The organism is Pseudomonas sp. SL4(2022) (genome assembly GCF_026625725.1).
GTDB lineage: Bacteria > Pseudomonadota > Gammaproteobacteria > Pseudomonadales > Pseudomonadaceae > Aquipseudomonas.
This window is the reverse complement of record NZ_CP113060.1, coordinates 1,115,583-1,168,837: the sequence shown is the minus strand read 5'-3', so window position 1 is coordinate 1,168,837 and position 53,255 is coordinate 1,115,583. Positions and strand designations below refer to the sequence as shown.

The 53,255-nt window shown below is 58.9% G+C and carries 60 protein-coding genes, 1 tRNA gene and 1 pseudogene (2 of these 62 cut by a window edge); 20 read left to right on the top strand and 42 right to left on the bottom strand.

The features are described 5' to 3' along the window. Both OU997_RS05625 and OU997_RS05620 read left to right on the top strand, forming a co-directional pair. Positions 1–220, top strand: the 3' end of a protein-coding gene (locus OU997_RS05625) for a GGDEF domain-containing protein (RefSeq protein WP_108488537.1). The gene continues 878 nt to the left of window position 1, outside the view; 220 of the gene's 1,098 nt are visible here — the last part of the coding sequence; its start codon lies beyond the left edge, outside the window; it ends in the stop codon at positions 218–220. 91 nt (positions 221–311) lie between these two features. Beyond that, positions 312–1,673 carry a putative bifunctional diguanylate cyclase/phosphodiesterase gene (locus OU997_RS05620; protein WP_267809371.1) on the top strand — a complete coding sequence of 454 codons (1,362 nt, stop codon included), beginning with the start codon at positions 312–314 and terminating at the stop codon, positions 1,671–1,673. A gap of 464 nt (positions 1,674–2,137) precedes the next feature. Here the strand turns inward: OU997_RS05620 and OU997_RS05615 are convergent, their stop codons facing one another. The 5 genes from OU997_RS05615 to OU997_RS05595 all read right to left on the bottom strand — a co-directional run bounded on the left by OU997_RS05615 (position 2,138) and on the right by OU997_RS05595 (position 8,102). Then, on the bottom strand, positions 2,138–3,394 hold the full coding sequence (locus tag OU997_RS05615) for a hypothetical protein (protein WP_267809370.1): 1,257 nt from the start codon (positions 3,392–3,394) through the stop codon (positions 2,138–2,140). Positions 3,395–3,478: 84 nt separating this feature from the next. Beyond that, the gene (locus OU997_RS05610; RefSeq protein WP_267809369.1) at positions 3,479–5,233 is read right to left on the bottom strand and encodes an ATP-binding protein; all 1,755 of its coding nucleotides are present in this window, start codon (positions 5,231–5,233) and stop codon (positions 3,479–3,481) included. Then, positions 5,230–6,276 carry an SIR2 family protein gene (locus OU997_RS05605; protein ID WP_267809368.1) on the bottom strand — a complete coding sequence of 349 codons (1,047 nt, stop codon included), beginning with the start codon at positions 6,274–6,276 and terminating at the stop codon, positions 5,230–5,232. The genes OU997_RS05610 and OU997_RS05605 overlap by 4 nt, the downstream gene beginning before the upstream one ends. Positions 6,277–6,372: 96 nt before the next feature. Continuing rightward, on the bottom strand, positions 6,373–7,293 hold the full coding sequence (locus OU997_RS05600) for a restriction endonuclease (RefSeq protein ID WP_267809367.1): 921 nt from the start codon (positions 7,291–7,293) through the stop codon (positions 6,373–6,375). 38 nt (positions 7,294–7,331) lie between these two features. Further along, a complete protein-coding gene (locus tag OU997_RS05595) occupies positions 7,332–8,102 on the bottom strand; it encodes a nuclease-related domain-containing protein (protein ID WP_267809366.1) in 771 nt (256 codons plus the stop codon). Positions 8,103–8,328: 226 nt separating this feature from the next. Between OU997_RS05595 and OU997_RS05590 the strand changes: the two genes are divergently transcribed. Continuing rightward, positions 8,329–8,580 (top strand): helix-turn-helix domain-containing protein, encoded by a 252-nt coding sequence (locus OU997_RS05590; RefSeq protein ID WP_267809365.1) that lies wholly within the window; start codon positions 8,329–8,331, stop codon positions 8,578–8,580. Here OU997_RS05590 and OU997_RS05585 read toward each other — a convergent pair. The 8 genes from OU997_RS05585 to rpsU form a co-directional block, all read right to left on the bottom strand. Next, a complete protein-coding gene (locus tag OU997_RS05585; protein WP_267809364.1) occupies positions 8,522–9,214 on the bottom strand; it encodes a CHAP domain-containing protein in 693 nt (230 codons plus the stop codon). The genes OU997_RS05590 and OU997_RS05585 overlap by 59 nt on opposite strands. Positions 9,215–9,233: 19 nt before the next feature. Next, entirely contained in the window at positions 9,234–9,737 is a 504-nt protein-coding gene (locus tag OU997_RS05580) for a hypothetical protein (RefSeq protein WP_267809363.1), read from the bottom strand. Between the two features lie 86 nt (positions 9,738–9,823). After that, positions 9,824–10,711 carry a hypothetical protein gene (locus OU997_RS05575; RefSeq protein WP_267809362.1) on the bottom strand — a complete coding sequence of 296 codons (888 nt, stop codon included), beginning with the start codon at positions 10,709–10,711 and terminating at the stop codon, positions 9,824–9,826. A 155-nt stretch (positions 10,712–10,866) separates the two neighbouring features. Continuing rightward, positions 10,867–11,466, bottom strand: coding sequence for a PAAR domain-containing protein (locus OU997_RS05570; RefSeq protein WP_108488545.1), 600 nt, complete (start codon positions 11,464–11,466; stop codon positions 10,867–10,869). Between the two features lie 80 nt (positions 11,467–11,546). Then, a tRNA-Ile gene (locus tag OU997_RS05565) sits at positions 11,547–11,623 on the bottom strand. 204 nt (positions 11,624–11,827) lie between these two features. Continuing rightward, positions 11,828–13,672: an RNA polymerase sigma factor RpoD gene (gene rpoD, locus OU997_RS05560; RefSeq protein WP_267809361.1), complete on the bottom strand. Its 1,845-nt coding sequence runs from the start codon at positions 13,670–13,672 to the stop codon at positions 11,828–11,830. A gap of 67 nt (positions 13,673–13,739) precedes the next feature. Beyond that, positions 13,740–15,722, bottom strand: coding sequence for a DNA primase (dnaG, locus tag OU997_RS05555; protein WP_267809360.1), 1,983 nt, complete (start codon positions 15,720–15,722; stop codon positions 13,740–13,742). A 140-nt stretch (positions 15,723–15,862) separates the two neighbouring features. After that, positions 15,863–16,078 (bottom strand): 30S ribosomal protein S21, encoded by a 216-nt coding sequence (rpsU, locus tag OU997_RS05550; RefSeq protein ID WP_003296736.1) that lies wholly within the window; start codon positions 16,076–16,078, stop codon positions 15,863–15,865. Between the two features lie 204 nt (positions 16,079–16,282). On the opposite strand from rpsU, the gene tsaD reads away from it, so the two are divergent. Continuing rightward, positions 16,283–17,308, top strand: a complete 1,026-nt coding sequence (tsaD, locus tag OU997_RS05545) for a tRNA (adenosine(37)-N6)-threonylcarbamoyltransferase complex transferase subunit TsaD (RefSeq protein ID WP_108488548.1) — start codon at positions 16,283–16,285, stop codon at positions 17,306–17,308. A gap of 35 nt (positions 17,309–17,343) precedes the next feature. On the opposite strand, the gene plsY is transcribed toward tsaD, so the two are convergent. After that, positions 17,344–17,913, bottom strand: a complete 570-nt coding sequence (plsY, locus tag OU997_RS05540; protein ID WP_108488549.1) for a glycerol-3-phosphate 1-O-acyltransferase PlsY — start codon at positions 17,911–17,913, stop codon at positions 17,344–17,346. A 73-nt stretch (positions 17,914–17,986) separates the two neighbouring features. On the opposite strand from plsY, the gene folB reads away from it, so the two are divergent. Further along, positions 17,987–18,343, top strand: coding sequence for a dihydroneopterin aldolase (gene folB, locus OU997_RS05535; protein ID WP_108488550.1), 357 nt, complete (start codon positions 17,987–17,989; stop codon positions 18,341–18,343). Continuing rightward, the gene (folK, locus tag OU997_RS05530) at positions 18,334–18,870 is read left to right on the top strand and encodes a 2-amino-4-hydroxy-6-hydroxymethyldihydropteridine diphosphokinase (protein ID WP_108488551.1); all 537 of its coding nucleotides are present in this window, start codon (positions 18,334–18,336) and stop codon (positions 18,868–18,870) included. The genes folB and folK overlap by 10 nt, the downstream gene beginning before the upstream one ends. Here the strand turns inward: folK and OU997_RS05525 are convergent. The 12 genes from OU997_RS05525 to OU997_RS05470 all read right to left on the bottom strand — a co-directional run bounded on the left by OU997_RS05525 (position 18,867) and on the right by OU997_RS05470 (position 33,612). Further along, positions 18,867–20,111 (bottom strand): multifunctional CCA addition/repair protein, encoded by a 1,245-nt coding sequence (locus tag OU997_RS05525; protein ID WP_267809863.1) that lies wholly within the window; start codon positions 20,109–20,111, stop codon positions 18,867–18,869. The genes folK and OU997_RS05525 overlap by 4 nt on opposite strands. Positions 20,112–20,206: 95 nt before the next feature. Further along, a complete protein-coding gene (locus tag OU997_RS05520) occupies positions 20,207–20,719 on the bottom strand; it encodes a DUF4136 domain-containing protein (RefSeq protein ID WP_108488592.1) in 513 nt (170 codons plus the stop codon). 62 nt (positions 20,720–20,781) lie between these two features. Continuing rightward, the gene (locus OU997_RS05515) at positions 20,782–22,362 is read right to left on the bottom strand and encodes a SpoVR family protein (RefSeq protein WP_108488553.1); all 1,581 of its coding nucleotides are present in this window, start codon (positions 22,360–22,362) and stop codon (positions 20,782–20,784) included. After that, positions 22,359–23,624: a YeaH/YhbH family protein gene (locus OU997_RS05510; RefSeq protein ID WP_267809359.1), complete on the bottom strand. Its 1,266-nt coding sequence runs from the start codon at positions 23,622–23,624 to the stop codon at positions 22,359–22,361. Before OU997_RS05510 ends, OU997_RS05515 begins: the two co-directional genes overlap by 4 nt. Positions 23,625–23,723: 99 nt before the next feature. Continuing rightward, complete coding sequence (locus tag OU997_RS05505; protein WP_108488555.1) at positions 23,724–25,646, bottom strand: PrkA family serine protein kinase; 1,923 nt, start codon at positions 25,644–25,646, stop codon at positions 23,724–23,726. A 274-nt stretch (positions 25,647–25,920) separates the two neighbouring features. Next, complete coding sequence (gene glpE / locus OU997_RS05500; RefSeq protein ID WP_108488556.1) at positions 25,921–26,250, bottom strand: thiosulfate sulfurtransferase GlpE; 330 nt, start codon at positions 26,248–26,250, stop codon at positions 25,921–25,923. Continuing rightward, the gene (locus OU997_RS05495; RefSeq protein WP_108488557.1) at positions 26,247–27,068 is read right to left on the bottom strand and encodes a symmetrical bis(5'-nucleosyl)-tetraphosphatase; all 822 of its coding nucleotides are present in this window, start codon (positions 27,066–27,068) and stop codon (positions 26,247–26,249) included. Before OU997_RS05495 ends, glpE begins: the two co-directional genes overlap by 4 nt. Further along, positions 27,068–27,448: a Co2+/Mg2+ efflux protein ApaG gene (gene apaG, locus OU997_RS05490; protein WP_108488558.1), complete on the bottom strand. Its 381-nt coding sequence runs from the start codon at positions 27,446–27,448 to the stop codon at positions 27,068–27,070. The genes OU997_RS05495 and apaG overlap by 1 nt, the downstream gene beginning before the upstream one ends. A gap of 41 nt (positions 27,449–27,489) precedes the next feature. After that, complete coding sequence (gene rsmA / locus OU997_RS05485) at positions 27,490–28,293, bottom strand: 16S rRNA (adenine(1518)-N(6)/adenine(1519)-N(6))-dimethyltransferase RsmA (protein ID WP_267809358.1); 804 nt, start codon at positions 28,291–28,293, stop codon at positions 27,490–27,492. Positions 28,294–28,401: 108 nt separating this feature from the next. After that, on the bottom strand, positions 28,402–29,403 hold the full coding sequence (gene pdxA, locus OU997_RS05480; RefSeq protein WP_267809357.1) for a 4-hydroxythreonine-4-phosphate dehydrogenase PdxA: 1,002 nt from the start codon (positions 29,401–29,403) through the stop codon (positions 28,402–28,404). Between the two features lie 164 nt (positions 29,404–29,567). Next, complete coding sequence (locus OU997_RS05475; protein WP_371920663.1) at positions 29,568–30,806, bottom strand: peptidylprolyl isomerase; 1,239 nt, start codon at positions 30,804–30,806, stop codon at positions 29,568–29,570. 34 nt (positions 30,807–30,840) lie between these two features. Next, positions 30,841–33,612, bottom strand: coding sequence for an LPS-assembly protein LptD (locus OU997_RS05470; RefSeq protein ID WP_267809356.1), 2,772 nt, complete (start codon positions 33,610–33,612; stop codon positions 30,841–30,843). Between the two features lie 125 nt (positions 33,613–33,737). Here OU997_RS05470 and OU997_RS05465 point away from each other — a divergent pair, with 125 nt between their 5' ends. The 3 genes from OU997_RS05465 to OU997_RS05455 are packed head-to-tail and all read left to right on the top strand — an operon-like array spanning position 33,738 to position 36,185. Continuing rightward, complete coding sequence (locus OU997_RS05465) at positions 33,738–34,754, top strand: aminoglycoside phosphotransferase family protein (RefSeq protein ID WP_267809355.1); 1,017 nt, start codon at positions 33,738–33,740, stop codon at positions 34,752–34,754. After that, the gene (gene murU, locus OU997_RS05460) at positions 34,751–35,422 is read left to right on the top strand and encodes an N-acetylmuramate alpha-1-phosphate uridylyltransferase MurU (RefSeq protein WP_108488564.1); all 672 of its coding nucleotides are present in this window, start codon (positions 34,751–34,753) and stop codon (positions 35,420–35,422) included. The genes OU997_RS05465 and murU overlap by 4 nt, the downstream gene beginning before the upstream one ends. Position 35,423: 1 nt before the next feature. Continuing rightward, positions 35,424–36,185 (top strand): TerB family tellurite resistance protein, encoded by a 762-nt coding sequence (locus tag OU997_RS05455; RefSeq protein ID WP_267809354.1) that lies wholly within the window; start codon positions 35,424–35,426, stop codon positions 36,183–36,185. Between the two features lie 35 nt (positions 36,186–36,220). On the opposite strand, the gene OU997_RS05450 is transcribed toward OU997_RS05455, so the two are convergent. Continuing rightward, on the bottom strand, positions 36,221–37,243 hold the full coding sequence (locus tag OU997_RS05450; protein WP_108488566.1) for an alpha/beta hydrolase family protein: 1,023 nt from the start codon (positions 37,241–37,243) through the stop codon (positions 36,221–36,223). Between the two features lie 136 nt (positions 37,244–37,379). Here OU997_RS05450 and rpe point away from each other — a divergent pair, with 136 nt between their 5' ends. From rpe to OU997_RS05420, 6 genes and pseudogenes are all read left to right on the top strand, one after another. Beyond that, a complete protein-coding gene (gene rpe, locus OU997_RS05445; RefSeq protein ID WP_267809353.1) occupies positions 37,380–38,054 on the top strand; it encodes a ribulose-phosphate 3-epimerase in 675 nt (224 codons plus the stop codon). Then, positions 38,051–38,916, top strand: a pseudogene (locus tag OU997_RS05440) (phosphoglycolate phosphatase). The gene rpe and the pseudogene OU997_RS05440 overlap by 4 nt, the downstream one beginning before the upstream one ends. 67 nt (positions 38,917–38,983) lie before the next feature. After that, a complete protein-coding gene (gene trpE / locus OU997_RS05435; protein ID WP_108488569.1) occupies positions 38,984–40,462 on the top strand; it encodes an anthranilate synthase component I in 1,479 nt (492 codons plus the stop codon). 194 nt (positions 40,463–40,656) lie between these two features. Further along, the gene (locus tag OU997_RS05430; RefSeq protein ID WP_267809352.1) at positions 40,657–41,820 is read left to right on the top strand and encodes a tyrosine-type recombinase/integrase; all 1,164 of its coding nucleotides are present in this window, start codon (positions 40,657–40,659) and stop codon (positions 41,818–41,820) included. 247 nt (positions 41,821–42,067) lie between these two features. After that, positions 42,068–42,439 (top strand): hypothetical protein, encoded by a 372-nt coding sequence (locus OU997_RS05425; RefSeq protein WP_267809351.1) that lies wholly within the window; start codon positions 42,068–42,070, stop codon positions 42,437–42,439. Beyond that, positions 42,436–42,561 (top strand): hypothetical protein, encoded by a 126-nt coding sequence (locus tag OU997_RS05420; RefSeq protein WP_267809349.1) that lies wholly within the window; start codon positions 42,436–42,438, stop codon positions 42,559–42,561. Before OU997_RS05425 ends, OU997_RS05420 begins: the two co-directional genes overlap by 4 nt. A 60-nt stretch (positions 42,562–42,621) precedes the next feature. Here the strand turns inward: OU997_RS05420 and OU997_RS05415 are convergent, their stop codons facing one another. Then, positions 42,622–42,822, bottom strand: coding sequence for a helix-turn-helix transcriptional regulator (locus OU997_RS05415; protein ID WP_267809348.1), 201 nt, complete (start codon positions 42,820–42,822; stop codon positions 42,622–42,624). After that, complete coding sequence (locus OU997_RS05410) at positions 42,819–43,811, bottom strand: phosphoadenosine phosphosulfate reductase family protein (protein WP_267809347.1); 993 nt, start codon at positions 43,809–43,811, stop codon at positions 42,819–42,821. Before OU997_RS05410 ends, OU997_RS05415 begins: the two co-directional genes overlap by 4 nt. 74 nt (positions 43,812–43,885) lie before the next feature. On the opposite strand from OU997_RS05410, the gene OU997_RS05405 reads away from it, so the two are divergent. Next, positions 43,886–44,446 carry a hypothetical protein gene (locus tag OU997_RS05405; protein ID WP_267809346.1) on the top strand — a complete coding sequence of 187 codons (561 nt, stop codon included), beginning with the start codon at positions 43,886–43,888 and terminating at the stop codon, positions 44,444–44,446. A gap of 284 nt (positions 44,447–44,730) precedes the next feature. On the opposite strand, the gene OU997_RS05400 is transcribed toward OU997_RS05405, so the two are convergent. From OU997_RS05400 to OU997_RS05340, 13 genes are all read right to left on the bottom strand, one after another. Further along, entirely contained in the window at positions 44,731–45,189 is a 459-nt protein-coding gene (locus tag OU997_RS05400) for a hypothetical protein (protein WP_267809345.1), read from the bottom strand. Further along, positions 45,186–45,758, bottom strand: a complete 573-nt coding sequence (locus OU997_RS05395) for a phosphohydrolase (protein ID WP_267809344.1) — start codon at positions 45,756–45,758, stop codon at positions 45,186–45,188. Before OU997_RS05395 ends, OU997_RS05400 begins: the two co-directional genes overlap by 4 nt. Next, the gene (locus tag OU997_RS05390; RefSeq protein ID WP_267809343.1) at positions 45,755–45,979 is read right to left on the bottom strand and encodes a hypothetical protein; all 225 of its coding nucleotides are present in this window, start codon (positions 45,977–45,979) and stop codon (positions 45,755–45,757) included. The genes OU997_RS05395 and OU997_RS05390 overlap by 4 nt, the downstream gene beginning before the upstream one ends. Continuing rightward, a complete protein-coding gene (locus tag OU997_RS05385; RefSeq protein WP_267809342.1) occupies positions 45,976–46,758 on the bottom strand; it encodes a hypothetical protein in 783 nt (260 codons plus the stop codon). The genes OU997_RS05390 and OU997_RS05385 overlap by 4 nt, the downstream gene beginning before the upstream one ends. Before the next feature lie 71 nt (positions 46,759–46,829). Further along, positions 46,830–47,024 (bottom strand): hypothetical protein, encoded by a 195-nt coding sequence (locus OU997_RS05380; RefSeq protein ID WP_267809341.1) that lies wholly within the window; start codon positions 47,022–47,024, stop codon positions 46,830–46,832. A gap of 3 nt (positions 47,025–47,027) precedes the next feature. Next, a complete protein-coding gene (locus tag OU997_RS05375) occupies positions 47,028–47,354 on the bottom strand; it encodes a pyocin activator PrtN family protein (RefSeq protein ID WP_267809340.1) in 327 nt (108 codons plus the stop codon). Beyond that, positions 47,351–47,806, bottom strand: coding sequence for a hypothetical protein (locus tag OU997_RS05370; RefSeq protein ID WP_267809339.1), 456 nt, complete (start codon positions 47,804–47,806; stop codon positions 47,351–47,353). Before OU997_RS05370 ends, OU997_RS05375 begins: the two co-directional genes overlap by 4 nt. Next, on the bottom strand, positions 47,803–47,928 hold the full coding sequence (locus OU997_RS05365) for a hypothetical protein (RefSeq protein WP_267809338.1): 126 nt from the start codon (positions 47,926–47,928) through the stop codon (positions 47,803–47,805). Before OU997_RS05365 ends, OU997_RS05370 begins: the two co-directional genes overlap by 4 nt. 70 nt (positions 47,929–47,998) lie before the next feature. After that, on the bottom strand, positions 47,999–48,289 hold the full coding sequence (locus tag OU997_RS05360) for a phage antirepressor KilAC domain-containing protein (protein WP_267809337.1): 291 nt from the start codon (positions 48,287–48,289) through the stop codon (positions 47,999–48,001). 9 nt (positions 48,290–48,298) lie between these two features. Further along, a complete protein-coding gene (locus OU997_RS05355; RefSeq protein ID WP_267809336.1) occupies positions 48,299–48,901 on the bottom strand; it encodes a hypothetical protein in 603 nt (200 codons plus the stop codon). Continuing rightward, complete coding sequence (locus OU997_RS05350) at positions 48,898–49,221, bottom strand: hypothetical protein (RefSeq protein ID WP_267809335.1); 324 nt, start codon at positions 49,219–49,221, stop codon at positions 48,898–48,900. The genes OU997_RS05355 and OU997_RS05350 overlap by 4 nt, the downstream gene beginning before the upstream one ends. Further along, entirely contained in the window at positions 49,218–49,439 is a 222-nt protein-coding gene (locus OU997_RS05345; protein ID WP_267809334.1) for a hypothetical protein, read from the bottom strand. The genes OU997_RS05350 and OU997_RS05345 overlap by 4 nt, the downstream gene beginning before the upstream one ends. A 111-nt stretch (positions 49,440–49,550) precedes the next feature. After that, positions 49,551–50,270 (bottom strand): helix-turn-helix domain-containing protein, encoded by a 720-nt coding sequence (locus OU997_RS05340; RefSeq protein ID WP_267809333.1) that lies wholly within the window; start codon positions 50,268–50,270, stop codon positions 49,551–49,553. Positions 50,271–50,376: 106 nt separating this feature from the next. On the opposite strand from OU997_RS05340, the gene OU997_RS05335 reads away from it, so the two are divergent. The 4 genes from OU997_RS05335 to OU997_RS05320 all read left to right on the top strand — a co-directional run. Next, positions 50,377–50,634 (top strand): transcriptional regulator, encoded by a 258-nt coding sequence (locus OU997_RS05335; RefSeq protein WP_267809332.1) that lies wholly within the window; start codon positions 50,377–50,379, stop codon positions 50,632–50,634. A gap of 405 nt (positions 50,635–51,039) precedes the next feature. Continuing rightward, positions 51,040–51,561, top strand: a complete 522-nt coding sequence (locus OU997_RS05330) for a phage regulatory CII family protein (RefSeq protein WP_267809331.1) — start codon at positions 51,040–51,042, stop codon at positions 51,559–51,561. After that, positions 51,554–51,772 carry a TraR/DksA C4-type zinc finger protein gene (locus OU997_RS05325; RefSeq protein ID WP_267809330.1) on the top strand — a complete coding sequence of 73 codons (219 nt, stop codon included), beginning with the start codon at positions 51,554–51,556 and terminating at the stop codon, positions 51,770–51,772. Before OU997_RS05330 ends, OU997_RS05325 begins: the two co-directional genes overlap by 8 nt. Before the next feature lie 333 nt (positions 51,773–52,105). Next, a protein-coding gene (locus OU997_RS05320) for a VapE domain-containing protein (protein ID WP_267809329.1) crosses the window boundary here: on the top strand, positions 52,106–53,255 show its 5' portion. Its footprint extends 1,091 nt past the window's final position; the window shows 1,150 of its 2,241 coding nt (coding positions 1–1,150); the start codon lies at positions 52,106–52,108; its stop codon lies beyond the right edge, outside the window.

The following is a 53,255-nucleotide window of genomic DNA, read 5'->3' as shown; positions in this document are numbered from 1 at the left end:
TGAACAGATCGCCAGCCGAGCGTTGCTCTATGGTGAACAGCAGATTTTCCTCAGTGTGACCCTCGGATTAGCCGAGTGGCCCACCGATGGTGAAAGCGCGGAACAACTGTATCGCTGCGCGGACAAGCGCTTGTACCGGGGCAAGGAACAGGGCCGTAATCGCCTGGTGTACCGCGACTCAGTTATTGATGTGTCGCGTGGGCCGAGCGATGGCACATGACGCGGCGGCATGGCCGTCTACACTGACTCGGGCGCTCCGGGGTGCTCCATTCGCCTGCGCGGCTCCAAAACAGGTCTATTAGAGACATTCAATGAGCGCCCTTTCGGCCTTTATCCGGCAAATCATCAAACTTTGGTATTCCACCGATCTGGCCCTGATCGGCGAACGCCGTGAGCGGCGTATGCGGGTGCTGGCCAGTTTGGTGCTGTTGCTGGTGGGTAGTTTTTGGGGCGTTTTTTTTGCGTTACGGGGTTACTGGGCCATCGTGCTGATGGACATTGTCCTGATCCTGTGTGGCTTGGGTGTATTTATCCTCACCCTGCGCAACAAGGTTCGCAGTGCCAATTTGCTGTTGTTCGGGGTGATCATTCTGGTGATCGTCGGCATGACCCTGGTGCTTGACCCGCACACAGCCGGCGCGCCGCGTGCGACCCATTTGTACCTCTTGCCACTGGCTGTGGCCGCCCTGATGTCATTTCGCAACGAAAGCCTGTGGCTACGCTACGGTGTTGCCTTGATGTGCCTGGTGCTGTTTACCGCCCTGGCATCCTCTCCCTGGAGTCCAACCCATGCCTACAGCCTGCCCGATGAAGTGAGAGCAGTGGGCTCCTGGTTCCAAGGCGGTGCCGCCATGCTGATGCTCTTTGTGCTGCTGCACATCCTGCAAAGCGATGCGGCGGAGCGCTCTATTCTCGACCGTGATCTACAGATTGCGCTGCGGGACGGGCAGTTCGTGCTGTATTTCCAGCCTCAGCTGAACCACGTGGGCCGCGTTACCGGCGCCGAAGTCCTGATCCGTTGGCAGCACCCGCAACGGGGTCTTGTCCCCCCTGCGGAGTTCATCGATCACGCCGAGAAAACCGGGATGATCATCCCGATCGGTCAGTGGGTGCTGGAGCAGTCCGTCAAGCAATTGCATTGCTGGAAAGATGACCCTCGCCACGCCGCCTTGGGGCTGGCGGTCAACATCAGTCAAAAACAGTTTCATCAGGCCGACTTTGCAATCGACCTGCTGAAACTCGTCGATGAACAGGCGATTGAGACCAGTCGCCTGGAGTTGGAATTGACCGAGACGCTGATCGTGCAAGACATCGATGACTTGCTGAACAAGATGCAGGTGCTCGGTGAGCGCGGCGTGCGGTTTTCCCTGGATGATTTCGGCACCGGTTTTTCCTCCCTCAGCCACCTCAAACGACTGCCCCTCAACACGCTGAAAATCGACCGATCCTTTATATGCGACGTACTCACCGACAGCAGCAGTGAAACCATCGTGCGCACTGTTATCGCGCTCGGGCAAAGCATGGGCATGTCGGTGATCGCCGAAGGCGTGGAAACCGCCGCGCAGCAGCAGTTTCTGCTGAGTAACGGGTGTGTACAGTTTCAGGGCTACCTATTCAGCAAGCCCCTGCCACTTGAGGCTTTCAGCGCTTTTGTGCAACGCCAGAATGGCTGACAGGCGCGTAGCGCTAAGCAGGACTGCAAAAGCCGCGTAATACGCGGCTTTTGTTTGTTGGACCCACACGGACTCGAACCGTGGAGCAAAGGATTATGAGTTGCCTAGAAACGCTGCAAGTCCAGTGAAATCGGGCGTGGCTTAGCGCAGGTACAGTTAGCTGAAAGTAGCGTTGTAGAGCTGGTTAAGCGTAATTTAGCGAAGTCTGTAAAAGCTGGGCACTGTACCGCGAGCGTACTGTTTTTTGTACCGCGCGCCGCTTCTGGAACCGGCAGCTGCTTCTCTCCAAGGAATGGCATGATGCGGACGTTGCGGGTCATCAGCCTGTCTCACCATGTGATTTGGGTAATGCAGGGCGGCTGATCGCTTGCAGAAATATACTCGGATAAACGGAGTATTCCGATCTGTTCCTTGCGTAGTTCGAGTCAGCAATCAATGAGCCCTGGATACCACTTGTTATGCAGTTAAAAAACGGCATTCAAGTCAGAGCCTTTCTGTGTGATACGCTCTTCAATTGCATCTGGTGATAAATGTTTGGTTTGGGATCTGTGATTTATTTTTTGAGTGGTAAAATACTCCTCGAGTATAAGGCGGCATGCCTTGTTATCTATCTGATCCTTGATGCTATATGTTGGTGCGGTATACATTTTTCTTTCGGTGTCATGGAATACAGAATATTTGATTGGATGTATCTCGTTTAAGTTGGCTAAGCGCTTATCTAAAGTTACAAATATAGGTATAAAGAACGCTCCTTTTGATGTGTCTGACGCCCACGTCTCCATTAGACGAAAAAAATGAAAGTCCCAGCTTATGTTTCTTATTGCCTTAAGAGCGTCTTCTTCTTCTTTTATGAGCTTGCCAACGTTTGCCAATATGAAAATTGAGTTGTTGTTTTTGAAGTACTTGTAGGCTATGGCTAGCTCTCTTAAAGCAATGCCTGGGAGCTCTGTGTGCATGATCTTTATTAGGGCTAAGAATTTCTCCTCCAGGCTACCCTTCGTCTGGTGCTCAATATGTATTATTGAAAGAATCAAGTAAAAATCTATTTTTTGACGCGAAATCTGATGCTGAAGGATCTCTTTATCACCAAAGAAATTCTGAATCCTTTGATCCGCAAGGGAGAGTGACTCAGCTTCAGTTAAACTAAATTCTAAATCATCTATTGTGTGAATATGCTCTCCTTTCGGCGTCGCAGATGTTATACGCAAGAAATTTGCAAATGTTCTTTTGACGTCATTCATTCGCTCTGTGATGTGCTCGGCGTTTTCTAATAAATAAGGAAGTGCGTCGCAGTTTATTTTGTTTTGTGTTATGTGGTGGATTGATTTTGTAAAGGCTTCATGGTTGTTGCCGAGCGAGATTCCTCTGAGAAATAAATCTGCCGAGCCTACGTAGTTAGAATCAAGGAGCAGTGAGTAATCAATTGGAACCGCAAGTGATGCGCTGCTCTGATGTTTGTCCAGTATTTCATTGCTTAAGGCAAATAGATTTTCGCTCTTGTAAAACTCTTGTACGAAAACCTTTGATTTTCCTTCGAATACGGTTTTTTTGATGTATTCGGGTATTATTTTCGAGCTGTAATTTTCCAAGTTTGTAAGTAGTCTTAGGCCTTCAAGTTTTTCTCTGTTGTAGGACCACAGTGAAAATATTCGTGATAAATCGCTTTCGTTTGTTATTTCGTGCAGTAACTTCTGAATTTCAGGGCTTATGAATTTCGACATGTTATCTTCTTGGTTTTTTTTGGCTGGTTTTCATGAGCATGTAATGCTTGGTTGCTCTATCTGTTCTGACTGAGCGATGATCAGTTAAGTGTTTCTAGTCTGGCTCCTTAGCGCCTCAACTGCTTTAGTTAGCGCTTCTACATCAGGAGCCTGAGAGCCCCAATCTTTCCAAAAATCCCGAGTCGCGCTATCTGGTCGGATGGTGGGCAGATCTAACTTAATACGCGATGGCAAAAGCACTGCGTCCCCAAGCATCAACGCCTCACCAGTGTCCAATAGAGGAAGAATGCTAGTTAAACCTGCTAACGAGTCAGGCATTAGTCGTTTGATGACGCCTTGATCCATATCGTTTGTGAGTCGTAGCGATAGAAAATTGTTGCACTGACTCAAAATAGTCCGGCTAACATCTGAGGGCCGTTGGCTTACTACAAGTAGTGAAAAGCCGTACTTTCGTCCTTCTTTGGCAATTCTCTCGAACGCCCCAAGGGCCTGCCGTTGAACTGCGTCAGCATCGTCGCGAACAGGTAAGTAAAGGTGGGCTTCGTCACAGAGCAAGGTAACTGGAGTGCGCTTCTCTGAGGCCATCCAGAACTGCACGTCATATAGCAGCCGCGCTAGCGTCCCAGTTACAACAGGCAGCACATCAGAAGGCACTTCTGAAAAATCGATGATCTTGATGCCTTGACCACCTGCCGCACCAAGTAGCCTGGTGATTTGCGCTGCCAGCCAGCCATACGTATTAGCTACTGCAGGGGGCGTGAACATGAACCCGTAGCGCCGGTCATCTAGCTTTGCTTCCATTCTTGAGATGAAGCGTGTCAGCTTGTCTTCCCACTCACCTTTAACAGGGCCGGTCTTACCCACACCTTTTGTCGTGTTATCTATATTCAGGACAGAAAGGAGATCTTCGATTGCATAGGGGATTGGCGAGTCAACGGTGAAAGTCTTTGCCACATCGACCTGACCCTCAGTTTCAAGGGTTTTCTGCTTTAGTGCGCGTACGTGAGACGTGAATCTTGATGCCTGGTTTGGCGCGTTCTGGTCGCTACGGTCGAGAATCATCGACAACATTTCATCTCGATTAAGCAACCAGTAGGGCAGGAATAGAGCATCGTCGCTTGGGTTCGTCAAATCACCAGGCCCTGCGATACGCAGGCGTGTCGCGTAGCCGCCATTGGTTTTGTCGGCAAGCGGGGCATACTCGCCATGCATATCAAAAACAATAATATTCGGGTACTTGAGTTGAGCTGCGCGTTCCAGAATTAGCGCCACTGCATAGCTTTTACCTGAGCCTGTGCTACCCAGAATTGCTGCATGCCGCTGAAAAAATTTATCGCCGCTAACAATCGCTTCAGCTGTACGGTCAGCGACAAAAAAACCCAGCTTCAGACGTTCGTTTTCAGGGTAATCCGCGCCAAGGATGCCCATGAATCTTTGAAGGTTCGCACCCTCAATTACATAGCACTCTCGATCGATCTGCGGAAAGCTATCAGCTCCTCGTTTAAACGTGTTGCTCTTAACCCCGTCGACTGTCCGAAAGGTTCCAATCAGTGCCCCCCGAACCGTATCTGTCGGTAAGGCCGTTAGAGACAGCTCTTCACCCTCAGGAGGGAACTCGTCAGGAAGGTCATCGCTCAGCGTTCGTGTAACGCGCTCGGCAATCGCGATTAGGAATTCACGTTCAGTGCTGCCTTTAATGGCGATGAGATTACCGATACCAATTCGTGTTAGCAGTGTGGAGTTCGAAACGTCGATAGCGACCCGGCTTGTATCAACAGAAGAAACTCGACCGAGCAAGTCAGTATCAACAAATTGCAGCGCGGCGGGAATAGCTGTCATGGTTCCAAAACCTCCGTTACAAATAAACCTACGTCCCACATTCCGGTTTTCGGAAAGAAGAACTCCTTTTTTTCAACAATGGCAGCTGTACCTTCGATCCCATCCACTACTGAGTATTCAAGTGCGATTACATTGGAGTGCGAGAGCGCAAGGTGTCTTGCCGTGTGCGACAAGGATCGTGTGAGCATCAGTGTGGGCTTGCCACTTTTAATGCCAGGTGTCAGGTGTGTTTCAAGATGGTCATCATTGAAGCCGTAACCAAGAATCAAGTAGCGGCCAGCACGATCAATTGCATCATTAGCTCGTGTACGATGAAGATCGAATGGGCTTTCATAGCCGTTTCTAAATTTATTCTGACCTGGTGTAATAATTAGCCGAGTAGCTCCTGGTAGGTCACCTGCATAGAAGACAGGGCGACCATCTCGAACATACCAATCAAGACTTCCATGCGGTTTACAGATTAGTGCTCGTGACCGGTACTGCAGTGAAACTATTTTTGTGCGGGGTTTGACTGTCGCTTCGCGACAGAAGCTCATTCGACTCTCGCGTTCGTTTAGCTGCCCTGCAAATCGGCCGACAAACATTGTGTCTGCACCAATACCCGCTTCCTCTGCAGCTATCTCGACGAGGCGATCATAATTTGTCGTTACGATTACCATGCCTATTGCTGGTTTGATTAAGTGGCCCAGCAGTCGTGTCAGCCTTAGCGTTCGAGTCCCTGCAAATAACTCAGAAACGACGGCACGCTCCCGCTCTGATATAAGTTGGCCTGTTTCGGCCGATATCGATGCCTCAAGCGGTGGTGTGGGTGGCGCAGCTAATAATGCTGCTTCCAAGCCTTTGGTCGTTATAAGCTCCGCTGCGGCCTTCCACGCAGCAGCGTCAGCACCGGTTAATGCATTACCGACGTTTTCGAGCAGGTGATCAGCAAGCTCACCCATACCAGGCAAGCCCTCTGCACAAGAAAGCCCTGATCCCACAATAGTGACAAGTCCATCGCTTAAATGGGCTTGTAGGCGGGCCTTCAATGTATGTAGGTCCATTTTTCTTAACCGTCTATCGCAGGTATGTCGTTCTCTAAGGAATGGCTGACCGAGTGGCCAGCCACTAACTGCAAATGATGGATAGGTGATTTGGGGTCATTCCTCATCGAAGTAGTCACTATCCAGCTTTGGCAGCTTAAGTAGGCGCGACGTTACTCCGACCTCGTAGTCCATCATCAAATTGACCAGCCGACTGCCATCAACCAGCACCATGCCTTCTACGGAGCGGGAAAAGTCGATTGCCTGGGCCGTGAAGCCTGAGGTGGTGATAAACACGCCACGCTTGGCTTTCTGTCCGGCGAGAGCGCCATAGAAGGCTTGCAGTTCTGGCCGCCCAACTGTGCCTTGCCAACGTTTGGCCTGGACGTAGACTTTTTCCAAGCCGAGCTTGTCGAGCGAAATAACCCCGTCGATACCACCATCGCCACTGCCGCCAATACGCTGCAGGTCGTTACGGCTAGCGCCGTAGCCAAGACTGTGCAGCACATCCAATACGATGACTTCAAAGCGGTTAGGACTGACTTGCAGAAGGTTATCCAGCAGGTCTGCAGCCGTGGCCTCACGTAGCTCACGTAGAGCCTGTTCCAGGCGGTCGTCAGGGCTAATAGTGGCTGAGCTATGCGCGGGCGCAGTTTGTTCTTGTCCATCGAGGGGGACGGCGTCAGTCGGGTTTCTGAGCTTTACATTCATGAACGCGATAGCGAGCTGTTCGACTTTATCTGCAGCCAGAGGGTAGGGGTGCTGGACGGCATAGGTAATGCCTGCGTCAGTCAGCTTCCAGTACCCACGCTTGGCGCTGCTGGACAAACCGGCGCGCTTGAGACGGTCATGGGCCCAGCCTGCACGGTTTTTGTAGGTGGCCTGGCCGCTGGCAATCAGCTCTTGGCGCTGAGCTTCCGAAAGGTTCAGAGCATCCGCAGCGGCTTCATGGGCGTCACGTGCTGTCGCGCCTTCGGGCGTGGCGGCCAGGTAGCGCAGGATCGGCTCAATGAACTGGTCGTAGGTAGGGACGGACATTGCGACTCCAGGCGCAGGATTGATGTTAGGGCCTCGTGCTAAAGGCACTGCATGGTTTTGCATTTGGGAAAGGTTGAGCAGCCCCAGAATTGTTGGCCGACATTAGCCCCTGTTTTACGGATGCGAATAACCAGGGCGCTGCCGCATTTCGGGCATTGCCGCTCGGCTGTTGGGTCGCTACGGCGTTTAAGGTTTTGCACATGCTCGCGGTGAGTGGCGAGGGTCGGCGCACGGCGGCCGGTTTGCAGTGCGTGCAGCATGGCGTCGACTTCAGCCTCGCTGAATAGCGGCTGCTGGAATGACTTGATATAGCGGATAAAGCCGATGCCCTGGGTCACGTTGGCTGGGACTTCGGTTTTAAAAGTGCTGCCGCCGACAAAGGTGATGACCGAGTGCAGGTGCTCGGGGTTAACGCCAAGGGTGGCTTCCAGTGCTTTGAGGTGCTTGTAGTTCTGCCGCAGCGGGTTCTGGAATTTGAACGTGCGTTTGTAGAGCTTCTGCGTCCACTGTGGCTGCTTTTCGCTGCCGAAGATCCAACCGCTCATGTTCTTCGTTTCCAGCACGAAGATGCCGTAGGGCGAGAGGAATACGTGGTCGATCTGCGTGGTGCCGTCGGGCGTATTGAGTGTGACGTTGTGCAGGCGGCGGTAGGTTTGCTTGTCCAGCTGCCAATGGGCAAACAGCCGCACCAGGAGTTCGCCGATATGGCCCTTGGCCCAGGGCGACTTGAGCAGGCCGAGCAGCAGCATCAGCGGGATAACCCAACCGAGCGTGCCCCAGACCTGGGCGATGATAGGGGTGAAGTCCATTTCTCAACCTTCGGTAATCCTTCGATATTTCGGATAGTACCGAAAGTAAGGGTAATTGGACGAACGTATTCAATGACGACATTCGCCTCATTGCGTGAGCCGAATATTCCGGCTATTCGGCTCACAAACCCTTTGCGCTTCCCTGCCTGAGTAGCCGCTGCGGCGTTGATTTTCTGCGAGGTCATGTATACGTTACATTTAATCAATTAAGTAACGTATTCATGACATGGACTATTCCATAATCACGCAGCGCCTCGGCGATCAGCTTCGGCAGCGCCGCTGCAATCGCGGGCTTACTCAGGCTGCGCTCGCTGCCTTGGCGGGCATCACCCGGCAAAAGGTTATCGCTATTGAGAAGGGCGACCTCTCGGTGGGAATGATGGCCTATGCACGCGTGCTGGCGGCCCTCGACGCTGAGCTCAATGTGGTGTCGGCCGCCATGCCCACGCTGGATGAAATCCACGGAGTATTCGATTGATGTCGCTCAGCTCAGGTGCGAGCATTGCATCGGCCGGCGTTAACCTGAGCCAGCCGAGTACGTTGGCTTGGCCGATGTACCAGCGCCCTTCGCGTTGGGTGAGTGGCAGGTCTTCTCTGGAGCGACCGAACGGGCCGGGGTTCTGTTGGGCGATCTGCAAGGAGTCGCTGCCGACGCTGGCGATAATCGCCACATGCCCATAGCGGTTGAACAGTGTGGGCGCGAACACCAGCAAGTCTTCTGCTTGCGGTTGCGCAGCGCTGCCATTGCGGAACTGCAGCATGGCGCGTTTGGTGTTCAGGCTGCCGTCACTGAGCGTTGGGTCGAAGAAGTCTTTGGCATGCCCGTAACTGTCGGGCATGCGGTGGTCATGGCGTTCGAAGTAATAGCGCTTCACAAACTCCACGCATTGGTAGCGCAGCCCGAGGTTGTAACCGTCCTTGCTCAGGTTGCGCCCCTGCACGGTATTGACCCCGCCGTTGTAGTAAATCGCCACGCCATTCAACTCATCAAGCTGATCGCCGACCGCATGCTGGTTGTTGGAGTTGATGCGGGTAACGGCTGCATACGTCGCCAGAGCGATCAAAGGCAGCAGAACACAGCTCGCGAGCAGGGCGATTCGGCGCTTGTTCATGGTGAGGTCGGCGCGTTAGTTAGCGGGCTTTGCGTTCTTGCTCAGCTATTTCGGCAAAGGCTTTGCGATGCTCGGCTTGGGATGCATAGTCCCCGATCACTTCGCTGACGTATTTCCCGGTTAGGTTTTCGCCAGTCTGGGCATCGCGTGAAAAAGTGACCACAAAGCGTCTGCCGACTAACTCCAGGTAGATGTTGTGGTAGTCCTCGGGCTTGTGGGGTTCGGCGAACGCGCTGTAGGCATAACGAACACGTTGGCGAAGGTCCGGAGGGTTGTCGATTAGCGTCGTTCTATCCAGCTCTGGGTATTCATCCCGCAACTCACTACTGGCTATCAGAGGTAGTTCCGCGTATTCGGACGCTGTAAAAGGCAGCGGCTTGCTGCGCAGCATGGTGTCATTGCTGGCCCCGCCATCTGCTTCAATATTGCGCGGTTTATACATGCCACTGACAAACCACTGGCTGGCATCGAACATCTCTTCGATTTCGAAACCGCCGTAATACATCATGATTTTCTTGGGCATCTCGCTCTCCTTGGCATTTAGATAAAGCCCCGTCGCTAAGCTAACGGCCAGGGCAATGCTCCATAACAGCGGCTTGTTCAAGCGCCTCATAGCGGTTTGTATTCCAGCAAAGTGGCCGGTACCCCAGTGGGCGAGTCTCCGGCACGTACGGGGCGTAACGCACCGTCTGCGTCCAGTGGGTAGCCGATGGATTGCTGGTATCTATCGCGGCTATTGGCATGGCGCGCGAGCGTTTCATCTTCCGCGCTGGCAGTTTTGAGCGGCGGTCTTGGGGCCGACTCATTAGGCAGCTGGGCGTTGGCGTCTTTGCTGGTCTGACGATGCGCTGCTAAGCGCTTTTGATAGTGGCTGCGCTGTAACTCATAACGATCCATGGCCAGCTTGTCCGCCCGGACCCTTTGCTTTGCACCCTCCAAACCGGCGCGATCTGTGGCGTTACCATAAGTCTGGTCATAATTGCTGCGCCGCGGGAATGCCCAAACAGGGGTCTGAGCGGTGTTGGCGATCAACTGCGCCAGACTCTTCTCGTACAGCGGGTCTTCGCTCTCGCTGACGTGTACGTCGGCATGAATACCAAGGCCGGTACGGCAGGCGTAGGAGTGAATCTTGGCGCTCAGGTCGAACGCTTCAGGCTTGAGCATCTGGGCCTGGGCGTCACGCAGGCGGTAGCTGTCGGCCTTGTCCAGTTCATAACCAAACTCGATGGTGCCGACCAGGCCATGGGCGAATAGGTCGAGCTGCTTGATCTCGCGCTTTTTGCTGATGCGTAAGTTGATGAAGTCGAGCAGTTGGGCAATGGAGTCGAGTTCCCGGTATTTCGCGCCATAGCGGGTTTCGACCACACCCTTCACTGCATCGAGCAAGGGGCGCTCATAGTCTTTGGTGAAAATCAGAAAAATGCGCTGGGTGGCATCGTTGGCGCTTGCGGGCGGATAAAGGCGAATTTGCCGGATACCCTGATTGATAAAGCGCATCTTGTTGCCTTTCTGTTCTCGCAGCCTCTCCATCAAAGTCATATGTGAGGCACCGACAACGGTGATGAAGTCACGCTGAAGAGAAATTGGGATCTGCTGTATTGAATGCTGGGCACTTGTTTTGCCCTGATGAGGTGCTGTCATTGCATCTGTCCTTAGAAGCGAATGCCTTTTTGCTTGAGGTGGTTGGCGGCCTCTCGACCCCAACGAACAACCACGGCTTGCGGATCTTTAGTAAACACACGTTCGGTGTTGCCGTAGGCATTGGTGTAACCGACAAAGCGCTGGCCATCGCCGCACTCGACGCAATACAACGCATCCTCGACCGGCTGGCCGCTATGGCTGTCTACCAGCTGATACTGCTCGCTGTGCCTGGGCAGGATCTCGGGGGCACTGAACGGCGCGCTGCCCGCTTGAGTGCCGACCAGTACGTCGCCTGAACCGGTAATGATGAGCCCGCCGTGAGCGGTGGCACTACCCAGAAACGCGATGGGTTTGCCATTGACCAGGATGCTGCCAATGCCTTCAGTGACCGCATCGCCGCAGGCCGTGCTGTCGCCCACACGCAAGGTCGGCAGGCTGTTGATCAAGACATCAGGCGAACCAGTGGTGGTCGGGTTGGTGCCATGCCCTGGGATGGGACACGCATTTAAATCACTGAGGCGGGAGGCGGGTTTTGCCATGGCTGTCGTCCTTGTGCCAGAGGTGTCGGCATTCTGAGCACCATGGGATTTTTCCGCTGTGGCTAAGTTCACTTTTCGGGCGGATTTGACGAGCAAGTTCAGCGGGACTTTTGGCAGGCATGAAAAAGCCGCGCAGTGCGCGGCTTTGGAGTTGGTGGGCCCACACGGACTCGAACCGTGGACCAAAGGATTATGAGTCCTCTGCTCTAACCAACTGAGCTATGGGCCCTCAGAGGCGGGCGGATTATACCGGTGCTCTTTCTTTAGCGCCAATCAGATGACGGTGTAGAGCTGCTGGATCTGATTTTTTTGTGCAATTGTCCGGTTGTCGTTCTGGTGTGCGGTTTGAAAGCAGGGTGGTGATCCGGTTTCACGCTGGAGGTGATGGAGGGCCTCTAATGCAAAACCCCCGGCAAGGCCGGGGGTTTTGGTGTTACTCGTCGAGGAAGGAGCGCAGGTGCTCGCTTCTCGTCGGGTGGCGCAGCTTGCGCAGCGCCTTGGCTTCGATCTGACGAATCCGCTCGCGGGTTACATCGAACTGCTTACCGACTTCCTCAAGGGTGTGGTCGGTATTCATGTCGATGCCGAAGCGCATGCGCAGTACCTTGGCTTCACGCGCGGTGAGGCCGGAGAGTACTTCGCGGGTGGCTTCCTTGAGGCTTTCCACGGTCGCCACATCAATAGGCGATTGCATGGTGGAGTCTTCAATGAAGTCGCCCAGGTGCGAATCTTCGTCGTCACCGATCGGTGTTTCCATGGAGATCGGCTCTTTGGCGATCTTCAGTACCTTGCGGATCTTGTCCTCAGGCATCTCCATGCGTTCACCCAGCTCTTCCGGGGTCGGTTCGCGACCCATTTCCTGCAGCATCTGCCGGGAAATGCGGTTGAGCTTGTTGATGGTCTCGATCATGTGCACCGGAATACGGATGGTGCGCGCCTGGTCGGCAATCGAGCGAGTGATCGCCTGGCGGATCCACCAGGTTGCATAGGTCGAGAACTTGTAGCCGCGACGGTATTCGAACTTGTCTACGGCCTTCATCAGGCCGATGTTGCCTTCCTGAATCAGGTCGAGGAACTGCAGGCCGCGGTTGGTGTACTTCTTGGCGATGGAGATCACCAGACGCAAGTTCGCTTCAACCATCTCTTTCTTCGCGCGACGGGCCTTGGCCTCGCCGATCGACATGCGACGGTTGATGTCCTTGATTTCAGCCAGGCTCAGCTCGCACTCGGCTTCCAGGGCAGACAGCTTTTGCTGGCAGCGCTGAATATCACCTTGCAGGTTGCCGATGGCTTCGGCGTATTTGGCCTTGCCTTTGGCCAGTTGCTCTGTCCAGGTCTGGTCAACTTCATTGCCAGGGAACAGGCGTAGGAAGTCGGCGCGGGGCATGCGAGCGTCACGTACGCACAGTTGCATGATGGCGCGTTCCTGGCCGCGCAAGCGCTCAAGGGAGCTGCGCACTCTTACAACCAGGGCATCGTACTGCTTGGGCACCAGCTTGATTGGCATGAACAGCTCGGCCATATCCTTCAGCGCAGCGTCACCCTGCTTGCTGTTGCGGCCATGCTTTTTCAGGGCTTTCTTGGCCAGCTCAAGTGCTTCGCCAATCGCGGTGAAGCGGCGCAGTGCTTCTTCTGGATCTGGGCCGCCGTCGCCTTCTTCTTCCTCGTCGTCACTGGCTTCTGCGTCGTCGTCGTCGCTCTCGTCAGCCGTTTCACCATCCTGCACCGGCAGGGGGGCGGCAGCTTCGGCTGGTACGATGCCGTCATCTGGATCGATGTAGCCACTGAGCACTTCAACTAGGCGACCACCGTCGGTGGTGACGCGGTTGTATTCGGCGAGAATGCTGTCGACAGTGCCGGGGAAGTGGGCAATAGCGCCCATGACTTCGCGGATGCCTTCCTCGATGCGTTTGGCGATTTCGATCTCGCCTTCGCGGGTTAGCAATTCCACCGTGCCCATTTCGCGCATGTACATGCGCACCGGGTCGGTGGTTCGGCCGATATCGGTTTCAACGGCCGCGAGTGCAGCCGCCGCTTCTTCCGCGGCGGCTTCGTCGGTGTCGGCTTCCGCCAACAACAGGGCGTCCGCATCCGGAGCACTCTCGAATACGTTGATCCCCATGTCGTTGATCATGCGGATGATATCTTCCACCTGTTCCGGGTCGGAAATATCCTCCGGCAAGTGGTCATTGACCTCCGCGTAAGTCAGGTAACCCTGCTCACGACCGCGGCTGATCAATTCTTTCAAACGAGACTGCTGTTGCGCTTTTCCGGACATAACACCCTATCCACTGAAGGTCTTGGCGGGCAAAAAACAAGCCGCGGATTATACCCGAGCAACGCACCTAAGCGCCAGTTGAACTCGGGGTTACCGGTGATGCATTACGGCTCAGCAAGCTGCGCAGCTGATTTTTCTCTTCTGCGCTCAACTCGCTTTGACGGGCTTTGCGCAGCAAATGTTCCAGGCTGCGCTCACGTTGGCGGGCTACAAGACTAGTTATAGTGTCGAAAAACTGTTGTTCAAGGTTGTCTACTGAAATCAGCCATTCCTTTTCCGCGAGCGCGCGCAGTAGGCGGCCTTGCTCCGTGCCATGCCAGCGTGCAATCAGTTGCAGTGAGCGCAGCTTGGGGTTTTTCTGCAGTGCGCCGAGCAGGGCGACCAGCAGCTGGGCGTAGGTGTCGTCTTCGGCGGCGAAGTGGCTTACATCTTCGACTTTCTGTGCAAGTTGCGGATGGTGTAGCAGTGTGCGCAGTGCGCTCAGGTGGGGTGATTCGACGCTGACAGCGGTACGTGGCGCGCGCGGGGCGAACTCGCCTTGGCCTTTCTTGCTCCATTTGCCGCCGTCTTTCTTCCAGTTGCCCTTGCCTTTTCCGCTGTTGTGTTCGAACTGTGGCGCGGGGCTGGGGTTTTCGTATTCGTTGCGGCTCGGTTCGACATCGTAATAGGCGCTGTCGGGGATTTGTGGGTAATCCGGGTAGTCGCTAGGCGGTGCGCTGCTCTGGCTTGGCTGACTGCTGCGCGCAGTTGGCGCCATTTGCTGCAGGGCTTCGCTGGACAGTCCGGTGATTTCGCTCAGGCGCTGGCGCATCAGGGTGCGCAGGTTGTTGCCAGGGATCTTGTCGATCAGCGGCGCGGCCAGGGTCATCAGGTGGGCTTTGCCTTCCAGTGAGCGCGGGTCGGCTTCTTCGCTGAGTTGCTGGAAGAAGTAGTCGGCCAGTGGCTGAGCGTGCTGGTTGATCCGTGCGCGGAAGGCGTCGGTGCCTTCGCTGCGTACCAGGGTGTCCGGGTCTTCGCCGTCGGGCAGGAATAGAAAGCGCGCGCGGCGGCCGTCCTGCAGGCTCGATAAGGTCGCCTCGAGGGCGCGCCAGGCGGCGTTGCGTCCGGCGGCGTCACCATCGAAGCAGAACAACACGCTGGGTACGACGCGAAACAGGCGCTTGAGGTGCTCTTCGCTGGTGGCGGTGCCGAGGGTGGCGACTGCATTGCGTAGGCCTTGTTGGGCCAGGGCAATGACGTCCATATAGCCTTCGACCACCATGATCTCGTCGAGGTCGCGGTTGTGTTTGCGTGCCTCGAACAGGCCGTAGAGCTCCTGGCCTTTATGGAAGACGGGGGTTTCCGGTGAGTTCAGGTATTTCGGCTTTTCGTCGCCCAGTACGCGGCCGCCAAAGGCAATCACCCGGCCGCGGCTGTCGCGGATCGGGAACATGATGCGGTCGCGGAAGCGGTCGTACACGCGTTTGCTTTCGGCGTTTTCAATCAGCAGGCCGGCATCGATCATGGCTTTTTGCTGCAGGCTGTCGCCGCCCAGTTGTTTGAGCAGGTTGTCCCAGCCTGGCGGCGCGAAGCCCATGCCGAAGTCGCGAGCGATTTCGCCGGACAGGCCTCGGCCTTTCAGGTAGTCAATCGCGGCTTTGCGCTGTGGGTGATTTTTCAGTGCCTGTTTGTAGTACTCGGCGGCGGCAGTCAGCAGTGGGTATAGCGGTGAGTCGGTGGGTTGGCGTGGCTTGTTGTTGCGTCCGCCTTCCTCGCGAGGCACTTCCATGCCGGCGCGCTTGGCCAGATCCTCGATTGCCTGGGGGAAATCCAGTTGGTCATGGTCCATGACAAAACCCAGGGCGTTGCCGCCGGCGCCGCAGCCAAAGCAGTAATAGAACTGTTTGTCCGGGCTGACGCTGAACGAGGGGGTTTTTTCTTTATGGAAGGGGCAGCAGGCGGTGTAGTTTTTGCCGGCCTTTTTCAGCTGGATGCGTGAGGCGACCACGTCGACGATGTCGGTGCGGTTGAGCAGGTCATCGATAAAAGACTGTGGGATCAGGCCGGCCATAGGCGCTCAGAATACTGTTGCACCTGCGTGCAGACCAGAGAGAAGCAAAAACTAAAAGACTCCGATCGTCACCCGGAGGTGGCGCGGAGTCTTAAAGCGAAGCCCGCTAAAAGCGGGCATTCAGACGTTGCGTGTACGAATTAGTACAGGCGAACGCTGCGGCGCTGCTCGCGCTGCACTTTCTTGGCGTGACGCTTAACAGCAGCGGCTGCTTTGCGCTTACGCTCGGAAGTTGGCTTTTCGTAGAATTCACGGCTGCGAACTTCAGCCAGAACACCGGCTTTTTCGCAGGAGCGCTTGAAACGACGCAGAGCTACGTCGAAGGGTTCGTTCTCTTTAACTTTGACGGCTGGCATCCAGGGCGTACCTTCTTTATTACCGGGGGTAACGTTGCTCCTGGCATTTGGCGCTGGAGAACGTAGGTTTTTAAGGGTTGCGGATGTTACCGCCTCATCGCGAGGAATGCAAAGCCTCTGATCGAAAAGCGCTGGCCGGTTCGCGCCAGCGGCCATTATCATGCGCGCCTTCGAAGTTGCACACACTACTACAAGGCACTGTCCATGCTGGTTCTGGGATTGGAAACCTCCTGCGACGAAACCGGTGTCGCGCTGTATGACAGCGAGCGCGGCCTGCTGGCGGACGCGCTGTTCAGTCAGATTGATTTGCACCGCGTCTATGGTGGCGTGGTGCCTGAATTGGCCTCGCGCGACCACGTCAAGCGGATGTTGCCGTTGATCCGTCAGGTGTTGAGCGAGGCCGGCTGCGTGGCGACTGACATCGACGCCATCGCCTACACCGCAGGCCCTGGCCTGGTCGGTGCTTTGCTGGTTGGCGCTTCTTGTGCCCAGGCCTTGGCCTTTGCCTGGGGTATCCCGGCGCTCGGTGTGCATCACATGGAAGGCCACCTGTTGGCGCCGATGCTGGAAGCACAACCGCCAGCCTTTCCGTTCGTCGCTTTGCTGGTGTCGGGCGGGCATACCCAACTGGTGCGCGTGGATGGCATTGGTCAATACCAGCTGCTTGGCGAGTCTCTGGATGATGCGGCGGGTGAGGCGTTCGACAAGACCGCCAAACTGATGGGCTTGCAGTACCCCGGCGGCCCCGAGATTGCCCGCTTAGCGCTAAGTGGCACGCCTGGCCGTTTTAAATTTCCGCGGCCGATGACGGATCGGCCTGGCCTGGAATTCAGTTTCAGCGGTCTGAAGACCTTCACTCTGAATACCTGGCAGCAGTGCCAGGCTGAGGGTGATCACTCAGAGCAGACCCGTTGTGACATCGCCCTGGCATTTCAACAGGCGGTGGTTGATACCCTCACCATCAAATGCAAGCGTGCGCTCAAGCAGACGGGCCTGAACAACCTGGTGATCGCCGGTGGGGTGAGCGCCAACAAGGCGCTGCGCCAGGCGCTGGAGCAGATGCTCGCCGAATTGAAGGGGGCCGTGTTCTATGCGCGTCCGGCGTTTTGCACGGATAACGGCGCGATGATTGCCTATGCCGGCTGTCAGCGTTTGCTGGCGGGGCAGCACGAAGAGCTGGCGATCAAGGTGCAGGCGCGCTGGCCGATGGAACAGCTGCCGGCGCTGTAAGCGGCGGCATGACGAATCAGATTCAGGTTGTGGCGTTAGAAATGCCGCTCACGGCCGGCGAACAGATCGCGTAAATTGCCGCGATGGCGCCAGACGATCAGTCCTGTCAGGACACAGACCGGTAGCAGTGCTGCGGGTTGTTGCCAGGCCAGCAGTGGCAGGGTCAGTGGGGTGGCGATCAAGGCGGCCAGTGAGCTGGTGCGGGTCAGGACAAACGTCAGTAACCAGGCGGCAACGGCCAGTAAGGCTGCGGGCGGATACAGCCCCAGGAGCATGCCGGCGGCGGTGGCGACACCTTTGCCACCACGGAAGTTGAAATACAGCGGATACAAGTGGCCGATAACGGCGGCCAGGCCGATCCAGGCTTGTTCCTGCAGGCTGAGTTGGAGCAGTTTGGCCAGTATTACTGGCAGCAGGCCTTTGAGGAGGTCGCCGATCAGCGTGAGGATGGCCAGGCGTTTGCCGGCTACCCGGAGCATGTTGGTGGCCCCGGGGTTACCCGAGCCACTGGCGCGCGGGTCCGGTCCGCCGGCCAGGCGGCTGAGCAGAATGGCGAAGGACAACGAGCCGAGCAGGTAGGCGAGGGCCGCCAACAGCCAAAACATGGTATCCATTCCGGGCAAGGGAGCCCTGATTCTAACTAGGTGCGGCAGCCTTGTCGTGCCGCGGAGAGCGTGCGTGGACACAGTTTTTATCGAGGGGCTGGAGGTCGACACGGTGATCGGTGCCTACGACTGGGAGCGCACCATTCGCCAGTGTTTGCGTTTGGACTTGTACCTGGGGTGGGATAATCGTCCGGCTGCCGTCGGTGACGAGCTGGACAAAGCACTGGATTACGCCAAGGTTTCGCAGCGGATTCAGGCGTTTGCCAGTGGCTCGCACTTTATCCTGGTGGAAACCTTTGCCGAGCGGCTGGTCGAGTTGCTCATGGCTGAGTTCCAGATACCCTGGGTGCGGCTCAAACTGACCAAGCCCGGCGCAGTACCGGCGGCCCGAGGTGGGGTGGGCGTGGAGATCGAGCGCGGATGTCGCTAACTCCCGTTCTACTTGGCCTGGGCAGCAACATCGGGCGTGAAGCGCACCTGCGCGCTGGCCTTGATGCACTCGCCGGGTTGCTCAGCGACATGCGCTGCTCGCCGGTGTTTGAAAGCCAGGCGGTCGGCATCAAGAGCGGGCCGTTCTTCAATCTGGTGGTGGCCGGCTACAGTGAGCTGCCTTTGGGCGAGCTGGATCGTCGGCTGAAGTTTATCGAAGCCGATAACGGTCGCTATGCGCCGGAGCGCAAGGGGCTGCCACTGGACATCGATGTGCTGCTGTACGGCGATCTGGTTGGCAACTTCGATGGCTTGATCCTGCCGCGTGCAGAAATCCTCAAGAACGCATTCGTGCTTTGGCCGCTGGCCCTGCTGGTGCCGGATGTTATGCACCCGGCGCAACAACGCAGCTTTGCCGAGCTCTGGCAGGCCGCGCAGATTGAGCAGCAGCTTTGGCCTGTGGCGTTTACGTGGCATGAGCAAGCGCTAACACCTGCAGAATTGCTTGCGCTTTACCCGGTCCGTTAGTCCTGCGCGGTACTGGCGGAGGCTGTTGCCTTGAACGTTACCAGTGCCTGCAGGCGCTCTCGGTTTAGCGCTTCACCCAGTTCGGCGCCTTTCAAGCCTTGCTCTAGCAAGGGTTGTACGGCCACAGCGCGTGCTGCTTGCATGGCGGCGCGCAGATAATCTGCTTGTGGATACGCGCGTTGCTCCAGGCCCAGGCGTCCGCGGGCGTCCATTTCACAGGCGGCGATAAATTCTTCGAAGCGCTGCGGGCGGCGGAACACGTCGAAGCCTTGCAGCAGTTTGAGCAGGGTCGACGCCTTCAGCTCCAGAGCGCGGTGACCGTGGGTGTGGTATTCACCAACCTGCAAGGCCAGTTCCTGGCAATCCTTGGGCGCCTTGCAGCGCTGGTTGATGGCGCGGATCAGCTTCAGGCCGGTGTGTTCGTGGGCGATATGTCGGGGCCATTCGGCCTCCGGCGTCAGGCCTTTGCCGACATCATGCAGCAGGCAGGCCCAGCGTACGGTCAGCGGTTGCTGGTGTTCGGCGCATTGGCGCAGCACGCTGAGTACATGCTCGCCGGTGTCGATCTCCGGATGGTGGGCGGCGGGTTGTGGCACGCCGAACAGCGCGTCGACCTCGGGCAGCAGTTCACGCAGGGCGCCGCAGTCACGCAGCACCTGGATAAAAACATCAGGGCGCGATTCCATCAGGGCGCGGGAGACTTCCTTCCAGCTACGTTCTGGTGTCAGCGCGCTTAGCTCGCCGGACTCGCTCAGTTCGCGCATCAGCACCAGGGTTTCAGGCGCTACGCGAAAGCCCAGTGGTGCGTAACGGGCGGCAAAGCGGGCGACGCGCAATACGCGCAGTGGGTCTTCGGCGAAGGCCGGGGAGACGTGGCGCAGCAGCCGGGCTTTGAGGTCGCGTTGGCCACCGTAGGGATCGATCAGCGTGCCGTGATCGTCTTCGGCCATGGCATTGACCGTCAGGTCGCGGCGGATCAGGTCTTCTTCCAGGGTCACGTCCGGGCTGGCGAAGAAGGTAAAGCCGCCGTAGCCGCGCCCGCTCTTGCGTTCGGTGCGGGCCAGGGCGTATTCCTCGCCGGTCTGCGGGTGCAGAAACACCGGAAAGTCGGCGCCCACCGGGCGGTAGCCCAACTCAAGCATCTGTTCGGCGCTGGCGCCGACGACGACCCAGTCGATTTCGCTGACTTCACGACCCAACAGGCGATCCCGTACGGCACCGCCGACTTTGTAAATCTGCATCATGGTTCCTCCTCTAAGTGCGGAGGATAGCGGCTGGTCGCTGACGAAGGGTAGCCTGGATGCCGTTCTGAACCGCCCTTAGAGACGCAGTCGGGCTAGGGGCGGGCTCGTGGAATTTGCTGCAAGAGCGCCTGGGTAGCGCGTTCGAGCAGTTCGGCGCTGTCCCTGGCGGGGCTCAGGCCGGTGCTGATCAGGCCTTCCCAGAGAATATCCTGATTGGGTGTGGTCAGGCGCAGGCGCAGGGTGCCGGTTTCATCGCGCAGACGATGGATGGCCTGGTAGGGGCCGAGCAGGGTTGGCGGTGCTGCATCGGTTTTGAAGTCCAGTGGGCTGTCCTGTACGGCCAGCCAGTAATACACCTGAATCTGTGCCTGCGGACTGGCCTGGTAGCCACGGTTGCTGAGGCCTTCGCGCAGCAATTGTTCAAGCTGTTCGTAGCGCTCGGCAAACGGTACCTGGCCCTGTACCGCCTGCTCGGCGGCGATCAGGCTGAAGCGGTGTTTGCCTGTTAGCGCCTGGCTGGCCGGCGTGAGTACCTGGGCGCGTGGCAACTGGTTGCTGCAGGTGGCGAGTGCCAGGCACAGCAGTAGTACGATAAACAGGCGCATCAGCATGCTTCCGATTGGTCTGTTGGCCATGCTGCTGCTCGCGCTCACTCCCACGCAACCGATCAAATGGGCGGGATCATCAGGTCGAGGCGTGGGTAGTCGGTGTCATGTGCGTTGTCGTTTTGAGGCGGCACGTGCTGGGTACTGACCAACTGCTCGCCTTGATAGATCTCCAGATGGATGTTGAAGCCCCACAGACGATGCAGATGTTTGAGCACTTCTTCGGTCGAGTTGCCCAGCGGCTTGCGGTCATGTTGCTGATGACGCAAGGTCAGTGAGCGATCACCACGCCGATCGATACTCCAGATCTGCACATTGGGTTCGCGGTTGCCCAAGTTGTATTGCGCAGCCAGGGTCTCACGGATGCTGCGATAGCCGGGCTCGTCATGAATGGCGGGGACGTACAGCTCGTCCTTCTGGTCGTCGTCGAGAATGCTGAACAGCTTGAGGTCGCGGATCACCTTGGGTGACAGGTACTGCAGGATAAAGCTCTCATCCTTGAAACTGGTCATGGCGAACTTCAGGGTACTCAGCCAGTCGCTGCCGGCAATGTCGGGGAACCAGCGTCGATCTTCTTCGGTGGGCTCTTCGCAGATGCGGCGGATGTCGCGGTACATGGCAAAACCCAGGGCATAGGGGTTGATGCCGCTGTAGTAGGGGCTGTCGAAGGGCGGCTGGTAGACCACGCTGGTGTGCGACTGCAGGAACTCCATCATAAAACCATCGGTGACCAGACCTTCGTCGTACAGGTCGTTCATCAGGGTGTAGTGCCAGAAGGTCGCCCAGCCTTCGTTCATCACCTGGGTCTGGCGTTGTGGGTAGAAGTACTGGGCGATTTTGCGCACGATGCGAATGATCTCGCGCTGCCAGGGTTCCAGCAGTGGCGCATGTTTCTCCAGGAAGTAGAGGATGTTTTCCTGCGGCTCGGCAGGAAAGCGTTTGCTGTCTTTGCCTTCACCCTTGTTGGCGCTTTTTGGAATCGTGCGCCAGAGGTCATTGATCTGCTTTTGCAGGTGCTCCTCGCGGTCTTTCATGCGCCGCCGTTCTTCCTCGGCGGAAATCGGGTAGGGGCGTTTGTAGCGGTCCACACCATAGTTCATCAGGGCGTGGCAGGAATCGAGCAGGTCTTCCACGGCGTCGATGCCGTGGCGCTCCTCGCACTGCATGATGTACTGCTTGGCGAACACCAGGTAGTCGATGATCGAGCTGGCGTCGGTCCAGGTGCGGAACAGGTAGTTGCCCTTGAAGAAGCTGTTATGGCCATAGCAGGCGTGGGCGATCACCAAGGCCTGCATGCAGATGGTGTTCTCTTCCATCAGGTAGGCAATACACGGGTCGGAGTTGATCACGATCTCGTAGGCCAGGCCCATCTGCCCGCGCTTGTAGCCTTTTTCGGTGCTGAGAAAGTGCTTGCCGTACGACCAGTGGTGGTAGCCCAGCGGCATGCCGACCGAAGCATAGGCATCCATCATCTGCTCGGCGGTGATCACCTCGATCTGGTTGGGGTAGGTGTCCAGCGCATAGCGCTCGGCAATACGGGCGATCTCCCGGTCGTATTGACGGATCAGTTCAAAGGTCCATTCCGAGCCGGTAGAGATCGGCTGGCGCTTTCTCTCGCGGGTGCTGCTGTCGGACGTGCTCATGTGGTTAGCCTCCGCTGGAACAGGTCGCGGAATACCGGGTAGATATCGCCGGCCGATACCAACTGCTGTTGGGCGAAGGTGTCGGCGAAGGCTTCGCTGACGTGTTCGTATTCAAACCACAGCGCCTGATGCTCGCGCGGGGTGATCTCGACGTAGGTGAAGTACTGCACGAACGGCATGATCTGCTTGATCAATATATCCCTGCAGATCGGTGAGTCGTCATTCCAGTTATCACCATCCGACGCCTGGGCGGCGTAGATATTCCATTCGTTGACCGGGTAGCGCTCGGCCATGATCTCCTGCATCAGTTTCAGTGCGCTGGAGACGATGGTGCCGCCGGTTTCGCGGGAGTAGAAGAACTCTTCTTCGTCCACTTCGCGTGCGCTGGTGTGGTGACGGATGAATACCACGTCGATCTTGTCGTAGTTGCGCTTGAGGAACAGGTACAAGAGGATAAAGAAGCGCTTGGCGATGTCCTTGGTCGACTGCGTCATCGACCCGGAAACATCCATCAGGCAGAACATCACCGCCTTGGAGCTGGGGTTGGGCTGTTTGACCAGCAGGTTGTACTTGAGGTCGAAGGTGTCGAGGAAGGGCACGCGTTTGATCCGCGCGCGCAGTTTGCTGACTTCTTCCTCAAGCGCCTGGATATCGCCGAGGTTGTCGGGCTGTTCCCGCTTCAGGCGTTCCAGTTCGGCCTGGGCGTTCTTGAGTTTGTTGCGGCTGCTACCAGACAGGGCGATGCGTCGGGCGTGGGCGGAACGCAGGGTGCGCACAATGTTGATGCGTGATGGGTTGCCTTCGTTGCTGATTCCCGCGCGTACGCTCTTGAAGGTGTCGCTGCCGGTCAGGTGGCGTTTGATCAGGTTGGGCAGTTCCAGATCCTCGAACATGAAATCGAGGAATTCCTCCTGGGTGATCTGGAAGACGAACTCGTCCATACCCTCACCGGAGTTGCTCGCCTTGCCCGCGCCTTGTCCACCGCCTTGCGGGCGGGCAATCTTCTCACCGGTGGTGAATTCGCGGTTGCCGGGATGCACGGTGGTCTGGCGACCGCCGCGGCCGTGGTGCAGGACTGGCTCGTCGATATCGCGGCCGGGGATGCTGATCTGTTCGCCGTGCTCCATATCGGTGATGGAGCGGCGGCTGACCGCTTCTTCCACGGCCTTTTTGATGTGGTCGCGGTAGCGCCGCAGGAAGCGCTGGCGGTTTACCGTGCTCTTGTTCTTGCCGTTCAGGCGTCGGTCGATCACATGGCTCATAACTGCCCTCCGTGCGCTGCAGACATCAGGCGCAGTCAGCACAGGGCCGCGTTTGTCGCGCGCCCTGTACCCGCTGGCGGCCTGTCGCGTCAGGCCGCTTTATTGCGATTTACGAACCCGCAGATACCACTCGGACAACAGGCGTACCTGCTTGTCGGTGTAACCGCGCTCGACCATGCGAGTGACGAAGTCGTTGTGTTTCTGTTGGTCCTCCTTGCTCGCTTTGGCGTTGAAACTGATGACTGGCAGCAGGTCTTCGGTGTTGGAGAACATCTTCTTCTCGATCACCACGCGCAGTTTTTCGTAGCTGAGCCAGGTCGGGTTTTTGCCATTGTTGTTGGCCCGGGCGCGCAGCACGAAGTTGACGATCTCGTTGCGGAAATCCTTCGGGTTGCTGATGCCGGCGGGTTTCTCGATTTTCTCCAGTTCCTCGTTGAGGGCTACGCGGTTGAGAATTTCTCCGGTTTCCGGATCGCGGTATTCCTGATCCTGAATCCAGAAATCGGCGTACAGCACATAGCGGTCGAAGATGTTCTGGCCGTATTCGCTGTAGGACTCCAAGTAGGCGGTCTGGATTTCTTTGCCAATAAACTCGATATAGCGCGGTGCCAGATACTCCTTGATAAAACGCAGGTAGCGCTCACGGGTCTCTGCGGGGAACTGTTCCTGCTCGATTTGCTGCTCCAGCACATAGAGCAGGTGCACTGGGTTGGCGGCGATTTCGTGCGGGTCGAAGTTGAAGACCTTGGACAGGATCTTGAAGGCAAAGCGGGTCGACAGGCCGTTCATGCCTTCATCTACACCGGCGCTGTCGCGGTATTCCTGAATCGACTTGGCCTTGGGATCGGTGTCCTTGAGATTTTCGCCGTCATATACGCGCATCTTCGAGTAAACGTTGGAGTTCTCCGGTTCCTTCAGGCGGCTGAGCACGGAAAACTGTGCAAGCATCTTTAAGGTGTCCGGCGCGCAGTGGGCCTTGGCCAGGGAGCTGTTGATCAGCAGCTTGTCGTAGATCTTGATCTCATCGGAAACGCGCAGGCAGTAGGGCACCTTGACGATGTAGATGCGGTCGATGAACGCCTCATTGTTCTTGTTGTTGCGGAAGCTGTGCCATTCCGACTCGTTGGAGTGAGCCAGCAGAATGCCGCTGTACGGAATCGCGCCAAGGCCTTCGGTGCTGTTGTAGTTACCCTCCTGGGTGGCGGTGAGCAGTGGGTGCAGCACCTTGATCGGGGCCTTGAACATCTCGACAAATTCCATCAGGCCTTGGTTGGCGCGGCACAGTGCACCGGAGTAGCTGTAGGCGTCGGCGTCGTTCTGCGGGTATTCCTCCAGCTTGCGGATGTCCACCTTGCCGACCAGTGCGGAGATGTCCTGGTTGTTCTCATCGCCTGGTTCGGTCTTGGCCACTGCGATTTGGTTGAGGATCGAGGGGTAGAGTTTGACCACGCGGAACTGGCTGATGTCGCCGCCGAACTCCTGCAGACGCTTGGTCGCCCAGGGCGACATGATGCTGTTGAGGTAGCGCCGGGAGATGCCGTAATCCTCTTCGAGGATGGCACCGTCTTCAGCATCACTGAACAGCCCTAGTGGCGATTCGAACACCGGCGAGCCCTTGATGGCATAGAAGGGTACTTTCTCGATCAGGTGCTTGAGCTTTTCCGCCAGTGAGGATTTACCGCCGCCTACTGGGCCGAGCAGGTAGAGGATTTGCTTCTTCTCTTCCAGGCCCTGAGCCGCATGGCGGAAGTAGGAGACGATCTGGTCGATGCACTCTTCCATGCCATGGAAGTCGGCAAACGCCGGGTAACGGCGAATCACCTTGTTGGAGAAAACTCTGGAGAGTCGTGGGTCTGTTGACGTGTCGAGCAGTTCCGGCTCACCGATGGCCAGCAACAGGCGTTCAGCTGCCGAGGCGTAGGCGCTGCGATCCTGTTTGCATAGTTCGAGGTACTCCTGGAGGGAAAACTCCTCCTGGCGAGTCGCTTCGAAACGTTGTTGGAAGTGGCTGAATATGCTCATGACTTCACCTCGCTCGATGCGCAGAGCCGGTGCGGGTTCGGTCAGGCGCTTGGTAGCCCCGGTGCGGATGCCGCCGGGTAAAACCCCCAGAACACCAAATAGTCATACCGATGGCCCGATGCCGTTTGGCCGGCTCTACCTTGTTTTGGATGGCCTGAGCTAAAGGATAGTTCGGAATCGGCGAGGTCAAGGGCCGAGCAACGATAACAGGCTATTGCCGCTGCTCGGCAATGCCCGGCAGGCCACAGCTGGTGCGGCCTGGGCGTGGAGAAAATTATTCTTCCGCGCTATGTGCGGTGTCGTTGGGGAACGTCGCGCGCCACAGTTCAAAGCCGCCGTCGAGGCTGTAGACATCGCTGAAGCCCTGGCCGACCAGATAGGCCGCCGCACTCTGGCTGGAGTTGCCGTGGTAGCAGGTAACGATCAGTGGGGCATCAAGATCGGCCTGGGTGATAAAGGCGTGCAGTGAATGATTGTCGAGGTGCTGCGAGCCACTGATATGCCCTGCCGCAAAACTCTGCGGGTCACGGATGTCGACCACCACCGCACCTTGCTGGCGCAATGCTTGTGCCTGCTCGGGGGGGATGCGTTTGAACTCACTCATGCTTGCTCCTTACAGTCGCAGCTGTATTTCTCGCCGCTATCGATATTCATCAGGGTCATGCTTGCGCCCCATACACAGCCGGTGTCCAGGGCGATTACGTCAGGCTCTGGGGATTGTCCTTCAAGCGCCGCCCAGTGGCCGAAGATGATGCGCTGGCCGCGGGTTTTACGCTGTTTGTAACTGAACCAGGGGGCATATCCGGCCGGGGCACTGCCGACGCCTTCCTTGCTTTTCAGATCAAGGGTGCCATCGGCTTTGCAGAAGCGCATGCGGGTGAAATAGTTAGTGATTACCCGCAGGCGCGTCACGCCCTGCAGGTCGCCGTCCCATTTGGCCGGCTCGTTGCCATACATGCCGTCGAGAAACAGCGGCAGGCGCGCGTCATCGCGCAGGGCCTCTTCTACTTCGGCGGCGCGCCGGAGGGCTTTGTCCATGCTCCACTGCGGCGGGATGCCGGCATGCACCAGGGCGGTGTCGCGAGCCTCATCGTAATGCAGCAGCTTTTGCCGGCGCAGCCAGTCGAGCAAATCGGCGGCATCCGGTGCCTCGATGATCTCGCGCAGGGTGTCGCCTTTCTTCAGGCGTTCGATGTTGTGCGCCACGGCCAGCAGGTGCAGGTCATGGTTGCCCAGCACGCAGGTCAGTGCATCACGCATGTTGTAGAGAAAGCGCAGCGTCGCCAGCGATTCAGGACCACGGTTGACCAGATCACCGACCAGCCAGAGCTGGTCCTGCGCAGGGTCGAAGGCCACACGTTCAAGCAGGCACTGCAGGGGTTTCAGGCAACCTTGCAGGTCGCCTACTGCATAAGTGGCCATCAGTGCAGCGAGCCCGGCACCGCCAGGCGGAAGGGCGCGATCACGGCATCGAAGCGTTTTCCGTCCTCGGCGAGCATCTGGTAGCTGCCCTGCATGATGCCGACGCGGGTGGTCATCACTGTGCCGCTGCTGTAGGTGTGGCTGGTACCGGCTGCGATCAGCGGCTGCTGACCAACTACGCCTGCGCCACGGACTTCCTGCACACGGCCATCACCATCGGTGATGACCCAGTGGCGGGACAGCAGCTTGGCCGGCAATTCGCCGTTGTTGCTCACCGTGACGGTGTAGGCAAAGGCAAACCGGTTCTGCTCCGGTTGCGACTGCTCCGGCAGGTAGCGGGTGACGACGCTGACGTCGATGTGGTAACGCGAATCGCTCATGCGTAATTAACTCGGTAGGCAGAAGGCCAGTCTAGCTGCAGTCAGGTGACGTTGGTGTGCTCGGCCAGTTTGTCTGCCAGGCGCACAAACGCAGCGAGGTCCAGTTGCTCGGGACGCAGGCTGCCATCAACACCAGCGGCCTCGATGGCCTCAGCGGGCAGCAGCGCCTTGAGGGTGTTGCGCAAGGTCTTGCGGCGTTGATTGAAGGCTTCGCGCACCACGCGCTCAAGCAAACGGTGATCCTTGGCCGGATGCGGCAGCACCTCGTGCGGCACCAGGCGGACGATGGCCGAATCGACCTTCGGTGGCGGGTTGAACGCGCCAGGCCCGACATTGAACAAGTGTTCCACGCGGCAGTGGTACTGCACCATGATCGACAGGCGGCCCCAGTCGCCACCACCTGGTTCGGCGGCCAGGCGTTCGACCACTTCTTTCTGCAGCATGAAGTGCATGTCGCGAATCAGGGCAGCGTTATCCAGCAGGTGGAAGATCAGCGGCGTAGAAATGTTGTACGGCAAGTTGCCGACCACGCGCAGGCTGTGCGGCGCAGCTTGCAGTTGGGTGAAGTCGAACTTGAGGGCGTCGCCCTGATTCAGCCGGAATCGCGGGTTGTCGCCGAACTGGCCTTGCAGGATCGGTACTAGGTCGCGGTCGAGTTCGATCACGTCTAGCTGCGCGCCGCTGTTCAGCAAGCCTTCAGTCAGTGCGCCCTGGCCTGGCCCGATTTCCAGCATGTGTTCGCTTTCGCGGGCGTGGATGGCGCGCAGGATGCGGTGAATCACCCCGGCGTCATGCAGGAAGTTCTGGCCGAAACGCTTGCGCGCGCGGTGTTGGTACTCGGACATGCAGCAGCTCCAGGCTTCACGCCAGGGGTGTGAAGCGAATGTAACGCGGGTAGAAAGCCCGGCAGTTTAACAGCATTGGCGGCTTGCGCCCTGTGATGGGCGCTGCTGTCAGCCGCTTTTCAGCTGGCTGGCGGTCATTTCATAGGCCGTTTGCAGGGCGACCTGTAGGCTGCCGCAGTCGATCTTGCCGGTGCCAGCCAGGTCCAGTGCAGTGCCGTGATCGACCGAGGTGCGGATGATCGGCAGGCCTAGCGTAACGTTGACCGCTGCGCCGAAGCCCTTGTACTTGAGTACTGGCAAGCCCTGATCGTGGTACATCGCCAGCACTGCATCGCACTGCTCGAGGTGCTTGGGGGTGAACAGGGTGTCGGCCGGCAGGGGGCCGATCAGGTCGATACCTTCGCTACGCAGTTGCTGCAGGGTGGGCTCGATGACTTCGATCTCCTCCCGGCCCAGGTGGCCGCCTTCGCCGGCATGCGGGTTGAGGCCGCAGACCAGAATGCGCGGCTGTGCGATGCCGAACTTCGTGCGCAGGTCGTGGTCGAGGATGCGCGTGACCCGGCTGAGGCGTTCGGGGGTGATGGCGTCGGCCACATCCTTGAGTGGCATGTGCGTGGTCACCAGTGCCACGCGCAGGCCGTGGGTGGCGAGCATCATCACCACCTGTTCGGTGCGAGTCAGTTCGGCGAGAAACTCGGTGTGTCCGGAGAAGGCAATTCCGCCTTCGTTGATTACGCCCTTGTGCACGGGGGCGGTAATCATTCCGGCAAAGTGGCCATCGAGACAGCCCTGGCCGGCCCGGCTCAGGGTCTGCAGCACGTATTGGGCGTTCTGTGGGTTCAACTGGCCGGGGCTGACCGCTGCAGCCAGAGGCGTGTCCCAGACATACAGGCTACCAGCGGGCGCTGCATGGATTGGCCAGGTCTCGGGTGCGACACGGATCAGGTCAATGTTTAGGCCAAGCATGTGCGCGCGCTCAGCCAGCAAGTCGCGACTGGCAATGGCGATCAGGGCATGCGGCTGCGCTTCACGGGCCAGCAGCAGGCACAAGTCAGGGCCTATTCCGGCAGGTTCACCGGGGGTCAGGGCAAAGAGACGGGCAGTGTTCATCGACGGGTGCTCTCGAGGGTGTCAGCGGGCGTCATTGATTAGGTGCGCTGCATTATGCGTCGTTACAAGGACTTGGCGCAGTTAACTACACGCTCAGAAAAAAGCCCGGTTATGCATGGGCATAAACCGGGCTTGATCTGTCGCGGGGCGAGTGGCCATGCCTGTCAGAGTTTGGTCTCGACGTAGGCTTCATCACGAATTTGCCGCAGCCAGGCCTGCAGCTCTTCATCGTACTTGCGGTTGCGCAGTACGGTCATGGCTTGCTGCTCGCGGAACTGTGCGCTGCTGTCTGTCGCGCGACGACCCATGACTTCCAGCACATGCCAGCCGTAAGGGCTCTTGAACGGCTTGGACAACTCACCTGCCGGCGTGTTGTTCATCACTTCGCGGAATTCTGGGACCAACGCGCTCGGGTCGATCCAGCTCAGTGTGCCGCCATTAAGTGCGGAGCCTGGGTCTTCGGAGAAGTTCTTTGCCAGCTCGGCAAAGTCTTCGCCCGCCAGGATGCGCTGGTAGAGGCGCTCAACCAGGCGCTTGGTCTCGGCTTCGCTGCGGATTTCGCTGGGTTTGATCAGGATATGGCGCACATTGACTTCGTCGCGCACCTGATTGCCGCCTCCGCGCTTCTCCAGCAGTTTGATCATGATAAAACCACCCGGTGTACGCACCGGCTCGGTCACCTGACCCACTGAGAGCGCTGCAATCATGTTGTCAAATGGCGGTGGCAGCTGTCCGGCTTTACGCCAGCCCATTTCGCCGCCTTCCAGTGCGGTCTCGCTGGCCGAGCGTGCAATCGCCAGCTGGGCGAAGTCCGCCCCCTGTTGCAGTTGCTCGTACAGTTCACGTGATTGCCGGTCGGCGGCCTGGATTTCCTCAGAGGATGCCCCTTCGCCGACCGGGATCAGGATGTTGGCCAGGCGGAACTCTTCGGACAGCTGCATCTTGCCTAAGTCCGAGGCGAGGAAGTTCTGCACTTCCTGGTCGGTAACCTGAATACGCTCGGCCACACGGCGTTGGCGCACGCGGCTGATGATCATCTCGCGACGAACCTGGTCACGCGCATCATTGTAAGACAGCCCGTCCGCAGCCAGTGCTGCGCGGAACTGCTCGATGCTCATGCCGTTGCGTTGAGCGATGGTGCCAATGGCCTGGTTCAGCTCTTCGTCAGTGATGCGAATGCCGGAGCGTTCGCCGATCTGCAGCTGGATGTTCTCGATGATCAGGCGCTCAAGCACCTGCTGGCTCAATACATGCTCAGGCGGTAGTGCGGCACCGCGCTGGGCGATGGTTTGCTGCACTTCACGCAGGCGTGAATCGAGCTGGCTTTGCATCACCACATCATTATCGACAATCGCCACAACGCGGTTGAGCGGTTGTACCTCAGCGTGTGCCGCAGTACCCATAAACAGCGCGCCCAACAGCAGGGGGCGCACGCAATCAGAAAGCTTTGTCTTCACGTTCACGATAACCTTGAATGCCTTGGTCGAGGAAAGTCTCAACTTTATTGCCGACTACACCACCCAGACCTTTGAGCACGATCTGCAGGAAAATCCCACGATCTGCCTGGTCGTTCAGCGATGGGCTCAGGCTGACTTCGTCGTAGTCAATCCAGTAGCGGTTGATCAGACGCAGTTTCCAGCAGCAGCTGTCATATTCGAAGCCGGCGAATGCCTCCAGCGTGCGGTTGCGACCATAATCATATTGCCAGCGGGAGATTGCGCTCCACTGCGGCACGATCGGCCAGATAACCGAGAAGTCATGTTGGCTGATCTTGTAGTAGTCCTTGATGTAATTTGCGCTGCCAGGCGTACCGTAGTCGCCACCGCCCACAACCCAGTTACCGGTCGCTTCGTCATAGCGCACGGTGTCGTTGCGATAGCGATAGCCAGCGTTGACCACCTTGTTCGGGTTGTCTTCTGGTTGGTAGTGGAACATCGCGCTACCCGAGCGCGTGCTGCCGCTATCCGGATCCCAGTTGAAGTCCGATGAGAAGCGCCAGTCGCGGTTAAAGCGGTAGAGATACTCAAGGGCGTAAGGCGATACCGATGCAGTCGAGTCACTGCGTGTGCGGTAATCGATGCCGGGCAGCTGCACCTGGCGGTCTTCGAAGTAGAAGGCCTGGCCGATACTGAAGCGCTGACGCTCAAAGCCATTCGGCTCAATCCAGCGGTTGGTTACGCCCAGCGACAGTTTGTTCTCGTCGCCGATACGGTCCTTCCCGGAAAAGCGGTTTTCACGCCACAGCGAGGAGTAGCTGAACGTGCTCTCGCCAGTGTCGAAAATTGGGATATCGGTCTGGTCTTCTTCTGGCACATAGAGGTAGAACAGGCGCGGCTCGAGGGTCTGCCGATAGGACTTACCGAACCACTGGGTGCTGCGGTCGAAGTACAGGCCGCTGTCCAGGCTAAACATGCCAACACTGCGGTTCTGGTTGCCTTTATATGTCTGTTCGGCAAGCAGGGTGTTCTTACCTTGCTGATCGAGGGTCAGATCGTAGCTGGTTTGCAGGAACTTGACCTGAGGTGTGATAAAGCCCCAGTTCCAGTTGAGTGGCAAACTGACGCCAGGCTCTACATGCAGGCGTTCACCATTGGCACGGGCCAAGCCTCGCAGGCGGGTGTCGTACCATGGCTGTTCAACTACGCCGTCCTCATTAATGAAGTTGCCTTTACGCAAGCTGCGGTCGAAACGCACATATTCCGTGCCGTAGCTGAAGTTCACTCCGGCCGGCTTGAATGGCAGTACACCATCCAGCGTCAGCTGTGGCAGGCGGTTGTAAGGGGTAACATCAGTGATATTGGCCAGTTCATAGGCGTGTGCGTTCAACCGCGCGGTGTAGCTGTCGCCTCGATAGGTCAGGGTGCCGCGTTGGTCCACATAGCTGGTCGCGCCAATGCCCAGGTCGGTATTCAAGTCCTGGAAATAGTACGGGTCGCTGATGTCGGTGTAATCGACCTCAGCCAGCAAACGCGAGGTCAGGCCGGTCTTGTGCTGCCAGCTGTACATCCAGCGCTGATCTTCGTACTCGGACTGCAGTTTGCGGTCGTCGTTGCTGTCGTCGAGGTAGGCTGCGCCGAACTGGCCTTCGCTGTTCTTGGTGAGGTAGCGAAATTCGCCTTCCATCAGCAAGCCGCGATCGCTCATGTAGGTCGGATACAACGTGGCGTCGTAGTTTGGCGCCAGGTTGAAGTAGTAAGGCGTTTGCAGGGTCAGGCCGTTGTCGCTGGAGCTGCCGATGCTGGGCGGCAGGAAACCGGACTGACGACGATCATCGATCGGGAAGTAGATATACGGTGTATAGAACACCGGAATATTCTTCACCCGCAGGGTCACGTTGGTCGCGGTGCCAAAACCGGTGGCCGGATTCAGGGTGATGTTGTTGCCCTTCAGGTGCCAGGCGTTGCTGCCCGGTTCGCAGCTGGTGTAAGTGCCGTCTTTCAGGCGGATGATCGCGCTTTCTTCACGTTTGGCGTAGAGCGCGTTGCCGCGAATATGGCTCTTGTGCAGGACGTATTCGGCGTTGTCGACCTTGGCTTCACCGTTGTCCAGTTGCAGCTCTGCACGGTCACCCACCACCAGCATGCCCTGATCACGCAGGCGTACATTGCCGACCAACTCACCACGGTTTTCCGCCTGGTGCAGGTTGGCTTCGTCTGCCTCAACCTGCATACCCGCTTGGCGTACGACGACATCACCGGCGAGGGTGGCAATCTGTTGCTCTTGCTGATAGCGCGAAGCCTTGGCCGATACGAACATCGGCGCTTCGTCCATTGGCGTCTTGTCGTCCATGCCTGGCCGAATCGGCTCTACATACGCACCGGCGCAATAGGGGCCGGCTTCTGCCAGCTGGGCGGCGGTGAGGTTTTCACGCGGCACCCAGTCAAGGTGGCTGTAATCAGTGCTGCGTGAGGCCAGGCCTTTACCAAGGCTTTCGGTCACCAGCGTGGTTTGCGCTGCTTGGCTCTCGCCAGGTGCAGTGCTGCCATCAGCGGTCTTGCTGCTGGCAACCGAATCACGTTGTACTGGCCGGGCGGGCAGTGCAGCATTGCTGGCTTTCGGGGCGCATGCCCAGCCGCCGGAGGCGGAAACCTGGCAATCATACTGCTCGGCAGCGACGGCAAAAGGGACGGCTACAGGCTGTAGCGCCAGAAGGCTGCCAGTAACCAGTAGAGGGAATTTTTTACGAAACGCGGGGTATTTTACTGCCATCTTATTTTTTCCGGGCTTCCTGCGCGCCATTGGCCCTGAGGCCGCACGCCTCTCGATGGGCTTGAAAAGATGCTGGATAATAAAGCATGACCCGCGCAACGGCTAGCGCCGTCGGAGACCTTGTAATGCCTGATGAAGATGTACGCCTGAAACTCCTCGAAAACTGGCTGGATCAGCAGCTGCCTGGGCTGTTTGCCGAGCAGGGCTGGGGTGCTGTGCCCGCTGCCACCCTGACGTCGGCTAGCAGTGATGCCAGTTTTCGCCGCTATTTTCGCTGGCAGGGGGCGGGGCGTAGCCTGATTGTGATGGATGCGCCACCGCCGCAGGAAGATTGTCGGCCCTTCGTCAAGGTTGCCCAGTTGCTGGCTGAAGCACAGCTCAATGTGCCGCAAATTCTCGCTGCGGATCTCGAGCGAGGTTTTTTGCTGCTCAATGATCTGGGGCGGCAGACCTATCTGGATGTGATTAATGAAGGCAACGCGGATGAGCTGTTTGCCGATGCCATGCAGGCACTTTTGGCTTTCCAGCAGCTGTCGATGAACACGCCATTGCCCAGCTATGACGATGCATTGCTGCGTCGTGAACTGCAGCTGTTTCCTGAGTGGTATGTACAGCGTCACCTGGGCGTGACGTTGACGGCTGCGCAGTTGGCGCTCTGGCAGCGCGCCAGCCAGGTGCTGATTGACAGCGCCCTGGCGCAACCCAAGGTGCTGGTGCACCGTGACTACATGCCGCGCAACCTGATGCGCAGCGAACCGAACCCCGGCGTGCTGGACTTTCAGGATGCGGTCTACGGTCCAGTGACTTACGACATCACCTGTTTGTTCAAGGATGCTTTCCTCAGCTGGCCTGAGGTGCGTGTACGCAGTTGGCTCGAACAATATTGGCAGCAGGCGCGCACTGTTGGTGTGCCGGTTCAGCCGCAGCTTGATGACTTTCTGCGCGCCAGCGACCTGATGGGGGTGCAGCGCCACCTCAAGGTGATCGGCATATTCGCGCGGATCTGCCACCGTGATGGCAAGCCCAAGTACCTGGGGGACGTGCCGCGTTTCTTCGCTTATATAGAAGGGGTGCTGGCGCGGCGCCCTGAGCTGGCCGAGCTGGGTGAGCTGCTGGCCAGTTTGCCGCAGGAGCCTGTATGAAGGCGATGATTCTGGCTGCAGGCAAAGGTGAGCGCTTGCGGCCGTTGACCCTGCATACGCCGAAGCCGCTGGTGCGTGCTGCTGGTGTACCGTTGATCGAATACCACGTCCGTGCCTTGGCGGCCGCCGGGTTTACCGAGCTGGTGATCAACCATGCCTGGCTTGGGCAGCAGATCGAGGATTACCTGGGTGATGGTGCGCGCTTTGGTGTGCGCATTGCCTATTCCGCTGAAGGCGAGCCCCTGGAAACCGGCGGTGGGATTTTCAAGGCCCTGTCGTTGCTTGGCGATCAACCCTTTGTGCTGGTCAATGGCGATATTTTCACCGACTACCCCTTTGCCGAGTTGCGCCGCCCGTTAAGCGGTTTGGCTCACCTGGTGCTGGTGGCCAACCCGACGCATCACGCGAGCGGTGATTTCTGCCTGCAGGGCGAGCGGGTCAGTGATGTCCAGGCGGAGGGAGTCAACCTGACCTACAGCGGCCTGGCGGTATTGTCGCCTGCGTTGTTTGCCGAGTGTCAGCCTGGGGCGTTCAAACTTGCGCCCTTGTTGCGCCAGGCCATGACTGCAGGTCAGGTCACCGGTGAGCAGTTTGCCGGGTGCTGGGTGGATGTGGGCACGCATGAGCGCCTGGCTGAAGTCGAACGATTGCTTGAGACGCGGGCTTAAGATGATTTGGCCCGCCACCTTGTTGGGTGCTGTTGCCGGGCTGGCGGTGGCCAGTATTCCTGGAGCCATGCTCGGCGGTTTGCTCGGTCAGGTGCTGGATCGGCGGCTGCGGCTGCAGTCCTGGGCGGCGCTGCGTGAACGCCTGGGTGGTCGGGCGGCACCGCGCGATGAGTGGCTGCTGTTTGTGCTGCTCGGGCGTTTGGCGAAAAGCGGTGGGTGTGTGCTACCTGCACATATCCAACAGGCGCGGGCAGAGATGCAGCGGCTGGGTTTGAGTGCCGAGGCGCAGCGTCAGGCGATTGAAGCGTTTGCGCAAGGCAAGACCGGGCGCGATAGCCTGCGTGGGCCGTTGCGCCGTCAGCAGGCGCGGGCTGAAACCCTGCTGCGCGCCTGTTGGCGGATGGCCTGGGCCGATGGTCAGGTCAGTCAAGCGGAGCGTGAGCTGATCATGCTCTGGGGCAAATGGTTGCAGGTTTCCTCGGCAACCCAAACGCAGCTGAGTGACGCTTGTGCACCACAGCAAGGCCCGCTGGTGTCGACGGCCAGCAACGCCTATCAGCGTGCCCTCACGTTATTGAATGTAACTGCCGATGCCGAGCCTGCGCAGATCAAGCAGGCGTACCGGCGTTTATTGAGCCGCCACCACCCGGACAAGCTGGCGGGCAGCGGCGCAACGCCTGAGCGTGTGCGCGAAGCCACCGAACGCACCCGTGAATTGCACCAGGCCTATGACCTGATCCGCCAACGTCACGGTTTTCGCTAGGCCTACTGTGGCGCGGCAAGGGCTGCGTGGCCGGATTACTTCGCCTGCAGTTTTAGGGTCAGCCAGCCTTTGATGCGCCGATAAAGCTGTTCCTGTTCGGCCTCGCGATTGCCCGGCAGCGCCTTCATGGCCACCTGGATATAGGCTGGATGCTTCTGCCGTTTGCCCGCTTGTGAGCGTTTCAGTGCTGCCTGGCGGTCAGCGACCTGGTCCTTGTAGTAAAAGTCGCCTGTGGCCAGCTGCAGTTGCGGAATCAGCTCATCCAGAGGAGGCGTGAAACCTGCGGGCAGTTCGGCGGCGACCAGCAGCAGGTTGCTGACCTTGGCCGGCTTGCGTTCGGCCAGGTAGCGCGCGGCCCAGTAAGCGCCGCTACCATGGCCGAGCAGAACGATGGTTTTGGCCTGTTGCTGTTCGGCAAAACCAATACTGGCTTCAATGCGTGCCAGGACGCGTTCGGCATGCGTCTTCTGCCGCGCTTCCGGGCTTGGCGTTGCGCTGGCAGCGGGCGTGCTGGCTGCAGCTGCGGATGCGTCCGTTTCGGCTGGCGCTTCAGTTGGTGCGGCTTCGCTGGCAGGTGCGCTGTCGGTGTTGGCCTCCGTGTCGGTTGCGGCGGGTGTGGCGGACTCCGTTGCGACGTCACGCAGGGGAGGGGCATCGCTGTTGGGGTCCGGCAGAGTCAGGCTGAGACTGTGCCAGCCGCCATTGGGCAGCTTGCGGCGCAGTGGGCCAACGCCCTGCGGCCAGTCGGCATTCTCATCATCGCCCGGTACGAGAATCACTGCTCCACTGGGGTCGGCGACATTGGCAGGTAACCAGAGGGCCAGAAAGCGTTCATCGCCCGCCTGCAGTTGCTGCTGTTCCTTCTGCTCCAGACGTTGCTCCAGCGCAGTGGCATCCACTTCGCTGCGCTCGGGTAGGGGGGCGCGGACTTCTGCCGCAGGTGCGGGTGAACTGTCGGTGGTTGCGGGGGCTTCTTCTGTGGGCGTTTGTTCTTCCGCCTGCAGTGGGCTGATCGATAGCAACAGGCTCAGGGTCAGGGCGGCGTGGCGCGAAAACATGGGGTTCTCCGGCGAACATCGTGTTTCAGCAGCCTAGCCTTTTCCGCTCGGCTTTGTCAGGTGTCGTTCACGCACGCCAGGCCTTGGATCGGGCTGGTACAATGCGCGCCTTCCGTGAATACCACCGAGGTGCGTCATGCAACCCTTCGCCATTGCTCCGTCGATTCTGTCTGCCGATTTCGCCCGCCTGGGCGAGGAAGTGGACAAGGTGCTCGCCGCCGGTGCCGACATCGTGCACTTCGATGTGATGGACAATCACTACGTGCCCAACCTCACCATCGGCCCGATGGTCTGCGCGGCGCTGCGTAAATACGGCATCACCGCGCCGATTGACGCGCACCTGATGGTCAAGCCGGTTGACCGCATCATCGGCGACTTTATCGAGGCCGGTGCCACGTACATCACCTTCCACCCGGAAGCCAGCGAGCATATCGACCGCTCGCTGCAGCTGATTCGCGACGGTGGTTGCAAGGCCGGTCTGGTGTTCAACCCGGCCACCCCGCTGGAGGTGCTCAAGCACGTCATGGACAAGGTCGACATGATCCTGCTGATGAGCGTCAACCCAGGTTTCGGTGGGCAGAAATTCATTCCCCATACCCTAGATAAACTCAAGGAAGCTCGCGCGCTGATCGACGCCTCTGGTCGTGAAATCCGTCTGGAAATCGACGGCGGGGTGAATGTACAGAATATCCGTGAAATCGCAGCTGCCGGTGCGGACACCTTTGTCGCAGGCTCGGCGATCTTCAACCAGCCGGACTACAAAACGGTGATCGACGCGATGCGTGCCGAATTGGCTCAGGCTCGCGGATGAGTTTGCTGCGCGGGTTGTTTAACGGCGAGTTGCCGCGCCTGGTGATGTTCGATCTGGACGGCACCTTGGTCGATTCGGTGCCGGATCTAAGCGCCGCCGTCGATAAGACCTTGCGCGGGCTTGGCCTGCCGGCAGCAGGCATCGAGCGGGTGCGCGACTGGGTGGGCAACGGCGCGCGGGTGTTGGTACGCCGTGCCCTCGCGGGCGGCCTGCAACATGAGCATATAGATGAGGCTCGAACCGAACAGGCGCTGGAGCTGTTTATGCAGCACTACGCCGAAAACCACGCGCTGACCCAGGTCTACCCTGGCGTGCGGCCAACCCTGGACTGGCTGCGTGAGCAGCAGGTCGAGCTGGCGATTGTCACCAACAAGCCCGAGCGCTTTGTCGCGCCGTTGCTCGATGAAAAAGGCCTCGGCGGTTATTTCCGCTGGATTGTCGGGGGCGACACTTTGCCCCAGCAGAAGCCTGATCCGGCGGCGCTGCGGCATGTGTTGCAGCTGGCGCGTGTGCCGGCTGCTCAGGCGCTGTTTGTCGGTGATTCCCGCAATGATGTGCTTGCAGCCAATGCCGCCGGGGTACCTTGCGTAGCGCTGAGTTATGGCTACAACCATGGCCGGCCGATTGCCGAGGAGCACCCGGCGTATGTGCTGGATTGCCTGAGCGGCCTGCTGCGTCCCGCCGAGCCTGTGCTTTTGCCGGGTCTTGCGGGTTGATTCGCTTTCGGCCCTGCGCTAGTGTGGCCGCAGTTCACTCCCGCCTGAATTAAGAGAGTTTCGTGGTGGTCACCTGCACGCGCTGGTCGGCAAGCACCGACATGAAAATCATCAAGGCACTGGCCCGTTGGCGCTGGCGCCTCTGACCTGATCTTGGCTTTAAGCAAAGCCCGCCTGCATTCGACCGTATTACCTCAAGCCACGAGGCTGCTCATGACCCGCGAAGAATTTCTGCGTTTAGCCGCTGCCGGCTATAACCGCATTCCTGTTGCCTGCGAAACCCTGGTGGATTTCGACACGCCGCTGTCCATCTACCTGAAACTGGCCGATGAGGCCAATACCTACCTGCTGGAATCCGTGCAGGGCGGCGAGAAGTGGGGGCGCTACTCCATCATCGGCCTGCCGGCGCGCACCGTGTTGCGTGCCTATGAGCATGAGGTGAGCATCAGCGTCGACGGTGTCGAAGTAGAACGGCATCACTGCGAAGACCCACTGGCCTTTGTCGAGCAGTTCAAGGACCGCTACAAGGTGCCTACGCTGGCCGGGTTACCGCGCTTTAACGGTGGTTTGGTCGGTTACTTTGGCTATGACAGCGTGCGTTATGTCGAACCCAAGCTGGCCAAAGGCGTTAATCCTGATGCCTTGGGCACGCCGGATATCCTCTTGATGGTGTCTGACGCCGTGGTGGTGTTCGACAACCTGGCGGGCAAGATGCACGCCATTGTGCTGGTCGACCCGAGCGAAACCGATGCGCTGGAACAGGGGCAGGCGCGCTTGCAGAACATCCTGCACAAGTTGCGTCAGCCGATTACCCCGCGCCTGGGCGTGGACCTGTCGGCACCGGCCGGTGCTGAGCCGGACTTTATCTCCAGCTTTAAACGCGATGACTACGAAAATGCGGTCAAGGCGATCAAGGAGTACATCCTCGCCGGCGACTGCATGCAGGTGGTGATCTCGCAGCGCATGTCGATCCCGTTCAAGGCCGCGCCGATTGATCTGTACCGCGCGCTGCGCTGCATCAACCCGACGCCTTATATGTACTTCTTCAACTTCGGCGACTTCCACGTGGTCGGCAGCTCGCCGGAAGTGCTGGTGCGTCTGGAAGATGGCTTGGTCACCGTGCGCCCGATTGCCGGCACCCGCCCACGCGGTGCGAACGAAGAGGCGGATCGGGCTCTTGAAGAAGACCTGCTGTCCGATGCCAAGGAAGTCGCCGAGCACCTGATGCTGATCGACCTGGGCCGCAACGACGTCGGTCGGGTGGCCAGCACGGGTAGCGTCAAACTCACCGAGAAGATGGTGATCGAGCGTTATTCCAACGTTATGCACATCGTTTCCAACGTCACCGGCCAGTTGAAGGAAGGCCTGACCGCTATGGACGCGCTGCGCGCCATTCTGCCGGCGGGCACCCTGTCCGGCGCGCCGAAGATTCGCGCCATGGAAATCATCGACGAGCTGGAGCCCGTCAAGCGCGGCGTCTACGGAGGCGCGGTGGGTTATCTGGCGTGGAACGGCAATATGGACACCGCCATCGCCATCCGTACAGCGGTGATCAAAGATGGCGAACTGCATGTGCAGGCCGGCGCCGGCATCGTCGCCGACTCGGTGCCTGCACTGGAGTGGGAAGAAACCCTGAACAAGCGTCGCGCCATGTTCCGCGCCGTTGCTCTCGCCGAACAGACTGCCGAATAAGGGGTTACGCCATGCTTTTAATGATCGATAACTTCGATACTCATCCGCAGTAGTCCGGACTTTTCCTTTTCTCTCGCTATGATGCCCGCACTGCGCGGGCTTCCTCTCCTTAGTTGTCCGCAGCTTTCCGCAGACAGCCTCAAAAAATGCGGGTATAAAAGCGGGTATCCTTCGACCGATACCCGCATACCCTCATGCCTCTTACCGACATTAAGATCCGCCAGGCCAAGCCTGGTACGGCTGCTATCAAGCTGACTGATGGTGCCGGCCTGTACCTTGAGGTGCGGCCGAACGGCTCGAAGCTGTGGCGCTATCGCTACCGGATTGCAGGCAAAGAGAACGTCTTTGCTGTCGGCTCCTACCCTGAAGTCTCCCTTTCTGATGCGCGTGCTGAGCGTGAGCTGGCGCGCGAGCATGTGCGTGCCGGTCGGCACCCGTCACACGTTCGGCAGACTGAGAAAGCCCAGCAGCTGGCTGAAAACCGCAACACCTTTAAGGCCGTTGCTGAGGAATGGATCGAGGCGCGATTAAGCCAGCGCAGTGCCACCTACCGTGACCAAGTAGAGCGCGCATTTAAGCGTGACGTGTACCCGAAGCTCGGCCGCCTGCCGATGCGTGAGGTGACGGCCGCCCTGGTGCTTGATGTGCTGCGGGTTATGGATGGCCGGGGCGCGACCACGCTTGCCCTGCAGGTGCGCCAGTGGATCTCGGCGGTGTTTCGGTTTGGGGTGGCCACCCTGCGTGCGGATGCAGACCCGGCTGCTGCGCTCAAGGGCGCGGTAGTGCGCAAGGCGGTAAACCACAGCAAACCAATGACGCTGGAGCAACTGAGGCAGTACTACGCTGCCGTCGACAAGTACAAGGGGCACCGCGTAACGGTGATTGCCCTGCGGCTGCTGCCGATGCTGTTCACCCGCACTGTCGAGCTGAGGTGCGCGCGCTGGGATGAGTTCGATCTGGATGCGGCCGTGTGGGAGATCCCGGCCGAGCGAATGAAGATGCGGCGCAAGCACCTGGTGCCGCTGCCGGCGCAGGCTGTTGAGCTGCTGAGGGAGCTGCGGCGGATTACGCCCGGTGAGCTGTGCTTCCCTGGCCTGGTCAGCCCTGACAAACCGTTGAGTCCGACAACGCTGAACCGGGCGCTTGAGTACCTGAGCATGGATGGTTGGCACTGCCACGACTTTCGGGCTACGGCCTCAACGCACCTGTATGAGTCGGGGCGGTGGCGTGCTGAGGTGATCGAGTTGCAGCTGGCTCATGCTGAGCGGAGTGGGTCGCGTGCAGCCTACAATCATGCTCAGTATCTGGATGAGCGTAGGCGTATGATGATGGAGTGGGCGGATAGGCTAGATATCTAGTGCTCTGCTTGAAAGGGCGATAATTATTATGCCTTCTAAATCAATTGTTTGAAGCCTAAGCGTCAGAAACAAGGTGTCATAGCCTTGACACCGCCGTCAAAGGGCCCTAATTATTGAGTTAAGGTTTCGACGAAGGGGAGGTTTTAGTGGGCGAAGCAGATGTAGTGCTGCTTTGACATCAAAATAATTCTTCGGTAGAATTTGCGGCCCTTTATTATTACGTGCATTCGCACTCTGGTTGGGATGGATGACCCAGGAAACCGAAACCTTTGAAGTTATCGAAGGTCATATTCAGTACAACCCACCAGAAAACGTTGAGCAGGCTTATACAATTGTTCTCGACGTGGCAATACGAGTTCTGAGGCAGTGCCGGCTTTTTAGCATTGAGAGCCTCAAAGAAGAGAACCCGACCATCGGTGAGATAGCGCGCAGAATGCGTGTGATTGTTTCTCTGATGAGAGGCTTGGATGAGTGCGATGGGTTTGGCGACCAGTGGACCGTCGACAAAGCGCACGAGTACTGCGATCTAGTCCAGGCTTTAGCTGATGCGATTGATGCCGATGATGTAATTGCACTTGATCGTCAATGTGAATTGCTAAACAGAAGGAGCTTCTTGTGAAGAATGAAATTAAACGCCGTCGTATTCTTAAGGCTCTTCAGGCCGAGTGCGCCGCATTGGGTGCGCTGACAAACAAGCTTGAGAGCGACCTGCAAAAAAAGCATGGTAAAAAAGCCGCTTGAGTTGTTTCAAGTAGCTGTAGATTAAGCCCCGCATTTGCGGGGCTTTTTGTTTTCTGGGCGTCACGCCGCAACCCTGCGCAACCTCAACTCTCTCACCCAGGCCTGCACTTCTTGCTGCGACCAGCGCGAGCCGTAGCCGAGCTTGATCGGCTCTGGGAATGTGCCCGCTTTGATCATGGCGTAGATGGCCGACTTGCCAAAGCCTGCCTGACGGCAGACCTCGGGCAGCTTGATCAGAATATCTATGTTCTGGTCCGTCATGCCGCCTCCATAATCTTGACTGGCTCCCAGCTGCCCTCGCACAGGCCGTAGGCGCTTGTGCAGGCCGAGCTGTCTGCCTCGCTGATCATCAGGTCGTACTGGATGCCGCCGCGTGTGGTCTTGGACCATTCGACGGCCTGGCGGATGCTTGCAATCTCCATCACTTCAATGGCGGTCATATCCGCGATTGAGCCTTTAGGATGCTTGGCATTGCTGCCGGCAAAGAAGGTGGCCGCACCTCGCTTGGATGCCTGCTGTGTCAGCTTTTCCCAGCGGTCGATGCGGTCGATCACCTCGGGGAAGCGCTGGGCGATCTCGCGCAGCTCATCCTTGCGGCAGTTGATGCAGGGCATGCACCCGACGCGCCCCATACCCTGGCTGTAGAGTGGGTTTGGCTTGATACCCATGTAGCGGTGCGCCTCGAACACGGCGGGGATATCCCACTTGAGGATCGGCCGGTAGTTGAATAGGCCGCCTCCCACCTCATCGCACTCTGGTAGGTAGCGCCGGTTCAACGACTCGTCGCGGCGTACGCCTTGCCAGGATAAAAGCATGTCGCCTCGGCCCATCAGTGGCATTACCACCTGTTCAAGCATCGGGTCGCGCTTGAGTTCCATGGTGCAGAATTGGGCCTTGCGGCTGGGGAATCTGCCCTTCCAGATGCACAGATCGAGGAAGGGATTGCCGGTGGGCTGCAGCACCTCAAGCGCAGCCTGCACAATTTCCTCGGCAACCCCTTGTTCTCGCCACCTTGTTTCAACGAAGCGGCGCTTTCCGGCGATCTGCCGGGTGAAGTCAGCGCGCACGCGGGTGATATGGATGCCGGTTGCCTGTTCCAGGTAGTCGAGGTAGGCATAGGTCTGTTCGTGCTCGTTACCGGTGTCGGCGAACACGGCCTGCAGGTTTTCGGTTTCCAGGGCGATGGCCACCAGTAGGGTGGCGGTGCTGTCCTTGCCACCGGAGACGCTGACGATGTTGTGGGTGGTCATGCTGCACCCCGCTGGACATGGTGGCAGGGTGTCGGCAAGCTCGGGCGATCGAGTGACGGATATAGGGTCTGAAAATGCGTAAGAAACAAACCTTTTGGGTGCGTTACAGGCTGGCTCTGATCATCGCGGGCGCGGTGATTGCTGCTATTGCTTTCGTTGTCACTCCGCTGGTTGTACCTGAGCGGATAGTAAACGCGTACGCGTCCTTGCTTGCCGGCCTGGGGACAGTCGGTGCGATCTTCACCACGATTTGGCTGGCAACCAATCAGAATCGTATCGCTGATAAAGAGGCCGTAGTCAGGAACACCACGGCAAAGAAAGCTATCTCGATAATCTCCAGGGAGGCTTTCGAATGTTTCCTGAAAATCGATAAAGAGCTTCGTGGAAAGATCGGTATGCCGAAACGAAATGAGCGTCTGGAGCAGATTGCGTACAGCGCCCTGATTGCGATGAGGGGAATCGACCTTATGAATTTGCCTGATGAAAGGCTGATAAAACCCATTGCAACGCTGATCAATTGCCTTGAGCGCAGGCTGGTCTACAACCCTGGCGAGCACGGGTTGACGGACGAGGCCCTTCTTCATGTGGTGGCAACCAATGCCTGGGAATGTATTGATTCCTGCACGAAAACTTGAGGCCTTATACCCCACGACAAGCTGCGCGGGCGGGCGAATGGGGGAGCGGAGCGGGGTGCTCAACTTTTGCGCCTGGCGCACGCCTGTCATGGGGTATGCGAGGGCGGTGGTGGCTTGCAGATCAAGAGCATTAATGCCTGCTGCTGCGCAGCAGAGACTCTTTTTAACGCCACCGCTCGGGCATTGCTGGCGGCCGCGCAAAGCGGCACGCGGCAGGGTGGCATGTACCAGGCCGCCGCCGTGCTGACGCACGGCCTTGGCTGTTGTGGTTGCGGTGGCTAGGGTCATTGGCCTGCCTCCGGCTGTTGGTTATCGAGCCCTGCGGGCGAGCCGGATTGGGCGCGGCCGAGATCGGTTGCCAGGTGGCGCACCTCGTTAACCAGTCGCGCGGCGCGTAGGGCGTACTTCGTCAGCGGCAGATCGTCTTTGTTCTCTACTGCGTCGCAGAGCGCGATTGCCTTCTCGGCAAGTGTTGCCTGGGTGCGGCGTGCCTTGGTGATCTCGCCGGTTAGGGTCAGGAAGGTGTCGGCGGTCATGTCCTTGGATGCAGGCGGCAGCGCTTTGATGTGCGTGCGGCCGCCAATGTAATGCCAGTCGATTTTCCAGCCGGTGACCTCGGAAAGGCTTTTGCAGATCGTCTCGGCTGCGTGCTTTGGAACATCGCCAATCAGACAAACACTAACGCCCTTCTGGAAAACGTCTTCTGCACACGGTGGCACAGGGGTTTCTAGTGGAGTGCTCATGCTGCAGACCTCGCGCGGTGGGTTGTGGCCAGCAGCTCAAGCAGCCGGTCGTAGAAGGCCTGGCGGGCTTGGCCGGGTGTCCAGTTTTCCAGCTCGATGCGGTGCGGGGTGATGCCTTGCAGGCATTCCCAGGCCGTTGGGTGGTCGGGCAGCAGATCGCGCTTCTCGGTGGCTAGGGCGATCATGTCGGCGGTGTGGATGCATTCGGGCAGTTCGGGGTCTAGGCCGAAGTGTTCGCAGATGGCGTGCCAGATGCCCCCTTCTACGTACTGAAAGAATCCGCCAGTGCTCCACAGCAGTTGTTTTAGTGGTCGCGTTACATCGCCTACGTATGCCTCGGGCGCATCGTGCAGTAAGGCCTGCAGCTGAATCTCCGGGCCGTGGCCCTGGCTCTGGACGATATCGGCCACCAACAGGCTGTGCTGTGCCACTGAGTAGTGGCGGTAGCAGTGACCATTGAAGCGGCAGAGCATGCTTAGGGCGTGCGCGATGTCGAGCATGTTGATTTGCTCGGCCTGGGGCTGGTGCAAGTCAAACGGCTTGCCACTGTGGGTGAGTATCCAGCTCATGCGGCGATCTCCTGTTTCAGCAGCGCGGCCTGGGCCTGGTTACGGGCGTGGTTGCGCAGTGCAAGGAAGGCTTGCGTGCCGTAGAGGTCGCGCATGGCCTGCTCCAGCGCGGCTAGCTGGGCCTTGAGTTCGGTGTGGTTGGCCTGCAGGCGGTTGAAGTCGTGCTGCAGCTTGCCGGCTTGGTCAGGGGTGAGGCGTAGCAGGGGGTAATTGCGGTTCATGCTGCACGCTCCGCTTCCTGCTCGCGCCAGGTACTGATGGTATTCGTGGCGCTGTCGGTGTCGGCCAGCTTCTGCTGGATGGCCAGGGTGAGCACGTCGCGCAGGTGCTCGAAGCCTTCCTCGGGGCTGTTTACATCAAAGCGCAGGGTGGCGTTGTCGATCTCTGCCCAGCAGTCGGCGTTGGTGTTCAGCCATTCGATGATGTCGGTGTCGGTGATGCCGTGCTCGCACATCTGAGCAGTGCATGGTGGTTGATCAAGGATGGTTTTGACGCGCTCGGCCAGTGCGGTGATGAAGGCGTGGGCCTGCGCGGCCTGGTTGGTCTTGTTGCTGCCGCTGCGGGTGAATGTGTTGGCAGCAATGCCCAGTTGCTTGGCGGCCAGCTTGAGGTTTAGCCAGTCGTCATTGGTGAGCCGGTTGGCGTACTGGCGCATCAGTTCTTCGGTCAGATCCCGGATGACGTTCTCGCGGTCGTTCTCGGCGAAGTGCATCTGCTGCTTGAGCTTGGCCACTGCAGCGGTGTGGTCGGCTGTTTCCTGTTCGATGCACTGGCGCAGGGTCGCCATCTCGCGGGTGCGGGCATCGAGCAGATCGCGTGCCTCGCCCAGCTGGGACCGAGCGTTGCAGACGATTTTCTTCCAGTAGTTCTTCGCGGTCTGGTGGCCTAGCTCATAGCCAGCCCCTTTGCCTGTGCGCAGGCCGATGCAGTAGAAGATCAAGCCGGCGATGGCGGCGACGGTGAGCATGGCAAACAGGCCATAGATTTGCGGTGTGGTCATGGTGGTACTCCTCGGGTTGGCCGGTCGCTGGTGGTGGCAGCGGGTGCGGCTGTCAGGTGGTTTTGGGTGGATCAGTCGGCGTCGGGGTCTGGTGGATCTGCGAGGCCGGCCATCAGCTTGGCGGCATAGGTGCTGTGGCCGTCCTCGCGCAGGTCATCAAAGCGTTTCCAGTCCTCGCAGAGTTGTATGTGCTCTTGGCAAAGCCCGATCTCTTTGTGGTCGAACTCGCCGAGTTCGGCGCGGCATTCACGGCAGTAGCGGTACATGGCTCAGGTCTCCTGCTCGCTGCCCAGCGTCTTGGCCAGCGTGTCGTCGGCATGGCCGGCGCGTTGTTCGATGTGGGCAGCCAGGTGGTGTATCTCGATAAAGCGCTGGGCCTTGGTGCTGTCTTCCAGAGTGGTGACTGGGAGAGGCAGGCGAGGCGTGGCAACCACGCGGCCGAAGCGGTCGGCGTTGAGGTTGCGGAACAGCGCGGCCCTTACTGCCTCCAGTGGGATGAGCACGGTGCCGAACATGCGAAAGAGCATGTCCACCGTGCTGGCCTTGGGCGCGACTAGCAGGCGCAGGGGCTGCTGATGGTCGTTTGGTGGGCTCATGCTCGGCGGGCCTCACGCGGGAGCATGCGCAGCGGGTTTTTGTCGGGGTGGCGCACCTTGCGCTTGGCCGGGCCGATGTTGATGCCGTGTGCGGCGATGGCCTGTTGGAGCTTGTTGAGCACGCCATGGGCTGTCGAGCCAAAGCCTGTAAAGCGCAGGTCGGCACGGCCGATGGCCTCGATTGAGGCGAACAGCTCAATGCCGGCTACGTCTGGCCCCAGGCGAAGGGTGGTGCGGTGGGTGAAGCCATCGCCCAGGGTGGAGGTGAGGCGTGCCACCGCGCCTTCGAGCTGCATGTGCTGCAGCTGCAGGTCAGACGGTTGGCCGAGGCGCAGGCCGGCTGCGGTGGCTGCCAGGTGTAGGGCGCTGCTGATGACTTCACTGGTGCGCTTGGCCTCGGGCATGCGCAGCAGGTCAGTCAGTGTGTCGTCGAGTAGCTTTGAGTCTTTCATTGTTTGCTCCGGCTTGGGTGTTCCCATGCGATGCGGCCCATGGTGCGGACCAGCTCGCGCAGGTGCTCGGGTACTTGGTCGCGGATGGCGTCTTTGCGCTCGGCGTGGGTGGGCAGCTTCATCAGTGCTGCCACCCATTGGCGCGCCCAGATCGGTGTGATCTCGCGCCCATCCGGGGTTGTGTATTTGATGTCAGGCGGCACAGCGTGGATCTGCCTGTGGTTCTGGCATCGGACGCTCAATGCCGAGTTTGTCGGCAAGCCACGGGATGCCTGCGTCAGTGACGCGGGTGGTGCGCGGGTACTGCACACCGAGCCTGGGGTGCTCGTAGCGGTATTCGCGCGTGACCAGGTAGAGCTTGGTCATCTCCGGGTTGGCCGGGCGGTTGAACTTGTCCAGCAGGCCACGGTTGCGCATGCGCTTCATCAGCTCGCGATGCTTAAGGCCCAGGCGTTCGGCGGTGTCTTTGAGGGAGTGGGACATGGTGACCTCCTACGCAGCGGCCGCGCGCTGGGGCGTGGCGATGATGTGCAGATCCTCGATGCTGATCAGCAGGCGCTTGAGGCATTCGCGCTCATCGCCGCGCACGGTGAAGCACTTGGTGCGTGGGCGGGCGCTGCCGATGCTGGCAATGACGGTTACGCCCTGGGCCGGGCGGGTACGGTGCACGGCCACGTTGATTGGGCATTGATGACCGGTCTCAAGGCTGGCAAAGCCGCCATGGCGAACCATGTGCTTGAGGCGGCCGAGCTGGGTGTCATCCAGCAGGCCGTCAGGTTCAGGCAGCAGGGGCGTGCGGGTGACGCGGGCCGGGGCCACCTCGGCGCTGTCTACGCGGCCGTTGGCGATGGCGTCGATGAAGTCCGCGACCTGCAGGTGTTTCTCGGGGTGCGCGGTTTGCACGTCGAGGCTGTGCACCTGGCCGCCCATCTCGATCTTCACTGCGGTGTTGGGTTGACCGCGCTCGATCTGGATGCGGAACATCACCTGCTCGCGGCTGTAGGGCATTCGCGAAACGGTGTGGTTGAAAGTGCCGGTCAGGTTGATCTGGGCCTGCAGGCGCAGCAGGTTATCTTCGGGGAGGGTGAAGTTCATGCTGCCACCTCCTGCGCGGGTACGGTGGGCATGCCGAGGTAGCCTTGCAGCCAGTTGAGCGTGCTGGTCAGCTCGTCGTGGCATGCTTGTAGCGCTTGGTTCTCTGGGTGCCACTCGAAAGGCAGGCGGTGCCAGTAGCCGGACCGCTGGGCGGCTTCGTAGCTGGTGTCCTGATAGTTGGTGTCGGCCAAGCAAACGCGAACGTAGAAAGCTCGGACGTGACCCTGTAGGTCGACAAAGGCGTGCCAATTGCCTTGCTGGTTGATGATCAGCGCGGTGCTGACAATCTGCAGCAGCAGTTCTTCGATGGTTGGTTTCATGCTGCGTGCCCTCCATCGTTGGGATCGAAGGGCGGCTTGGTGGTCGCGATGTAGCGCCGCTCGGCGACTTCCTTGGGCAGGTAGTCGACGTGGCTGGTGGCGAAAAGGAACTTGGGTTTTACGCGAGAGAACTGGCAGCCGGTGGCCAGGGCGGCGCGGCGTAGTTCAAAGATGCGCTCGGTCGGGCATGACGGGAGCGCGTGAACAGATGCAGACATGGTTTACCTCGGCTCTGTGGTGGAGAGACGAGGCAAATCTACAAGCGGTTTTGTAGTTCGGTCAACAGTTTTGTTTGTAGTTTTGTTTGTGGAGCTGTTTGTTGATGCCTGTTAAAGCTGCTGGACCTTCCACATTGCGCGCCCACAGATGTGCCATTCCTCGGTTAGGTGGATGTACCGAGGTTTCCAGTCTGGGTTGATGGCTTCCAGATACCACTGACCTTCTTCCTGCCGCAGCCGCTTGAATGTGACGGTTTCCGAGTTCGTCAGCTTGGCCACTACGAAGTCGCCCGAGTTGGCCTCTTTACTGGGGTCGATAACTACCTTATCGCCATCGGTAAAGCTTACCGGGTCAGTCGGGTTGTGCATGCTGAAGCCTTCGATGCGCAACACGAAGGCGTTTGGCCCTACTGGGCCTGGGGCTTCAATCCATTCCTCGGCGTCGCCGGGGTGGAAGTTGTCGATGGCCTCGCACCAGGCGCCTGCTGCTACTGATCCAATCACTGGCAGTTTCCTTCCTGCTTCCCCGATTACAACGGCTGTCGATGCGCCGTAGGGGATCGATGTTTCCCGAACCAGATTAGGGCCGGAGTGTGCTGGGTCTACCGCTTGGGGCGGTATGCCTAACACGCGGGCTATCTGCGCCAGGTATTTCGAGTGCTTGGTTTTCCCATTCTCAATGGCTGCATAGGACTGCTGAGTGAAAGCCGCGCCTCCGCCGAGTAGGGCGCGCACGCCTGTTGCGACGTCGCCTTGGCTCATCTTGAGTTCGGTGCGGCGCTTCTTGAATAGGTCAGCGATGACCTGAAGGCGTTGGGTTTGTGTAGTCATGGGGTGAATTTACAAATCTATTTGTAAGGCGGCAAACAGAATTGCCTGTTGCCAATTAACAGTTTTGTTTGTAGATTTGGGCCTGGCTTCACAAGAGGTTCCTGTAATGAGTCCTGAAGAGTTGATGGCCCAGGCGTTTGCCGAGGCCGTAAAGGCTGCCAAGGGGCAGTCGGCACTTTCGCGAAGCCTGGCCGCCAAGGGGCGCAAGGTTTCTCAGCAGTTGTTACATCACCACCTGCGCGTCAAAGGGCGCTGCCCTGCAGAGTGGGTGCTTGCGATTGAGGCTATATCCGGGGTTAGTCGTTATCGGCTTCGTCCTGATGTCTTCGGTTGTGAGCCCGTTACTGCAGGGCAGGCCGCTTAGAAAAAAGGCGCCGTTAGGCGCCCTGTTTCCCGGCCACCGTTGAAGCGGTGACCGCCGGAGCCCGAGGGCTCTGTGTTGCCTGCCTCTCCACCACAGATCAGCAGGCTAGCTGTGACCACCTGACTAAGGGGAGCCACGGCGTGACTATAGCAACACGTCATGTCGGGGTCACTGGCAGCTTGCTACGGCGGCTGCCACTCCCGATGCGCGCACCACCACTGCGCGCTGTGCCTGGGCTGGGATGCCTGGGGTTGCCAATTCGCTGCCACCACCAGCGGGCTGGCTGTTATGGCGGGGCCTGTGCGGAGCATGGGCCTTGTCTGGGGTGCGGTCGGTTTGCCGGCCGTATGCGACCACCTGACTAGGGGCGCCATACCAACGGGTATGGGGCCGGGAGTTTTTGCCATGCCTTACCGTTCCCGCTGGGGCAGTGTTGAGCGCGCCAAGCGCTCGATTCTGACCCTGCAACAGGCGCTGCACCATGCCGCGCACGATTACCCCGGCGGTGCCACCGCCATTGCTGCCGTCGACGGCGCCATAAGCGCCTCAACCCTGAACCACAAGCTGAGCCTGACCAGTGCGAACCCGAAGCATCGGGTGAACATCGATGAGCTGCAGCTGATTCTCGACCTGACCCGCGACCCTCGCATTGTTGATGCCTTGCTGCAGCCGATTGGCTGGGTGGGCATTGATGTTTCCGAGATGGGGGATGCGGACACGCCGCAATCGCTGCTGGCGGGCATCACTGGCCTATTACATAGCGAGAACGACCTGAGCGAGCAGCTGACCAAGGCGATGGCTGATAACCATCTTGACGATGATGAGCTGGCTCAGTTCGAGATGCTGACCGTGCGGATGCTGCAGGCGGTGTTCCGGCTGCGGGCCGTTGTACGCCACAAGCATGATGAGGGTCAGGCTGATGGCTGATAACGCTGATCGGGCGGCGGATGAATACGCCGTATACGAGCAAGCCCGCCTTGCATCGCAGCTGGCCAAGCCGGCGCCTGTGCATCAGGACTATTGCGACGGGTGTGGGGTGCCTATCCCGCTGGCCCGCCGTGAGGCGTTGGCTGGGCACAACTGCGTGATGTGTATCGATTGCCAGGATCTGCTTGAGCGGAAAGGGGGCGGGCGATGAGCGTGCCGTTGAGCCGCTGCCACTGCGGCCATGAGGGTGAGTTGTTAGGTATGAAGCATCAGGACATTTTCCTCTCGCTGGCATGCCCGGAATGCCGGCGAGAGGTTACGGCATTCACAGCAGATGGACTTGCCGAGGCTTGGAACAAGCCGGCACCGGCTGAACGTGAGCCACTGCCGAGAACCGGTGACGCTATGGATCTGCCTGAGGGTAAGACGTGCGCAGACTGCGCCCACTGCCGTCGCTGCTGCACGATGTTCGGCCACATTCCGGCCGATGAGTCCTGCGATTGGTCCCCGTCGCGCTTCACTCAAAAGCGTCTGGAGGTGCCCAATGACTGACCGTCATGAACTACTCGACGATGTGCTGGCCCAGCTGCAGGACGCGGGGCTAGATCCTGACCTGCCGCTGATGCTGGATGTGCGCACGCGCTGCCGGGCCGGTGGCGACAAGGGCAGGACGAAGACCGGCTTCTATGTGATCTACGAGCACAGGAACGAGGGCCGCACCTATTACGCGGGTGCGTTCGGTTCGTGGCGTGAGGGTGAGAAAGGCGACTTCCACAAGCTCAAGCCCGTTGGCGGGCGCATGAGTGATGAGGATCGCAAGGTTATCAAGGCGCGTATCGAGGCGGCGAAGGCGAAAGAGGATGCTAAGCGCTTAGCCCGCGCAGCGAGTGCTCGACGGCGTGCAGCGCGGATGTGGGAGACGCTGCCGGAGCGCGGGCGCTGCGGTTACCTAGAGCGCAAGGCGGTGCCGGCTGTTGGCCTGAAGTTCGGCCGCAAGCCGGATACGGCGTTGGTGCCGATGATGAATGTGCACGACAAGGTTGTGGGCTTGCAGGTGCTGTTCGGCCAGCCGGATGCGGACGGGCTGAGCAAGCGCTTTTGGCCGGCCGGTGTTGACCCGGTTGGGGCGTTCCATCTGCTCGGCCCGCACCCGGAGCCAGGTGAGCCGGTGCTGATCTGTGAGGGGTATGCGACGGCAGCAAGCGTGCATCTGGCTACTGGCCTATGCGCCTGCGCAGCCTTTACTGCGGGTAATTTGATGCCGGTGGCCGAGGGGTTGCGTGAGCGCTTCCCTGGTCGGCAGTTCCTGTTCTGCGCAGATGACGATTGGAAGACGAAGACGGCCAAGGGCGAGCCGTGGAACCCTGGCATCGAGAAGGCCGAGCACGCGGCGAAGGTTGTCGGCGGGCGGGTGGTGTTCCCGGTGTTCAGCGGTGAGCGTGAAGACAAGTGGACAGACTTCAATGACCTGCAGCTGGCCGAGGGGCTTGATGCGGTGCGTCGCCAGGTGCTGGTGGCTGTGCGGCCGCCTGCTGATGCCGAGTGGAAGTTTGCGCTGCATCGTAACGGCAAGGGCGCGCTGCTGTCGGTGGTGGCGAACGTGGTGTTGATTCTGGAGAACGATGAGCGCTGGAAGGGCGTGATCGGTGAGGATCTGTTTGCGGGGCGCACGGTGAAGCGTCGGGCAACGCCTT

What these genes read in the sequence shown, in the direction of transcription:
- OU997_RS05355 (WP_267809336.1), bottom strand. Translation starts at nt 48,901, where the DNA reads ATGAACTTCACCCTCCCCGAAGATAACCTGCTGCGCCTGCAGGCCCAG.
- OU997_RS05395 (WP_267809344.1), bottom strand. Translation starts at nt 45,758, where the DNA reads ATGAGCTGGATACTCACCCACAGTGGCAAGCCGTTTGACTTGCACCAG.
- OU997_RS05415 (WP_267809348.1), bottom strand. Translation starts at nt 42,822, where the DNA reads ATGACGGACCAGAACATAGATATTCTGATCAAGCTGCCCGAGGTCTGC.
- OU997_RS05575 (WP_267809362.1), bottom strand. Translation starts at nt 10,711, where the DNA reads ATGCGCTTTATCAATCAGGGTATCCGGCAAATTCGCCTTTATCCGCCC.
- OU997_RS05580 (WP_267809363.1), bottom strand. Translation starts at nt 9,737, where the DNA reads ATGCCCAAGAAAATCATGATGTATTACGGCGGTTTCGAAATCGAAGAG.
- OU997_RS05470 (WP_267809356.1), bottom strand. Translation starts at nt 33,612, where the DNA reads ATGGCAGTAAAATACCCCGCGTTTCGTAAAAAATTCCCTCTACTGGTT.
- murU (WP_108488564.1), top strand. Translation starts at nt 34,751, where the DNA reads ATGAAGGCGATGATTCTGGCTGCAGGCAAAGGTGAGCGCTTGCGGCCG.
- OU997_RS05330 (WP_267809331.1), top strand. Translation starts at nt 51,040, where the DNA reads ATGCCTTACCGTTCCCGCTGGGGCAGTGTTGAGCGCGCCAAGCGCTCG.
- rpsU (WP_003296736.1), bottom strand. Translation starts at nt 16,078, where the DNA reads ATGCCAGCCGTCAAAGTTAAAGAGAACGAACCCTTCGACGTAGCTCTG.
- dnaG (WP_267809360.1), bottom strand. Translation starts at nt 15,722, where the DNA reads ATGGCCGGCCTGATCCCACAGTCTTTTATCGATGACCTGCTCAACCGC.
- OU997_RS05380 (WP_267809341.1), bottom strand. Translation starts at nt 47,024, where the DNA reads ATGTACCGCTACTGCCGTGAATGCCGCGCCGAACTCGGCGAGTTCGAC.
- OU997_RS05375 (WP_267809340.1), bottom strand. Translation starts at nt 47,354, where the DNA reads ATGAGCCCACCAAACGACCATCAGCAGCCCCTGCGCCTGCTAGTCGCG.
- OU997_RS05350 (WP_267809335.1), bottom strand. Translation starts at nt 49,221, where the DNA reads ATGAAACCAACCATCGAAGAACTGCTGCTGCAGATTGTCAGCACCGCG.
- OU997_RS05600 (WP_267809367.1), bottom strand. Translation starts at nt 7,293, where the DNA reads ATGTCCGTCCCTACCTACGACCAGTTCATTGAGCCGATCCTGCGCTAC.
- OU997_RS05615 (WP_267809370.1), bottom strand. Translation starts at nt 3,394, where the DNA reads ATGTCGAAATTCATAAGCCCTGAAATTCAGAAGTTACTGCACGAAATA.
- OU997_RS05370 (WP_267809339.1), bottom strand. Translation starts at nt 47,806, where the DNA reads ATGAAAGACTCAAAGCTACTCGACGACACACTGACTGACCTGCTGCGC.
- OU997_RS05455 (WP_267809354.1), top strand. Translation starts at nt 35,424, where the DNA reads ATGATTTGGCCCGCCACCTTGTTGGGTGCTGTTGCCGGGCTGGCGGTG.
- OU997_RS05365 (WP_267809338.1), bottom strand. Translation starts at nt 47,928, where the DNA reads ATGAAGCTGCCCACCCACGCCGAGCGCAAAGACGCCATCCGCGACCAA.
- OU997_RS05405 (WP_267809346.1), top strand. Translation starts at nt 43,886, where the DNA reads ATGCGTAAGAAACAAACCTTTTGGGTGCGTTACAGGCTGGCTCTGATC.
- OU997_RS05595 (WP_267809366.1), bottom strand. Translation starts at nt 8,102, where the DNA reads ATGGACTTCACCCCTATCATCGCCCAGGTCTGGGGCACGCTCGGTTGG.
- glpE (WP_108488556.1), bottom strand. Translation starts at nt 26,250, where the DNA reads ATGAGTGAGTTCAAACGCATCCCCCCCGAGCAGGCACAAGCATTGCGC.
- tsaD (WP_108488548.1), top strand. Translation starts at nt 16,283, where the DNA reads ATGCTGGTTCTGGGATTGGAAACCTCCTGCGACGAAACCGGTGTCGCG.
- OU997_RS05505 (WP_108488555.1), bottom strand. Translation starts at nt 25,646, where the DNA reads ATGAGCATATTCAGCCACTTCCAACAACGTTTCGAAGCGACTCGCCAG.
- OU997_RS05450 (WP_108488566.1), bottom strand. Translation starts at nt 37,243, where the DNA reads ATGTTTTCGCGCCACGCCGCCCTGACCCTGAGCCTGTTGCTATCGATC.
- folK (WP_108488551.1), top strand. Translation starts at nt 18,334, where the DNA reads ATGTCGCTAACTCCCGTTCTACTTGGCCTGGGCAGCAACATCGGGCGT.
- rpe (WP_267809353.1), top strand. Translation starts at nt 37,380, where the DNA reads ATGCAACCCTTCGCCATTGCTCCGTCGATTCTGTCTGCCGATTTCGCC.
- OU997_RS05515 (WP_108488553.1), bottom strand. Translation starts at nt 22,362, where the DNA reads ATGAGCACGTCCGACAGCAGCACCCGCGAGAGAAAGCGCCAGCCGATC.
- rpoD (WP_267809361.1), bottom strand. Translation starts at nt 13,672, where the DNA reads ATGTCCGGAAAAGCGCAACAGCAGTCTCGTTTGAAAGAATTGATCAGC.
- OU997_RS05345 (WP_267809334.1), bottom strand. Translation starts at nt 49,439, where the DNA reads ATGTCTGCATCTGTTCACGCGCTCCCGTCATGCCCGACCGAGCGCATC.
- OU997_RS05390 (WP_267809343.1), bottom strand. Translation starts at nt 45,979, where the DNA reads ATGAACCGCAATTACCCCCTGCTACGCCTCACCCCTGACCAAGCCGGC.
- OU997_RS05410 (WP_267809347.1), bottom strand. Translation starts at nt 43,811, where the DNA reads ATGACCACCCACAACATCGTCAGCGTCTCCGGTGGCAAGGACAGCACC.
- OU997_RS05385 (WP_267809342.1), bottom strand. Translation starts at nt 46,758, where the DNA reads ATGACCACACCGCAAATCTATGGCCTGTTTGCCATGCTCACCGTCGCC.
- OU997_RS05585 (WP_267809364.1), bottom strand. Translation starts at nt 9,214, where the DNA reads ATGAACAAGCGCCGAATCGCCCTGCTCGCGAGCTGTGTTCTGCTGCCT.
- OU997_RS05475 (WP_371920663.1), bottom strand. Translation starts at nt 30,806, where the DNA reads ATGGGTACTGCGGCACACGCTGAGGTACAACCGCTCAACCGCGTTGTG.
- OU997_RS05335 (WP_267809332.1), top strand. Translation starts at nt 50,377, where the DNA reads ATGAGTCCTGAAGAGTTGATGGCCCAGGCGTTTGCCGAGGCCGTAAAG.
- OU997_RS05610 (WP_267809369.1), bottom strand. Translation starts at nt 5,233, where the DNA reads ATGACAGCTATTCCCGCCGCGCTGCAATTTGTTGATACTGACTTGCTC.
- OU997_RS05340 (WP_267809333.1), bottom strand. Translation starts at nt 50,270, where the DNA reads ATGACTACACAAACCCAACGCCTTCAGGTCATCGCTGACCTATTCAAG.
- OU997_RS05590 (WP_267809365.1), top strand. Translation starts at nt 8,329, where the DNA reads ATGGACTATTCCATAATCACGCAGCGCCTCGGCGATCAGCTTCGGCAG.
- pdxA (WP_267809357.1), bottom strand. Translation starts at nt 29,403, where the DNA reads ATGAACACTGCCCGTCTCTTTGCCCTGACCCCCGGTGAACCTGCCGGA.
- OU997_RS05620 (WP_267809371.1), top strand. Translation starts at nt 312, where the DNA reads ATGAGCGCCCTTTCGGCCTTTATCCGGCAAATCATCAAACTTTGGTAT.
- OU997_RS05425 (WP_267809351.1), top strand. Translation starts at nt 42,068, where the DNA reads ATGACCCAGGAAACCGAAACCTTTGAAGTTATCGAAGGTCATATTCAG.
- OU997_RS05360 (WP_267809337.1), bottom strand. Translation starts at nt 48,289, where the DNA reads ATGTCCCACTCCCTCAAAGACACCGCCGAACGCCTGGGCCTTAAGCAT.
- OU997_RS05325 (WP_267809330.1), top strand. Translation starts at nt 51,554, where the DNA reads ATGGCTGATAACGCTGATCGGGCGGCGGATGAATACGCCGTATACGAG.
- OU997_RS05495 (WP_108488557.1), bottom strand. Translation starts at nt 27,068, where the DNA reads ATGGCCACTTATGCAGTAGGCGACCTGCAAGGTTGCCTGAAACCCCTG.
- OU997_RS05520 (WP_108488592.1), bottom strand. Translation starts at nt 20,719, where the DNA reads ATGCGCCTGTTTATCGTACTACTGCTGTGCCTGGCACTCGCCACCTGC.
- OU997_RS05465 (WP_267809355.1), top strand. Translation starts at nt 33,738, where the DNA reads ATGCCTGATGAAGATGTACGCCTGAAACTCCTCGAAAACTGGCTGGAT.
- rsmA (WP_267809358.1), bottom strand. Translation starts at nt 28,293, where the DNA reads ATGTCCGAGTACCAACACCGCGCGCGCAAGCGTTTCGGCCAGAACTTC.
- OU997_RS05510 (WP_267809359.1), bottom strand. Translation starts at nt 23,624, where the DNA reads ATGAGCCATGTGATCGACCGACGCCTGAACGGCAAGAACAAGAGCACG.
- OU997_RS05400 (WP_267809345.1), bottom strand. Translation starts at nt 45,189, where the DNA reads ATGAGCACTCCACTAGAAACCCCTGTGCCACCGTGTGCAGAAGACGTT.
- apaG (WP_108488558.1), bottom strand. Translation starts at nt 27,448, where the DNA reads ATGAGCGATTCGCGTTACCACATCGACGTCAGCGTCGTCACCCGCTAC.
- trpE (WP_108488569.1), top strand. Translation starts at nt 38,984, where the DNA reads ATGACCCGCGAAGAATTTCTGCGTTTAGCCGCTGCCGGCTATAACCGC.
- OU997_RS05525 (WP_267809863.1), bottom strand. Translation starts at nt 20,111, where the DNA reads ATGCAGATTTACAAAGTCGGCGGTGCCGTACGGGATCGCCTGTTGGGT.
- plsY (WP_108488549.1), bottom strand. Translation starts at nt 17,913, where the DNA reads ATGTTTTGGCTGTTGGCGGCCCTCGCCTACCTGCTCGGCTCGTTGTCC.
- OU997_RS05605 (WP_267809368.1), bottom strand. Translation starts at nt 6,276, where the DNA reads ATGGACCTACATACATTGAAGGCCCGCCTACAAGCCCATTTAAGCGAT.
- OU997_RS05430 (WP_267809352.1), top strand. Translation starts at nt 40,657, where the DNA reads ATGCCTCTTACCGACATTAAGATCCGCCAGGCCAAGCCTGGTACGGCT.